Origin of the sequence: Tsukamurella strandjordii (genome assembly GCF_039525985.1) — a bacterium.
Lineage (GTDB): Bacteria > Actinomycetota > Actinomycetes > Mycobacteriales > Mycobacteriaceae > Tsukamurella > Tsukamurella strandjordii.
This window is the reverse complement of sequence record NZ_BAAAII010000004.1, coordinates 151002-207020: the sequence shown is the minus strand read 5'-3', so window position 1 is coordinate 207020 and position 56019 is coordinate 151002. Positions and strand designations below refer to the sequence as shown.

Sequence of the window (56019 nt, the reverse complement as noted above, 5' to 3'; positions counted from 1 at the left end):
ACGAACTGGGTCGCCACGGCCCGTGCGCCGGCGGCATCGCGCGCCCGGTAGACCGTGTTCCCACCTCGCCCGATCACATCGACACCGTTGTCTGCCAGGACCTTCCGAGCCGCAATGACATCGTTCTGCGACTGGATCAGCATGCGGACGGGAGCCGAGTAGCCGTTGGTCTTGTCGGGCGGCAGGGTGTAGCGCGCTACGCCCGATTCGTCGATCTTCAGGGTGTTGAGCTTGTCCATCGGAGTCGGCGCGAAGTCCGCGAGACTCTTGGCCTGACTGTCCGCCAACTGACGGATCTGGTCGGGGTTGAAGTCGCCGTACACCGCCAACACGAACTGCTTGACGGGGACGAAGGCCACCGTCGGCTTGCTGGTGCCCCAATCCGACTCGTAGCCCACAGCGTTCGGATAGCCCGGGATCGGTACGGCGGTCTTCTTCGGAGGGCTTCCGCCGAACTCATTCGTGTTCGGTTCGAGCATCGCCGACGATACGGCCGCGGTGGCGGCCTCGGGCGAGGCCATCCGCACCAGCGCGACGCTGAGGCTGCGGCCCCTGTCGCCACCCGACTTCGGATACGCGGATCGGACGCCGAGACCGGCCCACAACTCGGCGCCGACCAATCGTTTCGCGGGCGCGCTGCCGAAGATCGACGCGAACGCCTTCTCGTTGTAGCGCCCGCCGCTGGTGCTGCCGCCGTAGCGGAGTGCAGGGTCGACATCGGAGAGGTACGGAATCGCCGCAAGCGTTCTCAGCCACTCCTGGCGCAGGTACTCGGACTCATCCGGAGTCCCCAGAGTGCGGACCGTGGTCGGGAACGAGCCGGTGTCCGGCCGGGGCACGGACGACGGGTCTGCCACCGGGGTACCGGCGATCGTCGACGAACACCCCGCGAGCACGAGCGCCATCCCGACCGCTCCGACCGTCTTCCTGATCATTCGCAACCTTCCCGATTCATTTGTGGCGTAAGACATGACAGGCGAAGGGCGTTCACTGATCGCCCTTGATCATGAGGTACGACGCACCGAGAGCCTGAACCGCTTGCTGCTGTTGACCGGCACTCACTTCCACCAGATAGCGATCGACGGCGACAACGCACCACGTGAACCTGCTATCGGAGCCCGGAAATCTCGAGAGGGTCAAGCAGGTAGATCCCGGGACGCCCTGGACTTGGACCGGCGTTCGCTCTTCGTAGGCACCCGTCGTCTCCGTGACGAAAGCCTCTCTCAACCGGGTGGCCGCTGCGGCATCGCGGGTGCGGTACACCTGATTGCCGCCCAGCCCAACGTCATCCACCCCCGCATCATCGAAGTTCTTCTTCGATCCGATGAGATCCGACTGAAGAAAGAGGGCGGACTTGGCCGACATGCTGCCCCCACCGGACACATCGGATCCCGACGGGGGCACGGTGTACTTCGCCAGCCCGGGCTCATCGGCAGGAAGCTGAGCCAACTTCTCGGTGGGCGTGGGCGCAAATCCGTCGAGCCCCTTCGACTGCATGTCGAAGTAGCTTCGCACCTGTTCAGCCGAAAGTTGGCCGTAGACCACGATCACGTACTGCTTGTAGGCGAGGAAGGCGACGTTGGACGGATCGGAGGTCTTCAACTTGAAGTCCTGCGTGTACCCGATAGCCGCTGGATAGCCGGGTATCTCAACAGGAGTCCGCTCCGGATTGGTCGGAGTGTCCTTGTCGCGCAACGTGGGCGTCACGGCAGCGGTCGCTGCGGCAGCGGTCGGCATGCGAATCACACCGACCGTCGCCGCCCGTTGCCTGGCGTTCAGGTCAGCATTGCCGCCGGCTCTGAACGTGCCCGCCCTCGCGAAGAAGCCGACTTCACGATCCTTCAACGCTGCCTCGGCGACAGCACCGAAGGTCGCCCGCACTCCACGCTGAGCGGAGTCCAGTTTTCCCGCAACCAACTGGGAGCCGTACCGGAGTGTCGGATCGACGTCACTGATCAGCGGAGCCGTCGCAGCCATACGCCACCCCTCCAGAGTCAACGCCGTCTGTGTGTCCGGCGGGCCGACTTGGCGAGGCTTGGTCGCATACGAGCCGGTATCGGGTCTCGGCGCGGCTGAAGGATCCTCGACAGCGGTCCCCGCGACCGTCGTCGAGCAGCCGGCCAAGACGATGCTCGTCGCCACCACGGCGCCTACAAACCCACTCTTCACGCATCCCCCTCGGTCCTCGCCTGCACTGAAACGGGTCGAACGATCAATCGGCCGACGCATCGACGCACTCCCTGCCTGCACTGAGAATATTCGACCGGTGACGTTCGTCAGCCCGGTACGGCATGTCCTCCCACGCTCCGCGGGCCGCGAAGGTTCGCCGTGTCCGTACATCGAAACGGTGCGCGCCTGCGAACGGCTTACGGCGCGCTAGCGTGAGCAGGCTACGAATTCCCGACGATGCGGAGGCGCCCCGAATGACCGACATCGACATCCGACGTTCCCTCGGGCCACTGATGGACCAGGCCAGGGCCGATCTCGCAGCGCTGGTCGCGCAGCCCTCGGTGCACGCCTCGCCGGAGTTCGGCGAGGCTCCGAACCGCGCCGCCGCGCAGTGGGTGGCGGACGCCTTCACCGAGGCCGGTATCGCGAACATCGAGCAGGTCGTCACGTCGGACGGGTCGATCGCGGTGGTCGGGCACACGCCGGCCCCGGCGGGCGCGAAGACAGTGCTGCTCTACAGCCACTTCGATGTGCAGCCTCCCGGCCCCCGCGAGCAGTGGGAGTCCGATCCGTTCACGCTCACCCCGCGGCCGGGACCCGACGGTGCCGAGCGCTGGTACGGCCGCGGGGCCGCCGATTGCAAGGGCAACCTGGTCGCGCACCTCACCGCCCTGCGTGCGGTCCGCGACGCCACCGGCGGCCTGCCGGTCGGCGTCCGGCTCATCATCGAGGGCTCCGAGGAGGGCGGCGGCGAGGGCCTCGACGACCTGGTCGCCCAGCGTCCGGACCTGGCGCAGGCCGACCTCATCCTCATCGCCGACACCGGCAACGTCGCCGTGGGCCGCCCCACGCTCACCACCTCCCTGCGCGGTGTCGCGAGCGTGCGGGTGGAGCTGACCACGGGTCGCTCCGACCTGCACTCCGGACAGTTCGGCGGTGCCGCACCCGACGCGCTGGCCGCCATGATCGCCCTCCTCGCGACCCTGCGCGACGCCCAGGGGAACACCACCGTCGACGGACTCGACGCCTCCGCCCGCTGGGCCGGTGAGCCCTACGACGAGGCCGCGTTCCGGTCCGACGCCGCACTGCTCGACGGCACCGCGATCCTCGGTTCCGGCGCGATCGGCGACCAGATCTGGGCGCGACCGGCGGTCACCGTCATCGGGCTCGATGCACCCGCCACCGCGACCGCCGCGGCGGCCATCCAGCCGCGCGCCGCGGCTCTGCTCAACCTGCGCGTCCCGCCCGGCACCGATCCGCGTGCCGCGGGCGAACTGCTGGTGGCGCACCTGAAGGCGCACGCGCCGTGGGGCGCTCACGTCGAGGCCGAGGTGGAGTCCACGGGCGAGCCCTTCGCCGCCGATACGACGGGGCCCGGTTACGACGCCCTGCGCGCCGCGCTCACCGCGGCCTACGACGGCGCCGAGGTGGTCACCAGCGGCCAGGGCGGCTCCATCCCGCTGTGCACCCAGCTGCGGAAGGCGGCACCGTCGGCCGAGATCGCGTTGCTCGGCGTCGAGGAACCGCTGTGCCGTATCCACGCGCCGAACGAGTCCGTCGACCCGCGCGAGTTGGAGCGCACGGCACTGGCCGAGGCCATTCTGCTGACCACGCTGACATGAGGCCCGTCGAGGAGTACCGGACCGTCGTCGCGGCGTTGGTCCCGGCGGCGCGCACCGTCACCGTCGCCCCGTCGGAGGCCCTGGGCCGGGCCCTCGCCCGGGACGTCGCCGCGCCGCTCTCGTTGCCGCCCTTCACCAATTCGGCGATGGACGGGTACGCGGTGCGCGCCGAGGATGCGGTCGCGGGCGCGACGCTCTCCGTCGCCGAGGACATCCCCGCCGGCCGCACGACCGTGCCCCCACTCGCACCGGGGACGGCTCACCGCATCATGACCGGGGCTCCCGTGCCCGACGGTGCCGACGCCATCGTCCCGGTGGAGAACACCGACGCAGGCACCACGCGCGTGCGGATCGACCTCGCACCCGAGCCCGGACGGTTCTTCCGGCACGCGGGCAGCGACATCGCCGCGGGCGAGACGGCGCTGGCCGCGGGCGAGGTCGCCGGACCCGCGGCCGTCGGCCTCGCCGCCGCACTCGGGATCACCGAACTCGAGGTGCTCGCACCGCTGCGGGTGCTGGTGCTCTCGACCGGCTCCGAGCTCGTGGCACCCGGCGAGCCCCTGGAGCCCGGGCAGATCTACGAATCGAACGCCCCGATGCTGGCGGCCGCCCTGACCGAGGCGGGCGCGCACGCGGAGGTGCTGCGCTTCGTCGAGGATTCGGCGGAGGTCCTGCTCGCCCGCCTGGCCGAACGGGTCGCGGCGGGCGGCATCGACCTGCTCGTGACCACCGGCGGGGTCAGCGCCGGTGCCTACGAGGTGGTCAAGGACGCGTTCACCGGCCGCGGCCTGGAGTTCACGAAGGTCGCGATGCAACCCGGCATGCCGCAGGGCTGCGGCACCGTCGACCTGGGCGGGGCGAGCGTGCCCGTGGTCGCGTTCCCCGGCAACCCCGTCAGCGCCCTCGTCTCGTTCGAGGTCTTCCTGCGTCCGGCGCTGCGCGCGGCGATGGGGCTGCCCGCCGATCGACCGCGGCGACGCGCCCGGCTGACCGCACCTCTCGACTCGGTGCCGGGGAAACGGCAGTTCCAGCGGGGACTGCTGATTCGGGAGCCGAACGGTACCGATTCGGTCTCGGTTCTCGGTGGGCCGGGGTCGCACTACCTACGATGGTTGTCGAAGGCCGATTGTCTGCTGGACATTCCGCCCGAGGTCCAGCATCTGGCCGCGGGCGATCCGGTGGACGTGATCGACCTCAACCACTGACCTCAGGAGGCAGTCATGATCACCCAGTTCACCGCAGACACCGTGATGCTCGCGTCGAAGAACTTCAGCGCGGGGTGGTTCGCGTGGATCGTCATCGGCGGCCTCGCCGGCTGGGTCGCCAGCAAGATCATGGGCACCGACAAGTCGCAGGGTTTCATCCTCAACATCGTGGTCGGCTGCATCGGCGGCTGGCTCGGCGGTTACATCCTGCGCCTGTTCGACGTGCAGACCGGCAACCTCGGCTGGTTCCTCACCTTCGTGACCGCCCTGGTGGGGGCCTGCATCCTTCTTTTCATCGTGAAGCTGGTCACCGGCCGCAAAGGCGACCGCGTCGGGTGAGAGACTATGACCCGACTATGACCGTGAATCGAGAGGAACCGTAGGTGGCTCGCCGCCCCCAGACGCCGGTCGACGGCCAGCTCACCGAGCACTCCACCGGTGTCGGGCACGTCGCTGAGCTGATCCGTCACACCGTTCCACCGCTGCACCCCGCGGGCACCCCGTTCATCGCGGGGTCGCTCGCGGTGGCGGCCGTGGGCTACCGCAAGGGCTGGATCCGGGTTCCCGCGCTGCTCACCGCCGCGGCCTGCGCCGGCTTCTTCCGGCACCCGCCGCGGGTCCCCCCGACAGCCGAGGGTCTGGCGGTCGCTCCCGCGGACGGCGAGGTCACCCTCGTCGACACGCACGTGCCGCCGGCCGAACTGGACCTGGGCACGGAGCCGCTGCCCCGGGTGTCGATCTTCCTCTCCGTCTTCGACGCACACGTGCAGCGCTCGCCGCTCACCGGCGTCGTCGACTCGGTGGTGCACACCCCCGGCAAGTTCCTCTCCGCCGACCTCCCCGAGGCCAGCGACGCCAACGAGCGCACCACGGTGCGCCTGGCCACCGAACACGGCCCCGTCGGCGTGGTCCAGATCGCGGGCCTGGTGGCCCGGCGCATCCGCACCGACTGCGCCGTCGGCGACACGCTGGAGCGGGGTGAGACCTACGGCATCATCCGGTTCGGCTCCCGCGTGGACACCTACTTCCCCGCGGGCACCGAGCTCACCGCGTACAGCGGGCAGCGCGCCGTGGCCGCGGAGACCGTGATCGCGCGCCTGCCGTGAGCACCCAGTCCGGGCCGGGCGACGACACCCCGCAGCGCCCCATCGGTGTCCTCCTGCTGCCGTCGATCCTGACGGTGGCGGGGCTGTGCGCGGGCCTCACGGGTGTCCGGTTCGCCGCCGAGGGCAAGGTCGACCTGGCGATCGGGCTCGTGGTGATCGCCGCGATCCTGGACGGTCTCGACGGCCGCGTCGCCCGGCTGCTCAGCGCCTCCACCAAGATGGGCGCCGAGCTCGATTCGCTGGCGGACGCCATCAACTTCGGTGTGACCCCGGCGCTGATCCTCTACTTCGTGTCCTTCCCTGGCAATCCCGCCGGATGGTTCGTGGTGCTGGTGTACGTGGTGGCGATGGTGCTGCGGCTGGCCCGGTTCAACACGCTCTCGGCCGATCCGAGCGCACCGGCCTACACCAAGGACTTCTTCGTGGGCGTGCCCGCGCCCGCGGGCGCGATGCTGGTGCTGGCGCCGCTCGCCGCGCAGCAGGAGTGGGGCCAGGGCTGGTGGTCGAGCACCCAGCTGGTGTCGGCGTGGACGCTGTTCGTGGCCGCGCTCACCGTCTCCCGGATCCCCACCTCCAGCTTCAAGACCATGACGGTCCAGCCCGCCAAGGCCGCGGGCGTGCTCATCGCCGTGGCCGGCCTGGTGGCGCTGATCCTTACCTACCCGTACATCGCGCTGCTGGTGGTGGTGGCGATCTACCTGCTGCACATCCCGTTCGCGTGGCGCTCGAAGCGCTGGGTCGCAGCACGTCCGTCGGCGTGGGACACCAAGCCCGCCGAGCGTCGCGCCATGCGCCGCGAGCAGCGCCGGCCGGTGCGGCCCCGTCGCCGGGCCGCCCATCAGGGCACCCGACGGTCCGCCGCCCGCCTGGGCCTGCGCCGCCCCACCCGCGAGGACTGACAGCGCTCTAGTGTGGGTGGCGTGCCGAACCTCTCGCTCACCGTCCGCCTGCAGACCTCCGCGCTCGAAGCGCGGCGGGGCATCGTCCGCATCCATCCCGAGGCCCTGGCGGCGCTCGGACTGCGTGAGTGGGACGGTGTCGAACTGCTCGGCGCACGGCGCACGGCCGCGGTGGTCGCCGCGGCACCCGCGGGCACCGCTCCCGGTGTCGCCCTGCTCGACGAGCTGACGATCACCAACTGCGGCCTCCGCGAGGACGCCACCGTGGTGATCTCCCCCGCCACCGTGTACGGCGCGAAGCGGGTGCTGCTGCGCGGTTCCACCCTCACCCGCAGTGCGCTCGACGGTGCCGCACTGCGGCAGGCGCTGCTCGGCAAGGTGATGATGCCGGGCGACAGCGTCTCGCTGCTGCCCCGTGACCTGGGCCCTGGAACCTCGAACGCCGATGCCACGCAGCAGCTCTCCCGGTTGGTGGGCATCACGTGGACGAACGAGCTGCTGACCGTGGTCTCGGTCGATCCCGCGCCGGGTCCGGTCTCGGTGCAACCGAATTCGGCGGTGCTGTGGTCCGACGATGCCAGCGACGCCCCGGCCGGCGGCGATGTCACGGTGACCCTCGCCGAGGCGGTTCCCGACCAGGAGGCCGAGAAGGTCGAGGTGCGGCCGGTCGCCGATCTGGTGGGCGCCGACGCCGCGGTCAAACGGCTCACCGAATGGCTCACCCTGGCGCTCGACGAACCCGAGCTGCTGGCCACCCTGGGCGCCCCGGCCCGGCTCGGCGTGCTCATCACCGGCCCGACCGGCGGGGGCAAGGCCACGACGGCGCGGGCCGTCGTCTCGCCGCGGCCACTGGTCGAGCTCGACGGTGCCTTCACCGGCGCCCTGGAACCGCAGGCGCGGCTCGCGCGGGTGCGCGACGCGGTCTCGCGGGTGCGCGCGGCGGTCGACGGTTCCGGTGCGGCGCTGCTGGTCCGCGATGTGGAGGCCCTGCTTCCCGCGCAGCGGGAGCCGGTATCCACCATGATCCTCGACGAGCTGCGCAAGGCCGTTTCGACGCCGCGGGTCGCCTTCCTCGCCACCACCTCGGCGCCGAGCGAGGTGGATTCGCGGTTGCGCGAACCGGACCTCGCCGACCGCACGGTGACGGTCGATCTACCCGACGCCAAGGAACGCGAACAGCTGCTGGCCCTGCTGCTGCGGGATGCGCCGACCGACCACGTCGACCTGTACGAGGTGGCGCTGCGGGCCCCCGGTTTCGTGGCGGCCGACTTGGCCGCGCTGTGCCGGGAGGGCGCGTTGCGCGCCGCCGCCCGCGTGGTGGGCACCGACGAGAAGGTCTCGATCACCCAGCCCGACCTGCTGGGCGCGCTCGGCGTGATCCGGCCCGTCTCCCGGTCCGCCACCGAGGAGGTGTCGGTCGGGTCGATCACCCTCGACGATGTCGGCGACATGGTGGAGACGAAGCAGGCGCTCACGGAGACGGTGCTGTGGCCGCTGCGGCACCCGGACACCTTCGCCCGGCTCGGTGTGGAACCGCCGCGTGGCGTGCTGCTCTACGGCCCGCCCGGGTGCGGAAAGACCTTCGTGGTGCGGGCTCTCGCCGCCTCCGGCCAGCTCTCGGTGCACGCCGTGAAGGGCGCCGAACTCATGAACAAGTGGGTCGGCGAATCGGAGAAGGCCGTGCGTGACCTGTTCGCGCGGGCGCGCGGCAGCGCACCGTCGCTCATCTTCCTCGACGAGGTCGACGCCCTCGCGCCGCGGCGCGGGCAGTCGTCGGATTCCGGTGTGGGAGACAAGGTGGTGGCCGCGCTGCTCACCGAGCTCGACGGTGCCGAGCCGCTCCGCGACGTGGTGGTGCTGGGCGCCACGAACCGTCCGGACCTGGTGGATCCGGCGCTGCTGCGGCCCGGCCGGTTGGAGCGGCTGATCTTCGTGCCGCCACCGGACGCGCAGGCGCGCGCCGAGATCCTCAAGACGGCGTCCCGGTCGATTCCGTTGGCGGACGATGTGGACCTTGCCGCCCTCGCCGAGCAGCTCGACGGCTACTCCGCCGCAGACTGTTCCGCGCTGCTGCGCGAGGCCGCGCTCACCGCGATGCGGCGGGACATGGACACCGCCACCGTGACCGCCGACGATGTCGAGGCGGCCAGGAAGGTGGTACGGCCGTCGCTGGATCCGGCCCAGGTCGCCGATCTGCAGGCCTACGCCGACCGCAGATCGTCGTAGGCGGTCCTGAAACCGGCGATTTCCTGGGCTTCGGGACGATATCGACCACGACGACTCGGAGAGCGCCGGTTTCAGAAATCCGGGGCGCCGCGGTGACGGCCACGACGGACCAGATCGGCGACCTCTGCGAAGAACTCGTCCCATCCGCCCATGACATCGTTGTAGTCCACGCGGAGTATCCGATAGTTCCCCACGGTGGCGGTCCGATCACGCCGGATGTCCGCCCTGCGTTGCGCCCCACCATGATAGGACTCGCTGTCGCACTCGATGATGAGCTTGTCACCGACGAGGAGATCGACGCGCCCCACTCCAGGGATCGATACCTGACTCCGCACCTGAATGCGCGCGCTCTGCAGCCGGAATCGCGTGATCGATTCGGTGCCCGACCCGGCCTGCGGATCCAGCCGGTCCAGCAGCCTGGTCACCCGCTCGGGCGCGCCGCCGAAAACATGGCGCAGGTCCTCGATGACGAACGGGACCGGCATCCGCAAGGTCGAGTCCAGGACCGCGACGAAGAGATCCGCGGGTAGACAGTTCGCCGCACAGGTGAGGGCGACGTTCAGCGGATCCACCGCCCGCGTCGGCGTTCGCATCGGATGGAAGGACCGGCACTGCCGCCGGAACCGCGGCCGGGAACGATGCTCGGACCACCGCACGTGCAATCGTCCATCCCGCGGCGGTATCCACACGCCGGTTCGGTACTCGAGCGCGGAGACGCACGTCAGCACGGCGCCGGCGCGCACCACCTCAACCACATCGGACTTCGCCCCGGGCAGGTGGTACCAGCCGCGCCGGATCAGCCGCAGATCTCCGCGCCTGCGCAGGTCATCAACGATGCCGCCGTCGATACCCTCCAGGACCAGTCGTCTGCGCGAGACCACGCCGCCGTCGGCTGCGGCGCAGTGCGCCACCAGGTTCCTCGGATCCATGAGCCGATCGTGACTGGTGACCGATGCGACCTGTCGGCCTTGGACCGCGCGCTGTGGAAAAACGCGGTTCCATACGCTTCGCTGTGCACGGCGCGGTTCTCAAACCGGCGTTATCCGAGGTCACATGACACAGAGCAGGGTGTCGACGAAGATTCTGCCGGTTTCTGACGCGGGGTCAGCCCTTGCTGACGGAGTAGTACACGGCGTTGGGGACGGCGCCGCCGTCGACGGAACTCACGGTGACCACATAGCCCTTGCCGGAGAACTGCGCGGAGCGGCTGGCGCCCTCGGGGCCGTCGCCGAGGGCGAGGTATCCGGCGTCGGTGAGCTTCTTCTTCGCTGCGTCGTAGCCGCCGGGCTGAGCCTGGACCGTCACGTTGTACACGGTGACGCCGTCCTGCGACCGTTCGCCGGCGTCGATCAGGGTCCCATCGACCAGCGGCACCTCGTCCTTGGGGAACGACGCGGGCAGCGTCACCGAGGTGGTCTGCTGCGCCGGTTCGTTCCCGCAGCCCGCGCTCAGCAGCACCGCGCCCGCCGCGAGGACGGCCGCGACACCGCGCGCGGCACGCCCCGGACGGCGGCGCGCGGAGACCCGCGAAAGAGTGGTCGGACGATCCGTCATCTGGTCCCTTCAGCTCTCGACATGCTGCACCGGTAAGATGCCAAAGCGAACGACACCCCGCTCAAACAGGACGGAGTGCCCTTGCTTGTCATCCTTGTCTGCTTGTCATTGGCGACCTTAGCCGCCCCCGTGGTGGTGGGCCGGTTCGGCGCGCGCGGCTTCCTCGGCCTCGCCGTCGTCCCCGCCGCGGCTCTCGTGTGGATCATCGCGCAGTGGCCGCGATCCGGCGAACCCGAACGCACCGAGACCCTGCGCTGGGTGCAGTCGCTCAACATGAACTTCGACCTGCGGCTCACGCCGCTGGCCGCGGTGATGTCCGTGCTGGTCCTGGGCATCGGCGCGGTGATCCTGGTCTACTGCTCCGGCTACTTCACCGACACCCCGAACACCCGCAAGCTGCCCACCTTCGCCGCCGAGCTGGTGGCCTTCATGGCCGTGATGTTCGGCCTGGTCGTGAGCGACAACATGCTCGCGATGTACGTCTTCTGGGAGCTCACCTCGGTGCTCAGCTTCCTGCTCGTGGGCTACTACGCCGAACGCGCCACCAGCCGCCGGGCCGCCACGCAGGCGCTGCTGGTCACCACCCTCGGCGGCCTCGCGATGCTGGTCGGCATCATCGAGCTCGGCGAGCACTACGGCACCTACCTGTTCTCCGAGGTGATCGCGAAGGCCGTGGCCGATCCGTCGACCATCTCGATCGGCGTCGAGGTGGGCGTGGTGCTCATCCTGATCGGCGCGATCAGCAAGTCGGCCATCGCGCCCTTCCACTTCTGGCTCCCCGGCGCGATGGCCGCGCCGACGCCGGTGTCGGGCTACCTGCACGCCGCGGCGATGGTGAAGGCAGGCATCTTCCTCGTCGCGCTCATCGCGCCCGCGTTCTCGCACCTCACCTCGTGGCGGGTCATCGTCTTCGGGCTCGGCATCAGCACGATGATCCTGGCCGGCTGGCGGGCCCTGCGCGAGTTCGACCTCAAGCTCATCCTGGCCTTCGGCACCGTCAGCCAGCTCGGCATGCTGCTGGTTCTGGTGGGTACGGGCGAGCGGAACGTCGCGCTGGCGGGCATCACCATGCTCACCGCGCACGCGCTGTTCAAGGCCACCCTGTTCATGGTGGTCGGCATCATCGACCATGCGGCCGGCACCCGCGACATCCGGCGCCTGGCCCGCCTCGGCGACAAGCAGCGCGCGCTCGCGGTGATCGCCGCCCTCGCCGCCGCGTCGATGGCCGGCATCCCGCCGCTGTACGGCTTCGTCGGCAAGGAGGCGATGCTCGAATCGATGCTGCACGCCGATCTGCCCACGCCGCTGCCGGTGCTGCTGGTCGCCGGACTGTGCGCCGGTTCGGCTCTGACCGTGGCCTACAGCATCCGGTTCCTGTGGGGCGCCTTCGGCCGTAAGGGACAGGTCGCGCCGACGCGCGCCGTCGCCGAGATGCACACTCCTGCTGCCGTGTTCATCGCCGGCCCCGCCCTGCTGGCCGCGCTCAGCCTGATCGCCGGGTTCGCCTCGCCGTGGCTCGATCATGTACTCAGCGGCTACCCGGATTCGCAGTTCCCGCCGGCGGAGGATCCGTACCACCTGGCGCTGTGGCACGGGTTCACGCTGCCGCTGCTGCTCACGGTGCTGATCGTGGCGACCGGTGTGATGATCGTGCAGCCCAACAGCCCGTTCTCGCGGCTGCGTCGCCGCAACAGCCTGTTGCTGGGCAACGCGGACCGGCTGTACGACGCCACCCTGCGCGCGGCCGATGTGGTGTCCCTGCGCATCACGCAGTCCACGCAGCGAGGCTCGCTGCCGCTCACCCAGGGCACCATCCTGCTGACGCTGGTGCTGCTGCCGATGGCCCTGTTCGCGCTCGGTGCGCGGGCCCGGCCGGAGCTGCGGATCCAGATGTCGCCCGTCTTCCTCGCGGTGGCCGTGCTCATGTGCGTGGCCTCGCTGACGGCGGTCGTGCTGCGGAACCGTCTGGCGACGGTGCTCGTGGTCAGTGTCACGGGCTACGGCACGGGCGTGATCTTCGCGATCTACGGCGCCCCCGATCTGGCGCTCACCCAGTTCCTGGTGGAGACGATCACGCTAGTGGTCTTCGTGCTGGTGCTGCGCAAGCTGCCGGCCGAGGCGCCGATCACGGGCAGCCGCCCCACCCGCCTGATGCGGGTGATCCTCGGCATCGCCGTGGCCGCCATGGTCGTGGTGGTGGGCGTGGCCGCCCGCGCCGCGCGGGTGGCCGCGCCCGTCGCGGACCGTCTGCCCGACCAGGCCTACAAGTTCGGCTACGGCAGCAACACCGTGAACGTGACCCTCGTGGACATCCGCGCCTGGGACACCTTCGGTGAGATCTCCGTGCTGCTGGTGGCCGCGACGGGCGTCGCCTCGCTGGTCTTCCGGAACCGCCGGTTCGGCTCGGCGCCGCGCATGTCCTCGGAGGCCACGGCCGCCGCGGCGGAGGCACCGGGCACCACCTGGCTGCGGGGGAGCGCGATGCGCGACCCGCGGCATCGGTCGCTGGTCCTGGAGGTCACCTCGCGGATGGTCTTCCCGACGATCATGGTGGTCTCGATCTACTTCTTCTTCGCGGGGCACAACGCCCCCGGCGGCGGTTTCGCCGGTGGCCTGACGGCGGGGCTCGCCCTGGTACTCAGGTACCTGGCCGGCGGCCGCTACGAGATCGGCGAGACGCTGCCGCTCGACGCGGGCAAGGTGCTCGGCACCGGCCTGCTGCTCGCGGCCAGCGGCACGGTGGTCTCGCTGCTGGTGGGTGCGCCGGCCATGTCCTCGCAGGCCTTCGAGTTCACGCTCCCGGTGTTCGGGGAGGTCAAGTTCGTCACGGTGCTGATCTTCGATGCCGGCGTCTACCTGATCGTGGTGGGCCTGGTGCTCGACGTGCTGCGCAGCCTCGGGGCCCGCCTCGATCTGGAGGGCTCCCCCGCCGACCAGACCTCGCCGCTCCCCGTCCAGACCGGTGGAGGTGCGCGATGATCGTCGACGTCGGACTGTTCGCGGCGATCGCCGTGATGATGGCCACGGGTGTGTACCTCATCCTGGACCGCAGCCTCACCAGGATGCTGATGGGCATCATCCTGGCCGGCAACGCGGTGAATCTGCTCCTGCTGTCCCTGGCCTCGCCGCCCGGGAATCCGCCGATCGTGGGCTACTTCTCGGAGGGCCGCGATTCGCTCGCCGATCCGCTGGCGCAGGCCCTGATCCTCACGGCCATCGTCATCACGATGGGCATGGCGGCGTTCATCCTGGCGCTCGCCTACCGCTCGTTCACCATCAACACCGACGACGAGGTCGACGACGACCCCGAAGACACCAAGGTGCTCGAACGCGATGTGGATCGCGCCTCGGAGGATCCGGACTTCGACGCCTCGGACGATCCGATCACGGGCGCACCGTCGGCCCTGGGCGACGCCTTCGGGCCGGACGGTGAGCCGCTCACACCCGAGGAGCTGCGCAAGGCCCGGGTGGACGCGGTGGACACGGGCGCGATGCCGATACCGAACCGGGCCCCGGACCCAGCAGGCGAGCGGAAGGAGGGAGACCGATGACCGAAGCGTTCATGCAGAACCTCCTGCCGCTCCCCACCGTGCTGCCGCTGGTGGCCGCCGCGATCACCCTGGTGGTGGGCCGGCATCCCCGGCTGCAGCGCCTGGTGGCACTGCTCTCGCTGACGGCGCTCGTGGTGGTCTCGGCGATGATGCTCTACTACACCGACCGGTACGGCACGATCGCGCTGCACATGGGCGGCTGGGGCGACCGGGACGGCGGGGGCAGTCCGCTGGGCATCACCCTGGTCGCGGACCAGTTGTCGGCGATGATGCTGCTGGTCTCCACCGTGGTGCTGCTCGGCGTGCTGGTGTACTCGGTGGGACAGGGTATCCGCGACGGCGACGAGAACCAGCCGGTGTCGATCTTCTTCCCCACCTACCTGGTGCTCGCGGCGGGCGTGTGCAATGCCTTCCTCTCGGGCGACCTGTTCAACCTGTTCGTCTCCTTCGAGATGCTGCTCGCCGCGAGTTTCGTGCTGCTCACCGTGGGCGGCAGCGCCGACCGGGTGCGGGCCGGCGTCTCGTACGTGATGGTGTCGATGCTCTCGTCGGTGGTCTTCCTGCTGGGCATCGCGTACGCCTACTTCGCCACGGGCACGCTGAATCTCGCGGACATGGCGATCAAGCTGCAGGACCTGCCCTCGGGTACCCGCACCACCCTGTTCGCGGTGCTGTTGGTGGCCTTCGGGATCAAGGCGGCGGTGTTCCCGCTGTCCACCTGGTTGCCGGACTCCTATCCGACGGCGCCCGCACCGGTCACCGCGGTCTTCGCGGGCTTGCTGACGAAGGTCGGTGTGTACGCGATCATCCGGGCGCACACGCTGCTGTTCCCCGGCGGCGCGGTCGACAACGTGCTGCTCATCGCAGCGCTGTTGACGATGATCGTGGGCATCCTGGGTGCGATCGCGCAGACCGACATCAAACGTCTGCTCTCGTTCACCCTGGTGAGCCACATCGGCTACATGATCTTCGGCATCGCGCTGTCCACGCCGCTGGGCCTGAGCAGCTCGATCTACTACGTGGCGCACCACATTCTGGTGCAGACAACGCTGTTCCTGGTGGTGGGCCTGATCGAACGCCAGGCCGGCGCGGCATCGCTGCGCCGCCTCGGTGGACTCGCCGCGGCCAGCCCGGTGCTGGCGATCCTGTTCTTCCTGCCGGCGCTGAATCTGGGTGGTATCCCGCCCTTCTCGGGATTCATTGGCAAGGTGGGCCTGCTGGAGGCGGGCGTGCAGGTGGGTTCGGTGCTGGCCTGGGTGTTGGTGGCGGGCAGCGTGATCACCAGCCTGCTGACGCTGTACGCGGTGGCCCGCGTGTGGACGAAGGCCTTCTGGCGGGCCCGCGCCGATGCTCCGGAGGGCCAGCTCGCCGGTGCGCATCCCGAGGCACTGCTGGCCGATGCCGATGACATCGAGTTCGCCGATCGCGAGGATCCGGGCCGGATGCCGATCAGCATGGTGGCACCCACGGCCGCGCTGTTCGCGGTGGGCCTGGCGATCGCGGTGTGGGCCGGACCGATGTTCGACGTCACCGACCGAGCCGCAGAGCAGCTGATCGGCCGGGTCGACTACGTCGAGGCGGTGCTCGGTCACGAGGGTGCGCTCAAGCTCAAGAACGCCGACGGTACGCCGGTGATCCACGACGATGCGGCGAAGGCGGGTGGGGACCATGGCTAAGAAGCTGGTGCACCGGATCCTGCCCGATCTGACCGACGGCCGGGCGGTGCTGGCCAAGCTCGCCCAGCTGGTGTGGCTGGACGCGGTGTGGGTGATGCTGTGGGGCCGGATCACGCCGGGCAACATCCTCGCCGGCCTACTGGTGGGCGCGGCGATCCTGTTGCTGCTGCCGCTGCCGCCGGTGCCGGTCGAGGGCCGTGTGCACATCTTCTCGCTGATCAAGCTGGGCCTGGTCTTCATCGCCGAGATGCTCAAGTCGTCGGTGCAGGTGGCGTGGCTCGCGCTGCGGCCGGGCGGCCCGCCGATGAGCGCGGTGCTCCGCGCGAAGGTGGAGGTCAAGTCCGATCTGGTGCTCACTCTGCTGGTGGACATGATGAACCTGATCCCGGGCACCATGGTGCTCGACATCGACACCAAGCGCCGCCTGCTGTACGTGCACGTGGTGGACGTGAGCAGCGAGAAGGCCGTGCGCCAGTTCTACCGCAGCACAGCGCGACTCGAGCGCCTGTTCATCAGCGCCTTCGAGCGGGACAACGAGTGGCACGCGAGCCCGCTGCACGGCGTCGACGACGATTACCACGATCTCTCGCTGAACGAGCGCACGAATCGCGATGCCCGTGCCATGGCGCAACCGGAGATCGACTACCGCCGCGAGCAGCGGGGCGAATCGCCGCAGCAGGAGGGACAGTCATGACCGTGGTCTTCGTGGTGACCGGCGTGATCCTCGTGATCGCGGCGTTCATCACCGCCTACCGGCTCCTGGTGGGCCCCAACACTCTCGACCGCGTGGTCTCGGTGGATGCGCTGGTCGCGATCGCAATGGGCGGGCTCGCGGTGTGGGCGGCGTACAGCGGTAACTCGTCGGTGATTCCCGGTGTGGTCGCGCTGTCGCTGATCGGCTTCGTCGGTTCGACGTCGGTGGCCCGGTTCCGCGTGCCCGATGATGCGGGGACCGCCAAACCCGATGCGCCGAAGGGCGGTGGCAAGTGATGGTTCTCGATGTGATCGCCGCGATCCTGATGATCACCGGCGCGGTCTTCGCCCTGACGGCCGCGATCGGCATCGTCCGGTTCCCGGATACCCTCACCCGGATGCACGCCGCCACGAAGCCGCAGACGATGGGCCTGCTGCTCCTGCTGGGCGGTGCGGCGATCGTGCTGCGCGATTCGGTGGACGTGTGGATGCTGGTGCTGGCCGGGCTCTTCGCCCTGCTCACCGCACCGGTCGTGGCACACCGCGTGGGCCGCGTGGCGTACCAGGAGCAGCGCCTGCGCGATCAGACGATCGAGCTCGACGACATGGAGACCGGCGCCCGCGATTAGGCCGGCGCGGGCCTGCCCGCCCACCGCATGCGCGACCACGGCAGCTCCACGTCCTCCGGCCGGGTGACCGTCAGCGGCCGCGGCCGGGGACCTGTCGACGGTGCGGTGGCCAGTGCCCGCGCGTAGCGGTGCCCCGTGTCGGGTAGTACCTGCACGGTGGCGTCGACGGGCGCAACGTCGGGCTCGTCGTCCTCGTGCCCGGCGACCGCGTGTCCGGCGCCGGACGACAGGCCGGCGAACAGCGCGTACTCGCGCAGTAGGTCGTGGGTGCCGGTGCGGGCCACCTCGAACGAGACCCAGTGGATCACGTCGTAGAGCCCGTGCCGCACGTTGTCGAACGTGATCGACGAGCCGATCCCGGCGATCAGCATGTCCGGGTCGTCGACGTGCTGCGAGCCGAAGGTGATGCTGCCGAAGGGTTGTACGCCCACCAGTTGCACTGAGAGCCCCGAGTCCTCGAGGCCGAGCCGCAGCGCACCGCTGGAAACGCCGGAGCCGACGGGCGCGACCAGCCGGATCGATCGGATCCCGGCGTCGGTGAGTTCGGCTGCGACGGTGCGTGCGATCTCGCGATAGCCCAGGTAGTGCACCGGGTCGTGGTACTGCCGCATCCAGTGCAGCTCCGGGTCTTCCGCCAGCAGCTCGGTGACGCGGCGGACCCGCCGGTCCTGATCCAGCTTCAGGGATTGCGACGACGGCATTTGCTCGAGCTCGACGCCGAGGGCGAGCAGCTGCAGCCGAAGGGTCTCGTCGATCGTGGTGGATCCGATGATCCGGCAGTGCACTCCTCGCTCATGACAGGCCAGCGCCAGGGCGTAGGCGTAGATGCCGGACGAGGAGTCGATCACCCTGCCGCCCGGCTGAACTCGGCCGGAGTCGATCGCTGCGGCGAGGGCGGCGCGGGCCGAGGCGACCTTCATGGATTCGAACCGCAGCAGATAGCGGTGCTCGGTGGCACGGATCAGCGCCGGGGTGCTGAGTGCCTCGCCGATATGCCGAATCGTCCTCATGGTGCGCCCCCGATCGGGAGCGGTTCGGCGTCGACGTACAGGCCCAATTCCCTCGCGGCAGCGCAGGTGTGGGCGATCGCCTCGGGCGGATGGGCGGCGGCGAACAACAGGCCGGCGACGTTGCCGGAATGCGCTACCTGCACGCCGAGGGCACCGCCGTGATCGCCGACCGCGAGCAGCAGTTCCAGATCGGGTTTGTGATGCCGGGTCTGATTGAGCCGGGCACTGCGGGTCGCGACCGCACCGATCGCGGCGGCATCACCCGCTCGCACCGCGGCCCGGAGCGTGCGGCGCAGTTCCTCGTAGTCGTCGACGTCCGCGGCGCCGGTGATGGGCAGCGCCAGGGTGTCGACGGGGTCGCCGAGCCGACAGCGCAGCAACAGCATCGGCGGCAGGCCGGCGCCCAGTTCCTCGATCACGTGGCCGTGCCGGTGTGCGAACAGTACCGGCCGGTCGGCCCAGAGGGGGTCGGAAGCGCCCTCCGCTGCGACGGTGAGCCGGGCGACGACGTCGACGTCCAGCTCGACGGACGCCGAATCCGCCACGGCCCGCACCGCCGCGAGTACATCGGCGGTCGAGGAGCCGAGCCCGAGCCCGACGGGCATCGTCCGAGTCACCGCGAGCTCCCCGCCGGTGAACGGGACGCTGCCCTGCTCACGGAGGTGGCGGATCGTCGCGCGGGCCGCACTGCGGGCCTTGCGTAGGCCCCGCCCGCTCCCGCACCCGCTGCGCACCGAGCCCGATCGATCCGGCACGAAGACGGCGACCGACGCGAGGCTACGTACCGGCACCGTCACCAGGCCGGGGCACTCACCGAGCTCGGGGCAGCGGAAGCGGCCCTGGAGGATCTCGCCGTGGTGGCCGGTGCTGCGCCCCACGCCCCGGCCGCGGGGCGCGGTCCGGTGCGCGCTCACGCCGTTGATCCCGTGCTGTACGCCACCCGCTCGGCGGTATCCGCGCGACGGGCGCGCCATGCGAAGACGCCGGCGAGCAAGGTGGCACCGCCGAGGACCACGCCGACACCGGTCCAACCGCCCACGGCGAGCGCCGCGCCGCCCAGGGTGGCACCGGCGAAGACACCGACGCTCTGGGCCGCCCCGTTGAGTGAGAGCACGGTGCCGCGCACCTGCCCCGCCCCACGCACCAGGGTCGTCGTGACCGCCGCGGCGATCACCGCGTGCGATGCGGACACCAGCGCCACCATCACCCAGGAGATCGCCACGTGCGGCGCCGTGTACAGCACGACCATGGCGACGGCGGCGATGAGGATCGCACTGACCACGGTGCCGAACAAACGGTCGGCGCCGCGGTCCTGCATCACCCTGCCGCCCAGGAAGTTCCCGAGGAAGAAGGCGAGACCGGAGGTGGCCCACACCAGGGAGAACCATCCGGTGCCGATGCCGAATCGCGCTCCGAACGCGGCGGCGATGTAGGCCAGCGAGCCCATGAAGGCAAGCGTGCGCAGCAGCGAGATCGCCAGAGTGTCCAGCGCTCCCGGGATGGACCGCACGGTCCGGAAGGCCTGCAGATAGCTGACCTTGGTGTGCCCTCCACTCGGATCGGGGCGCCGGGCGACGAACGCGGCGACCACGAGCAGCACCACGGCCGCGGCAACCATATCGGCGCGCCACCCCCACAGCACCGCGGGCAGGGCCAACACCGGGGCGGCGAGCACCGCAGTCAGCGTCATGGTCGACGAGACCAGGGTCGCCGCCCGCGCGGATGCCGCGGGCGAGTCGAATCGATCGGCCGCCATCGCCGACAGCGCGGGGTTCAGAACAGCTGTGCCCGCGCCGATCAACAGACAGAAGGCGATCCACGCGGCGGTGCTGCCCTGGAGCGACAGGCCGCAGCCGGCCGCGAGCACCAGCAGCGCGAGCGCGGCGACCGAGGATCGGGACAGCCTGTCCAGCAGCGGTGCGGCCGCCACCCCGACCAGGAGCGCCGCCACGCCACCGAGGCCGCGGAGGCTGCCGATCAGGTCGACGCCCGCGTGGGCATCGGCGGCGATGGCGACCAGGAAGTTGGCCATAACGGTGAACGGCACGAGCCCGAGTGCGGCGGCGGCGAGCATCGGCCACACTGCGCGGATCAGCACCCGGTCCGGCACCGGACGGTCGGCGGGGGCGCTCATGGCACGTCCCGGTAGAGATACATCGGCGAGGCGTCGGCGGAGAACTGGGAGAAGGGGAAGTGCTCGGCGGAGAGGGCAGTCAGGCCGGCACCGAGGAAGGCACGGGCGACGGCGGCACCGCTCTGGGCGTACACCGCCAGCGGCAGGTCGCGCTCGCGGCAGCTGGCGATGATCTCATCGAAGGTACCGTTGCCCAGCGTCATTCCGGTGGCCAGCACGGCGTCGGCGCGTGCGATCACCTCTTGGTGGTCATCCGCCACCGGATCGCCCCAGTGCGTGAACTGCAGATTGCGATCCGCGGGCAGGGGTTCGCCGCCACGGTCGCGGATGGCGGCGACAAGGGGATTAACGACGCCGATCAGCGCGACCCGCGCGCCCGGCGCGAACGAGAGCAGTTCGGCCACGGCGGCGTCGCGGGAGACGGCGCGCACGTCCGGTGTCCCGGTCGGCAGGATCCGGGTCTCGGCGCGCGGGTCGTCACGGTGCGGAGAGACGGCACCCAGGGCGGCGTCCGCGGCCGCGATCCGCACGGGCTGGGCCGCGTGGTCGAGCAGCGCGGCGAGCGGTTCTCCGGACAGGTCGGCGATCTCCGGTCCGAGCTCGCCCTCTTCGAAGGCACAGGCGCCGAACGCCTCTCCCACGCGCACGAGGACGTAGCGGTTGCGGTAGCGCTGATCACTGCCCGCCAGGCGGGTGCCGTGCGAGACGAAGAAGACGCTGCGGGCGACCTGATCGCCGGCAGCGTCGCGCGCGAGGTCGACGACGTCGGCGACGGTGCCGGGGGCGGTCATCGGGCAACTCCGCTCTGCTCGAGGTAATCCGCGAGCGTCGATGCGGCGTCGAGATTGCGGGCGCCGGCAACCAGTTCGGCGTAGTCCACCACGCGGATCCGGTCTCCACGGACCGCGGGAGAATCCTTGATCGGCGATGCCTGGCGCAGGTAGTCGATCTTCTGCTGCGCGGGCTGCTTGTCGTAGTCGACGATGACGATCACCTCGGGTTGCGCGGCGACGATGGACTCCCAGCCCACGGCGGTCCAGCGGCCGTCCACGTCGTGCGTCACAGATCGGCCGCCGGCGAGCGAGACCACCTGGTCGGCGGCGGCGCGACGGCCGGCGGTGTAAGGATCGGAGGTACCGGAGTCGTAGATGAACACCGACGGTTTCACGCGCTTGCGGTCGGCCCGTTCCTGCAGCGCACGTTCCCGGGCGCGCAGTTGGTCGACCAGTGCGGCGGCGCGGTCCTGCACCCGGAAGATCGCCCCCAGGTTGGTGAAGTCGGCGTAGGTATCCGCCAGAGGGTTCGCGGCGCGGTCGGCGGGCTTGTCGCCGTAGTTGTAGCAGGTCTCCTCCTGCATGTAGCTCCCGATCCCCAACGTGTTCAGCGAATCCGGCGTCACGCCCCGCGCCGGGCTGAAGCCTGCCTGCCAGCCCGCGAAGGCCCAGTCGGCCTTGGCGGCGACGAGCGGCTCCTGTGTCAGTACGCCGTCGCTCAGCACCGGCACCTTGGCGTACTCGGCCCGGTAGGGAGACTTGGCGATGACCCCGTTCACCGTCTTGGGCAGCACGATTCCCTTGATCCGATCGGTGAGGCCCAGGGCGAACATCTTCTCGATCGCGGAGACGTCATAGGGCACTGCTGCGGTCGGCGACGGATAGTGCTGCTGGACTCCGCAGTTGGTCACTTCGATCGGTGCGGCCGTCGGTTCCGCGGTGCGGGCGCCGCACGCAGCGGTGACCGCAATGGTCGCCGCGAGGGCGGCGGCGATCAGGGGACGGGTGGGCATGGTGGTCCTTTCGGTGGTTCGGTCAGAGCTCGAAGCTCACGCGTGGTGGCCGCCCGGCGGCGACCGGGGCGATGGTGGGACGGATGCCGTAGACCGCGGCGATGCGGTCGGGGTCGAGCACGTGGGCGGGGGTGCCGACGGCGGCCACCCGCCCCGCATCGAGAAGCACGAGCAGATCGCAGCTCTGGGCGGCGAGGCCGATGTCGTGGATGGCCGTCACGGTGGTCTTGTCGGTGTCGCGGAGGTACCGCAACAGGTCGATCTGGTGCCGCACGTCGAGGTGGTTGAGCGGCTCGTCGAGCAGCAGCACCGGGGTCTCCTGAGCCAACGCTCGGGCGATCAGAACGCGCTGCCGCTCTCCGCCGGAAAGATCCAGCACGCTGCGATCCCGCAGGTGGGCGACGCCGGTGGATTCCAGTGCCGCCGCGCACGCGCGCGCGGCGGGCGCGGTCCCGGCATCGCCGTGCGCGAAGCGCCCCAGCATCACCGTCTCCTGCGCGGTGAAGCCGAGGTGCCCGGTCTCGCTCTGCGTCACGGCGGCGACCCGTCGGGCACCGTCGCGCCGGCGGATGGTCGCGAGGTCGGTGCCGCCCACCCGGACCCTGCCCGAGGTGGGCGTGAGGGCGCGGTAGAGGCATCGCAGCAGAGTCGATTTCCCGCTGCCGTTGGGACCGATCAGGCCCACATGAGCGCCGGATTCCACCTGCAGGGTCACCTCTGTCAGCACCGCCCGTCCCCCGAGTTCGACGGTAACGCGGTCCATCTCGATTCTCATGCGGCGCCTCCGAGGAGTCCATCGCGACGGCGGAGCAGATACAGGAACACCGGTACCCCGACGAGCGCGGAGACGATGCCCAGCGGCAGCTCGCGGGGCGCGACCACGAGCCGGCTGAGCAGGTCGACCCACACCAGCAGGAGCGCGCCGACCAGGGGCGCGAGCAACAGGACCCGGCGGTGCAACGGCCCGACGACCATCCGGACCGCATGCGGCACAACCAGTCCGACGAAGCCGACTGTGCCGGCGATGGACACTAGGACCGAGGTCATCACCACGACGAGCAGGAACAGCCACAGCCGCGCACGCTGCGGGTCGAGGCCGAGCGCTGCCGCGGCCTCGTCGCCCTGCGCCAGCACGTCGAGCACGCCGGACATCCCGGCGGCGATCGCGGTGCACACCGCCACCGTGGCCGCGACCAGCGGGAGCACCGACCACTGGGCGGCGCCGAGTCCGCCGAGCAGCCAGAACATCACCGACCGCGCGGCATCGCCGACAGGGTCGAAGAAGACGATGGCACCCGCCAGGCCTTGGAAGGCGAAGGCCAGTACGACACCGGTGAGCACCAGCCGGACGGGGCTGAGCGCGCCGCCGGGCGAGCGGCTGAGCAGGTAGACCAGCGCGGAGGCCGCCAGCGCGGTGAGGAACGCCGCTCCCGCCGTGCCTGCTACACCGAGCCCGGCGACGACGCCGGTGGTGACCACGAGGCTGGCGCCCACGGAGGCACCGCTGGAGATGCCGAGGATGAACGGATCTGCGAGCGGATTGCGCACCAGCGCCTGGCACGCGACCCCGGCCACGGACAGGCCCGCGCCGACGAGGGCGGCGAGCAGCACCCGCGGCACGCGCAGTTCCCACACGATGGAGTACGCGGTGCGGTCCTCATAGGCCAACACTCCCCCGCGCAGCGCCGCCCAGATCAACCGCGGAATGTCGCCCAGCGGCACCGTTGCCGCACCCTGTGACACGGCCACGACCATCGACGCGACCAGCGCCGCGCTCAGCACGGCGGCGGCCACTGCGGGGCGTGCGACACGCCGTCGGCGAGTGGGGGAGGAGTTCACCGAGCAAACATAACGATAATCATTATCGTTAAACAAAGACGCATGCGTCTATGCGACGCGAGCGGGTCGGTTCAGTTCGGGTTGCCGGCGGCGACCAGACCTACGCCGAGCCCGATCATCGTGGCCCCGCCCGCTCCGCCGACGGCCCGCAGCCGCCGGGGCGACCGGGCGAACCAGTCGCGCGCACGGGCGGCGACGAGTCCCCAGGTGCTGTCGCTGATCGCGGCGATCACGCAGAAGATCACGGCGAAGATCAGCATCTGGCGCGTGGTCGATCCCGCTGCGGGGACCACGAACTGGGGCAGCACCGCAGCGAAGAAAACCAGGTTCTTCGGGTTCGTCAGTCCCACCACGACGCCCTGCCGGACCGACCTCAGATGGGCGGCGCCGCGGCGCTCTCCGGTTCCCGCGTCGAGATCGAGGTCCCCTCGGCTGCGGATCGCCTGGACACCGAGGAAGCACAGGTACAGGCCGCCGATGATCTTCAGTGCGAGGAAGAAGACCGCCGAGCGGGAAATCGCGGCCCCGAGACCGACGGCGACCAGCACCGCGAGGAGGAACGAACCCAGGGTGCCGCCGAGCGCGCTGGCGACCGCGACGGAGCGGCCGTGTGCCAGCGCCCGGCCGACCACGAAGAGCACGCTCGGACCGGGCACCACGATGAGCAGGAGCGCGGCGCCGACGAAGGCGAGCAGATGCGCGGCCGTCATGGGATCACGAGATCTCCGGTGACGGAGCGCACCACCTCACGGTAGGTGTCCACGTTGCAGATCCCGTCGGCTACGGCGCGCTGCCGCTGGTAGGAGGCCCCGCGGCGCGGGATGTCCTGCACGGCACGCAGTTCCCGTTCGCAGTCGAGCCGCCGCGCGATGGGCGTCAGCTGCTCCAGCAGCTCGTCGAGGTCCTCGGTGACGAGCCGTTCGTTGTTGTCCGCATCCTGGATGATGATGGCGTCCAGGCCGTATCGGGCCGCACGCCACTTGTTCTCCTGAACGTGCCAGGGCGGCAGCGTGGGCAGGGTCTCCCCCGCATCGAGCCGGCCGTCGAGCCACACCACCAGGCAGTGGATCAGCGCCACCACGGCCTCGAGCTCCGCGAAGCTCGACATGCCGTCGCAGATCCGCACCTCGATGGTGCCGAGATGGCACGCGGGGCGGATGTCCCAGCGGATCTCGTTGAGGTGATCGATGATCCCGGTGGTCTTCTGATCGTGCACGAAGCGCTCGAACTCGCCCCACTGCTCGAACTGGAAGGGCAGGCCCGCGGTGGGCAGCTGCTGGAACATCATGGCCCGGGTGCTGGCGTAGCCGGTGTCGTGGCCACCCCACATGGGCGAGCTGGCGGAGAGCGCGAGCAGGTGCGGGTACTGATTGAGCAGTGCCGAGATGATCGGCAGCACCTTGTCGCGGTGATTCACGCCCACGTGCACGTGCACGCCCCAGATGAGCATCTGCCGGCCCCACCACTGGGTGCGCGCGATCAGCTCGTCGTAGCGGGGATTGTCGGTGAGCTGCTGGGCGTTCCACTGCGCGAAGGGATGGGTGCCGGCGCCGAACAGATCGACGCCCAGCGCGTCGGCCGCGCCGCGCACCACGTGCAGGGTCCGCGCCAGGTCGGCCATCGCCTCGGCGGTGTTGTCGCAGACGCCGGTGACCACCTCGACGGTGTTGCGCAGCATCTCCGAGTGCACCTGTGGTGCGATCTCCGGGCTCGCGGCCCGCACACCGTCGAACAGCTCGTCCGCACGGCTCACGAGGTCCGCGGACTCCCTATCGACGAGGGCGAATTCCCACTCGACGCCGATCGTCGGCCGCGGCGACGCCTGGAAGGCGACGGGCTCGATGATTAACCGACCTTGATCACGCCGCAGGCGATCCGGCCGCCCGCGTCGCCGGTCATCAGGGTCTGCTCGTCCGGCACGGGCTGGCCCGGAACGATGTTGGCGTACTTCGACGCGGGAACGTTGCCGAAGTTGTCCGCCTTCTCGTGGATCATCAGCGCGTTGCCATCGGCGTTCTTCTTGATGTCGGCCAGGGTGAAGGCGCCGGTGCTGGTGACGGTCTGGCCGGTGCCGTTGGCGTTGACGTACACCGAGACCAGGTCGCCGGTCATCGGGTGCCCGGTGGCGCCGGCCTTCTGCCAGTGGCCGCCGGCCGAACCGAAGTTGGTGGCGGAACCGGGAGCGCCGTTCTTGGCGACGGAATTCGGCTCGCACTTGCCGACCTCGTGGATGTGCATGCCGTGGAAGCCGGCGGGCAGGCCGGTGACCCGTACATCGACCACCACCACGCCGTCCTTCTCCGTGAAGGTGGCCTTGCCGGCGCTGCTGCCGTCGGGCTTGACCAGCGAGGCCTCAGCCGATCCGGCGGCCGGGGCGCCGCCCTCGGCGGGCTTGTCCGCGCCGTGCGCCTCGGGGGCGAGGCTGAGCACCGGGCCCTGCGCGGGCACCGTCGCACCGGTGACGACCGCGGGGGTGGTGCCGGCGCCCGGCTCGGCGGGCTTCTCATTGTTGACACAGCCCGTCAGGGCGAGCGCCGCCACCGGGAGGATCGCGATCGGGGCGAGGTACTGGCGCTTCGTCATCGAAGACTCCTTATGCAACGGCTACCTGGGCTGAGCTTGCGCAAATCATATCGGGCCCGGATCGGCCGCTGCGGACAGGACCTACTACTTCCTCACGACCGCGACGGCGATCGCGTTGCCGCACGCCTCGAGCCCGGCCGGACGGGCCGCGGTCGTCGAGCCCGGGAGCGCGGTGGCGACGGTCTTCGCCTGCGCTTCGCCGCCGTCGTCGAAGTAGACGGTGGTGGCGCGCGGGGCCGCGGGGCGCGCGGGCCACACGGCGGTCTCCTCCTGCGGAGGCATCCCCGCCTTGGTGAGGCGATCGGTGGCATCGGCGAGCGGGGCCTTGTTCACGGAGATCAGGCACACCGTGGGCTTCTCGCCCGCGGGGGCGGCGGCGGAGGTCTGCGTGGCCGCCGCGTTCAGCTTCGCCTCCTGGGCGTTGAGCGCGGCCTGCGGATCGTCGTCCCGGGTCACGTAGCCGTGCACACCCAGCGCCGCGAAGAGGATCGCGAGCGAAATGAGGATCATGACGATCGCCCGAATCGGGACGGGGCGACTGTTCGAAGTACTGCTCACAACACTGAACTGTACGGGATCAGGTGATCTCGAAGCCGAGCTTGCGGGCCGCGCGGGCCTTCTGCCGGCTGGCGCGCACGCGGCGCAGCCGCTTGACGAGCATCGGGTCCGCGGCGAGCGCCTCGGGGGTGTCGACCAGCGTGTTCAGCACCTGGTAGTAGCGGGTCGCCGAGAGTCCGAAGAGCTCCTTGATGGCGTCTTCCTTGGCCCCGGCGTACTTCCACCACTGCCGCTCGAACGCGAGGATGTCGTGCTCGCGACGGGTCAGGCCGTCGTCGCCCCGCTCCTGGTCGAGCTGCGCGTCAGTTCTGGCCAGGTTCTGCGCGGCCGCACCGGCGCCCTCCATGCGTTCCCCTCGCATTCGAAATAACACTGCTGTAGTTCGCGACAATCTAACCACGGTGAAGATCGCCGGGGTGGGGCTGCGGGGGCGTGTCGCCCAGACGACTAAGTTCTTAGGGCATGGCCGTACTTCCCATCGTCATCGTCGGCGACCCCGTTCTGCACACGCCGACCACCCCGGTCGAGCTCGACGCGGACGGCAGGCCCGCAGCCGAGATCGTCGCGCTGCTCGACGACATGCTCGAGACCATGGACCGCGCGAACGGCGTGGGGCTCGCCGGCAACCAGGTGGGCCGGGACCTGCGCCTGTTCGTCTACGACTGCCCCGACGAGCAGACGCACGAGCGGCGCCGCGGCGAGGTGATCAACCCCGTGCTCACCACCTCGGACATCCCCGAGACCATGCCCGATCCGGACGACGACTGGGAGGGCTGCCTCTCCGTTCCCGGTGAGTCCTTCCCCACCGGCCGCGCCGACTGGGCCAAGGTCGTCGGCACCGATCGCAACGGCGATCCGGTCGAGATCGAGGGCACCGGCTTCTTCGCGCGGATGCTGCAGCACGAGACGGGGCACCTCGACGGATTCCTCTACACCGATGTTCTCGTGGGGCGGTACGCGCGCCAGGCGAAGAAGTTCATCAAGAAGAACGGGTGGAATCAGCCCGGACTCACCTGGGTGCCCGGCACCGTGGACGATCCGTTCGGACACGACGACTGATGTCCCCCGTCTCCGGTGACCGGGTGGTGGTCCGCTACCTCCTGGACACCGGTGCGGCAACCGACGTCATCGGGCGGTTGGTCGCCGACGGTGACCCGGTGGTCGTCGAGCGCGACGGCACGGAGCACGTGATCGCCCGGTCGGCGATCGTGGCGATGAAGACGGTGCCGCCCCGCCCCGTGCGGGCGAGCGAGATCCGGTCCCTGGATCTGGCCCGTGCCCGCGGCTGGCTCTCGCTGGAACACGCCTGGGTGGACGGGTGGTTCTGCCGCGCGGCTCCCGGCGTTCCGGGCAATCGCGCCACGTGCGCCGCTCCCCTGCATCCGGACGCGTCGCTCGACCGGCTCGACGGTCCACGCGCCTGGTTCGCCGAGCGCGGCGTGCCCCTCCGGCTCACCGTCTCGGACCGGTTGATCCGGGGCGCGCCGCCACTCGATCAACCGACCGATGTGCTCACCGGTCCGGCGGCGGCCGGTCCGGCCGATGGCGTCGGACTCGCGGACGGACCCGATACGGGCTGGCTGTCACTGGTCGGCACGCCCGCATCCCTGGTCACCGCGGTCGACGGGGCCGTGCGGTTCGCCTCGATCGTCGACGGTGGAGCGACGGTGGCGGCCGGCCGCGTCGCGATCACGGCCGATGCGGCGGGGAACATGTGGGGCGGGATCGGATCGGTCACCGTGGCGCCGTCGCACCGTCGGCAGGGGCTCGCGACGCGGGTCATGGCCGCGCTCGGCGCCGCCGCGGCGGAGGCGGGCGCGAGCCGGGTGTACCTGGAGGTGGTGCGCGACAACGATGCAGCGCACGCCCTGTACCGCGGGCTCGGGTTCACCGTCCATCACGGCTACGGCTATTGGACCGAGTCGTGACCCGGCCGAGCGAGCCCAGATGGGAGGGCGCGCCGTCCGAGTACCGGCGGTCCGAGGTGAGCGCCCGGGTCGGTCGCGGCGACGAAGCCTGGGCGCGCGCCGCGCACGAGGTACTCCACTGGGGCGTGAAGACGGCGAGCGGATTCTCGGTCTCGACCGACGAGCGGGTGCACCCCGGGCTGCGGGTCACGGTCACGGCGAGGGTCGCGGGCGTCACGGTGACCGAGCCGGTCGAAGTGGTGGAGGTGGTCGACACGGCGGATCGCGTCGGCTTCTCCTACCGGACTCTGCCGGGACATCCGGTCCGCGGTGAGGAGGCCTTCGTGGTGCACCGGGACGGCGACGACGTACTGCTCACGGTGCGCTCACTGACCCGACCCGCGCCCCACGGATTCTGGCGTGCCGCCTATCCGGCCCTGCGGGTGGCGCAGGCGGTGGCGCACCGCCGCTACCTGCGGGCGTTGCGCTGATCGCAGCGATTCAGGCGCGCGCCGAGGCCACCACATCCTGGTACTGCGGGAACCGGGCGAGGAAGCCGCGCACGTAGGTGCACACGGGGATCACCTGCCGCTCCCGCGAACGCGCATCGTCGAGCACGCCGGAGACGATCGCGCGGGCGAAGCCCTGCTTGCCGAACTTCTCCATCACCACGGTGTGCAACAGGATCACGTCGCCGTGGTCGGTGAGTTCGTAGCCCACCACGCCGATCAGCTCGTCGCGGGACCAGAGTTCGAATCGATCGCGCACGGGATTGTCGTAGAGCCGCAGCTCACCCAGCTCCAGCGTGGGCGGCGGGACGTCGACCGTGTCTGCCATGAGACCTCCATCTGTGATGCGGATCACTTCACCGTACGCCGACACACTGACATGTCGCCGGACTCGGCGCGAGTGTTTTCACGCCTGTCACATTTCGCGATCATGAATCTCCGATACCTTGTTGCCATGACCATGGTCGCCCGCAGCCTCACGCGGAGTTTCAAGCAGCACGTGGCCGTCGCCGATGCCACCCTCACGCTGACTCCCGGTCGGATCACCGGCCTCGTCGGGCCGAACGGCGCGGGCAAGACCACCCTGCTGTTGATGCTGGCGGGACTGCTGCGTCCGACGAGCGGCACCGTCGAGCTCGACGGTGCGCCCATCGCACCGGAGGATCTGCGCCCCCGGGTGGGCTGGATGCCCGATGTCTTCGGCACCTGGGACTCCCTGACGCCCACCGAGATCCTCACCACCTTCGCCAAGCTCTACGGCATGCCGGCCGGTGCCGCGAAGGCCCGCGCCGCGGAGCTGCTCGACCGGGTTCACCTGTCCGAGTTCGCCGACCGGCCCGCGCAGGTGCTCTCCCGAGGGCAGAAGCAGCGCCTCGGATTCGCCCGCGCCGTCGTGCATTCGCCGCCGATCCTGCTGCTCGACGAACCCGCCTCCGGGATGGATCCGCGCTCGCGGTTCGAGCTCCGGGATTCGCTGCGCACCCTGGCCGACGGTGGCTGCGCCGTGCTCGTCAGCTCGCACATCCTGTCCGAGCTGGGCGAGATGGTCGACGACGTGGTGATGATGGCCGGCGGGCGTACCGAGGCCCCACCGGAAACCGCGACGAGCACCTGGCGGATTCGGGAGGTGGGCGAACCCGCCGGTGCCGGAACCTTTCTCACCTTCGATTCCGAGGCCGACGCCGCGGCGCACCTCGCCCGGCAGGTCGCCGCGGGCGTGCACGTGGTGGAGTTCGCCCGGGCCACCAACGCCCTCGAGGATTCGTACTTCGCACTGGAGGCCGACCGCACATGAGCGCTTTCATGAACTGGTGGCGCACCATCGGCGTGCTGGTCGGGCTCGAGCTTCGCCAGCGCACCCGCGCCACCCGCTGGCGCGTCCTCCTGGGCGTCTTCTTCCTCGCTGTCAGCGCGGTGGTTTTCGCCTCTCGCTGGTTCAGCTCGGCCGGCAACCACGGGACGCCGGGGGACGAGTGGGGGACCAATCTCTACTTCTTCGTCCTCGGGTTCGTCGGATTCCTGGGACTGGTGATCTCACCGACGATGACGGCCACCTCCATCAACGGCGACCGGAAGGACGCAACCCTCGCCGTGGTCCAGGCCACTCCTGCGAGCGGGCTGCAACTCGCTGTCGGCAAGCTCCTGGGTGCGTGGCTGGCGTCCTGCGCGCTGCTCGTCGTCTCGACGCCGTACCTGGTGTGGGCTGTGATCGAGGCGCCCTACCCGGTGACGCGTTCGATCCTCGGCATCGCAGTAGTCGCACTGCTCTTCCTCGCGTACTGCGGTATCGGCGTGGGGTTCTCAGCTCTGTTCTCCCGGCCGATCGGTTCCGCTGCGATCACCCAGCTGACGATGTTGTTCCTGCTCATCGGCCTGCCGACCGTCGCCGCCGTGCTCGTGCCGACCACCAGCGAGCGGGTCACCACGGTGAGCACCGACTGGGACTACGACCGCGACACCGGCCGGGTGACGTGCCGCGAGTATCCGTACACCCGGGAGGTTGCGAACACGAACCGGATCTGGTGGATCATCGCCCCCAATCCTCTGGTGGTGTTCGCTGACTCCTCCAGCGCGAGCGACCCGGGACGGTCCGACTCCTGGCGCTACACCTACGGCACCTCCGACGGTCCTGCGCTGCCGCGCGAGACCGCACTGGGTGCGGTGGCCGACACGATGGCCGTGTTCCGCGCTGGCGAGCGGCTCACACCCGATCGGCGCTGCGCCACCGACACTCCGGACGGATCTCGGGGATACAGCGGCTACTACGACGACCTCTCGTCGGTCGGGAGCACCTGGTACTGGGGGCTGCTGGCCAACCTCGCGCTGGGCGGGATCGGGCTGGCTTTCGCGGCGCGGCGCCTACGGGTTCCGGCGGGCGATCTGCCGCGCGGAGTCCGGATCGCCTGACCGCGACCGCGGATCACCCCCACCCCGACTCCAGGAGTGCGTTAGGCTCGGAAGCGCACACCACACGGGAGCTCGTCGCAACGAGCTGAGAGGACGCCTGACGCGGGCGTCGACCGAACGAACCTGTCCGGGTAATGCCGGCGTAGGGAGAAGGAGTCCCGCATGTCCAATTCTGTCTCCACTGAAGTCAGCACCGTCACCATCGGCCCGATCGTCGGATCCGCGAAGCGCTACACCGAGGTCGACGGGGCGAACGGCCCGCTCCGCGTGCCCTTCCGCCGCATCTCACTGACCAACGGCGATCACCACGACGTCTACGACACCTCGGGGCCGTACACGGAGTACACCGCCGAAGATCAGCTCCACGATCTGCAGGCGGGCCTGCCCAAGACCCGTGACGCCTGGAACAAGCCCGCCGCCGTGGACGGGGCGAGCACCCAACTCGCCTGGGCCCGTGCGGGAATCATCACCGACGAGGTGCGCTTCGTCGCGGCCCGCGAGGGTTTCGATCCCGAGTTCGTGCGCGCCGAGGTGGCCGCCGGCCGTGCGGTGATCCCCGCGAACCACCGGCACCCCGAGCTGGAACCGGCGATCATCGGCAAGGCCTTCGCGGTGAAGATCAACGCCAACATCGGTAACTCGGCGGTCACCAGCTCCATCGCCGAGGAGGTCGAGAAGATGGTGTGGGCCACCCGCTGGGGCGGCGACACCATCATGGACCTGTCCACCGGCAAGGACATCCACGAGACCCGCGAGTGGATCATGCGCAATGCCCCCGTTCCCGTGGGCACCGTGCCGATCTACCAGGCCCTGGAGAAGGTCAAGGGCGATCCCACCAAACTCACCTGGGAGATCTTCCGGGACACGGTGATCGAGCAGTGCGAGCAGGGCGTCGATTACATGACGGTGCACGCGGGTGTGCTGCTGCGATACGTGCCGCTGGCCGCGAACCGGGTCACCGGCATCGTCAGCCGCGGCGGCTCGATCATGGCCGCATGGTGCCTGGCGCACCACCAGGAGTCCTTCCTGTACACCCACTTCCGTGAACTGTGCGAGATCCTGCGCGAGTACGACGTGACCTTCTCGCTGGGCGACGGCCTGCGGCCCGGCTCCATCGCGGACGCGAACGACGAGGCCCAGTTCGCCGAGCTGCGGACGCTGGGCGAGCTGACGAAGATCGCGAAGTCCTATGGCGTGCAGGTGATGATCGAGGGCCCCGGTCACGTGCCGATGCACAAGATCGTGGAGAACGTGCGGCTCGAGGAGGAGCTGTGCGAGGAGGCGCCGTTCTACACGCTCGGTCCGCTGGCCACCGATATCGCGCCGGCCTACGACCACATCACCTCGGCGATCGGCGCCGCGATCATCGCGCAGGCGGGCACGGCGATGCTCTGCTACGTGACGCCGAAGGAGCACCTGGGGCTGCCGAACCGCGACGATGTGAAGACCGGCGTGATCACCTACAAGATCGCCGCGCACGCGGCCGATCTCGCCAAGGGGCACCCGGGGGCGCAGTCACGGGACGACGAACTGTCCAAGGCGCGCTTCGAATTCCGCTGGATCGACCAGTTCAATCTCTCGCTCGATCCGGATACGGCCCGCGAGTTCCACGATGAGACCCTGCCCGCCGAGCCGGCGAAGACCGCGCACTTCTGCTCGATGTGCGGGCCGAAGTTCTGCTCCATGCGGATCAGCGCCGATGTGCGGGCCTACGCGCAGGAACACAACCTGGTGACCCAGGAGGACATCGACGCGAAGCTGGCGGCCGATATGGCGGCCAAGTCGCAGGAGTTCGCCGATGCGGGTGGGCGGGTGTACATCCCGCTCGAGACCGCGCAACGGTGACCACTCCGCGCAGGGTGACGGTGGGCGCACCGTCGACCCTGCCGACCGCGCCGCGCGGCACCGCCCCGCACCGCGTACTGACCATCGCCGGATCGGATTCCGGCGGCGGCGCGGGCATCCAGGCCGATATGCGGACCTTCGCGATGCTCGGTGTGCACGCGAGCGTGGCGATCACCGCGATCACTGTGCAGAACAGCGTGGGCGTGCAGGACTTCCGCGAGGTCGACCCGGAGATCGTGGGCGCGCAGATCCGTTCGGTGGCCGGCGATATCGGGGTGGAGGCGGCGAAGACCGGGATGCTGGCCTCCACCGCGATCATCGAGGCGGTCGCGGCCGCGGTCGACGACGGGGACATCGGCAAGGGCCGGACCGCGCCCCTGGTGGTCGACCCCGTCGCGGCGTCGATGCACGGCGATCCCCTGCTGGCGACGGACGCGCTCGCCGCGCTGCGCACCGTACTCCTGCCCCGCGCCACCGTGGCCACCCCGAATCTCGACGAGGTGCGGCTGATCACGGGGATCGAGGTCACCGATGCCGCGTCGCAACGCGATGCCGCGCGCGCCCTGCTCGATCTGGGAGTGCAGTGGGCCCTGATCAAGGGCGGTCACCTGCGTGATTCCCCGGACAGTCCCGATCTGCTCACCGACGGCTCCGAGGACGTCGAACTGGTCGCGCCGCGGGTTCCCACCGGCCACGACCACGGCGCCGGCGATACCCTCGCGGCGGCGATCACCGCGGCTCTGGCGCACGGACGCTCCGTGCCGCAGGCCGTGGAATTCGCGAAGGCGTGGGTCACCGAGGGGTTGCGCTGGGCCTACCCGCTGGGCGCCGGCCACGGCCCCGTCAACCCGCTGTGGCGGGTCGCCGCGCCGGCCGAGGACTAGCCTGGCAGGCATGCAGCACCTGCCCCTGCCCGGATTCGGCGAGACGCCGGTGCGGGTGATGACCATCGCCGGTTCCGATTCGGGCGGCGCCGCCGGTCTCCAGTCGGACCTGCGCACGTTCGCCCTCGCCGGCGTGCACGGCACCAGTGCGGTCACCGCGGTCACCGTGCAGAACAGCCTGGGTGTCACGGGTTTCCATGCGATCCCCCCGGAGACGGTGGCGGGGCAGATCCTCGCGGTGGTCGCCGACATCGGCGTGAGCGGGGTGAAGACGGGGATGCTGGCGAACGCCGGGATCATCGATGCCATCGCCGATACCGCGGCGGATGTCGGTATCGGGGAGCACATCCCGTTCCTGGTCGATCCGGTGTGCGCCTCGCAGCACGGCGATCCTCTGCTCACCCCGGAGGCGCTCGACACCCTGCTGCGGCGGCTGTTCCCGCTCGCCTGGGTGGTCACTCCGAATCTCGACGAGGTGCGGCTGATCACGGGGATCGAGGTGGTCGACGAGGCCACCCAGCGCGACGCCGCGCGGGCCCTGCACGATCTGGGACCCCGCTGGGCACTGGTGAAGGGCGGGCATCTGCGCACCGCGGTCACCAGCACCGACCTGCTGTACGACGGCACCGATTTCCTGGAGTTCGAGGCGCAGCGCATCGACACCCGGCACGATCACGGCGCGGGCGACACCCTGGGTGCCGCCACCGTCTGCGCTTTGGCGCACGGCTGGTCGGTCCCCGAGGCGATCGCCTTCGGCAAGGACTGGGTCACCCGGTCGCTGGCCGCCGCCTACCCGGTCGGCGCGGGGCACGGCCCCGTCAACGCGTCGTGGCGGCTGCGTCCGGACGCTTGAGCATCGCGAGGCGGTTCATCGCCACCACGATCAGCGGGAGCGCCAGCACCACGATGATCAAGCGCAGGCTCTGCACCGTGGCTATCAGCGCCATGTTCGCGTCGCCGCTGCCGGCGGCACTGGCCACGACCGCGTTGATGCCGCCGGGGGTGGTCGCGAGGTAGGCGTCCGCGAGCGGGACGCCGGTGATGCGAGCGGCCGCCGCGGCCAGCAGGGCCACCACACCGCAGAGGAAGACGATGCCCACACCGATCGCGGGCAGCAGGTGCGCGAGGCGGCGCAGCATGCGGCGGTCGAACATGAGGCCCACCTCCAGGCCCACCACGATCAGCAGCAGCTCCTTGAAGGCGCCCTGCGGTGCGAAGCCGCGAGTCAGCTGGGCGCCGCCGATCACCGCCGCCACCAGCATCGGCCCGATGAGGCCGCCGCCGGGGAGCTTCAGCTTGCGCCCCAGCCACATTCCGGCCATGGCGAAGACGATGGCGATGGACAGTCCGGCGATCTGGTCGCCGCGGCCCACGATCTGCAGGTCGGTCACGCGGCGGCCGGTGGTGGTCGCGGCGGTTCCGGCGAGCGCGGTCATCACGAACGGAGCGGTGAGGCTCACCAGCAGCACGCGCGAGTACTGCATCACGCCCACCACGTCCTTGCGGGCGCCGAGCTCGTCGCACAGGGTGACCACGGCGGACGATCCGCCCACCATGAGTCCGAGGGTCGCGGTGCGCTGGTCGAGTGCCGCCACGAACCGGCTCAGTGCCCAGGCCGTGAACATGGACAGCACGATGGTGAGGATGGAGATCAGCAGGAAGGGCGCGATCACCGGCCCGACGATGCGGATGGCCTCGAGGTTGAGGTAGCTGCCGAGCATCACTCCGATGAAGGCCTGGGTCCACCGGCTCGCGTCGGCGGGGACCGAGATCTCCCGGCCCAGGAAGATGCGCAGGGCGGCGCCGAGGGCGAGCGCGGCGAGCAAGGACGGTGCGGGGACGCCGAAGAGCGAGGCGACCTCGGCGGCGATCCAGGCCACGAGCACCACCGCGAGATACCGGGGCACCCGCCCCGTGCACGCCTTACGGAGCCGCGCGGCGCGGCTCGGGGCGCGCCGCCGGGCGCCGCCGTCCTGCCCGGTGGGCACGGGCGACGCCTCCTCGACGACTGGCGGCTGCGCGGTCACCCTTCCTATGTAGCACTGCGAACGATCTGGCGAAAGGTGGGTGAGCAGATGTTCACGTGATCCTCATACAGAACGTGACCTGCGCGTTCCCGAACGCCGTACGGCGGTTCGGGTCACAGGAGCCGCTCAGGCGTCCCGTCGGGCGATCAGCGCGACCGCCCCCGCCCACAGCGCACCGATCACCACGATCAGGTAGATCAACGAACCCCACGCGGGCCACGGCATGGTGGTCGACGGCAGGGCGATCCCGAGCAGATTCTCGAAGTTCGTCATCGGGAGGTACGGCGCGGCGTCCCTGGTCTGCGGCACCGCCGAGATCACGCTCTCGACCACCAGCATGTACGCCAGCAACACGATGATCGCACCCGCGGCGTTGCGGATCGCCGTTCCCACGGCGACCCCGAGGATCGCGGCGAGGCCCGCGGCCAGCGGCAGGGTGAGGTAGGCGCTCGCCCCCGCACCGGTGGCGGAGAAGCCCGGCCCTCCGCCGCCGATCAGCAGGAACAACCCCATCGCCAGCCACTCCGCCACCAGGAAGGCCAGCGCGCACACCACGGCGACCACCGCGGTCTTGGCGGTCAGGGCGATCGGGCGGTTCGGCACCGCGAGGAAGGTGGTGCGGATCGTGTTGAACCGGACCTCGCTGGTGATCGACAGGATGCCGACCACCGCGGAGAAGATCACCGCGATACCGGGCATCCCGGCCAGGCCGGTGAAGGGTGCCAGGGCGAGCAGGATCCCGTCCTCCGAGGTGGACTCGGTATTGCGGGTCACCCAGGCCACGAGCGCCACGATCACCAGCCCCAGGGCGATCGACGATGCGAGGGTCCAGCGAGTGGCGCGCACGGTGGAGAGCTTGACCCACTCGGCGCGGACGGCACGAACGATCACGCGGCACCTCCCAGGCCCCGGTACTCCACGGCCGCACCCGTGAGTTGCATGAACACCTGTTCCAGCGAACTCTGTTGCGGCGCGAGTTCACTGAGCGGAAGGGATTCCGCGGCGGCGATCTCCCCGACGGTGTCGCTGGTGGCACCCCGCACGGTGATCACGGTCCGGCCACCTCCTCCGGGCGCCGCCTCGGCGGCGATGCTCACCTGCAGGCCGCGGGCGGTGAGCGCCTGCGCGAGGTCGCGCTCGCGCGGACTGCGCACGCGCACCGAGTGTTCCGAGTTCTGCGCGATGAAGTCGGCCATCGTGCCGTTCCACACCAGGTGGCCGCGTCCCACGATCACCACATCGTCAGCGGTGAGCGCCATCTCGGCCAGCAGGTGACTGGAGACGAAGACGGTGCGGCCCTGTGCGGCCAACGATTTCATGAACGTTCGCACCCAGACGATGCCCTCGGGGTCGAGGCCGTTCACCGGCTCGTCGAACATCAGGACCTCCGGGTCGCCGAGCAGCGCACCGGCGATCCCGAGCCGCTGCGACATGCCGAGTGAGAAGCCGCCCGCCTTCTTGTTCGCCACATCGGACAGGCCCACCATGGACAGGCATTCGTCCGCGCGGCTCGACGGCAGTCCACTCGCGGCGGCGAGCCACCGCAGATGATTGCGGGCCGTGCGATTGGGGTGCACCCACTTCGCGTCGAGCAGGGCGCCCACCTGGGTGAGCGGCCGGTCGATGGTGGAGTACTGGCGGCCGCCGATGGTGGCGGTGCCGGCCGTGGGCCGGTCGAGCCCCAGGATGCAGCGCATCGTCGTCGACTTCCCCGCCCCGTTCGGGCCGAGGAATCCGGTCACCCGGCCGGGCCGCACCGCGAACGACAGGTCGTTGACCGCTTGCACGGCTCCGTACGTTTTCGTCAGTCCCGAGACTTCGATCATGAATTCACGCTAGCAACCGCGGACCGCCTCCGGGTGGGACGCGCTGCTGCCTCGATCGGCGAAACGGACGCCGAGGAGGTGGATCGTCGACACGTGATTCAGGTCACTGGGGACAGTCGGACATGTCATGATGATTCACCTGATGTCGTAGCCCCGGAGAACCGTCATGCCCGCCCGTCCCACCGGCCTCGCGCCGGTCGTCGACCTCGACGCGGCGCGGGCGGCCCTGCGCACCATTCGCACCCGTACCGAACTTCCTGTGTCCTTCGTGGGCCTGGTCGATACCGACCGCGTGGTGCTCAGCGGCGGCGTCGGCCTGCGGACGGCGGCGCTCGACGGCCTGCCGGTGGCGCGCGGCGCCGGCCTCGGCGGGCACGTGCTGCGCACCGGGCGGCCCACGGCGGTCGCCGACTACAGCACCGCCGGGATCACCCAGCACTACCACGCGCAGGTCGCGGCGGAGGGCCTGCGCTCGATGGTCGCGATGCCACTCACGGTGAACGACACCGTGCGCGCGGTCTTCTACGCCGCCGACCGGCGCGAGTCCACGCTCGGCGACACCGTGCTCGGCGCGGTCTCGCGCACCGTCCGGGAATTGGCGCAGGAGTTGCGGATCCGCGAGGAGGTGGAGCGCCGGGTGCGGTTCGCCGAGGCGGCGGCCGCCGAGCGCAGCGCCCTCGGCGGCATCGATCGCGAGCTGCTGCGCGAGGTCTTCTCGGAACTGCGCACCATCGCCGGGGAGATCGCCGACGGTGCGGTGCGCGCCCGGTTGGAATCGGCGTGCGGCCGCATCTCCGGACTCGGCCGCAGCCCGAGCGAGGCGCCGCCGCAGCGCCCACTCACGGCGCGCGAAGTGGACGTGCTCGCCCAGGTGGCCCTGGGATGCACCAACGCGGAGGTCGCGCAGCGGCTGTCCATCGGCGCCGAGACGGTGAAGGCCTACCTACGGAGCGCGGGCCAGAAACTGGGCACGCGCACCCGCTTCGAATCGGTCACCCGGGCCCGCAGCCTGGGACTTCTCCCCTGATCCACAGGGCTACCCCCTTTCGGGGGTACCGCGACTGTGACGGGCATCACTAGGTTTCTGGCACGTCCTTTCGACCCCAGGAGCGAAGTTGAGCGCACCCGAACTCCCGACCGTCCCGAAGCCCAAGCTGCGCCGGGTGGCGATGGCCAGCTCGATCGGCACCACGATCGAGTTCTACGACTTCTTCATCTACGGCACCGCGGCAGCGCTGGTGTTCCCCACGATCTTCTTCTCGAACATGAGCCCCGGCGTGGCCACACTGGCCTCGTTCGCCACCTTCGCCGTGGCCTTCTTCGCCCGTCCCGTGGGTGCGATCCTGTTCGGGCACTTCGGCGATCGGATCGGCCGCAAGCGCACCCTGGTGTGGACGCTGCTCATCATGGGCGCCGCGACGGTGATGATCGGCCTGCTGCCCGGCAGCGAGACCGGCGTCTTCGGGCTGTTCCCGAACGGCATCGGCACACTCGCGCCGGTGCTGCTCGTGGTGATGCGCTTCTTCCAGGGTTTCGCCGTAGGCGGCGAGTGGGCCGGTGCCACGCTGCTCACCGCCGAGTACGCACCGAAGGGCAAGCGCGGCCTGTACGCGATGTTCCCGCAGCTGGGGCCGTCGTTCGCGTTCTTCCTCTCCAGCGGCACGTTCCTGCTGTTCACGCTGACCGCGGGCGATACCAAGAACGCCGACAGCGCCTTCATGACCATCGGCTGGCGCGTGCCCTTCCTGCTGTCGGCGCTGCTGGTGCTGGTGGGCCTGTGGGTGCGGCTCACCGTGGAGGAGACCCCCGTCTTCACCGAGGTCCGCAAGCGGGCGATGAGCGAGATCAACCGCACCAAGCTGCCCTTCCTGGATGCGATCCGCTTCCAGTGGAAGGAGATCCTGATCGCCGCCGGTGCGCTGGCCTCACTGTTCTCGCTGTTCTACATGGGCACCGCCTTCCTCACCAACTACGCCACCAAGAACCTGGGCTTCCCGCGCACCACGGTGCTGGCGATGGGCATGGCCGGCGCGGTCTGCTTCGGGCTCGCGATCGCCGCGTCGGCGGTCTACTCCGACAAGATCGGCCGCCGCAAGGTGATCATGACCTCCTGCGGGCTGGCCGTGGTGTGGTCGTTGGTGCTGTTCCCGATCCTGGACACCAAGAGCCTGCCGATGTACGCCGTCGGCCTGATCGGCACGCTGATCATCTTCGGCATCGCCTACGGCCCGGCGGGCGCCGCGCTGCCCGAGATGTTCCACGAGCGGTACCGCTACACCGGGGCCGGCCTGGGCTACAACCTGGCGGGCATCCTGGGCGGCGCGATTCCGCCGCTGATAGCCGCGAAGTGGGTGGCCGATGGCAACCAGCTGTGGGTGGGCTACATGCTGGCCGGGCTGTCCGCTGTGAGCGTGCTCTGCTGCTACCTCATGGTGGAGACCAAGGACCACGACATCGTCGAGACCCCCGCGACCGACGGCGCCACGGCTCCCACCGCGGACGACGACCTCGCCCCGGTGTGACCCGGAACCGCTAGGTGCCCAGGCGTCCGTCGATCGGTGACGACGCCTGGGCCCAACGGCGTTGCGGGATGCGCCCGGCGGCACGCGCCAGCCGCCCCGCCTCCACGGCCAGCCGCATCGCGGAGGCCATCGCCTCGGGATCGGAGGCTCGGGTCACCGCGGAGGCCAGGAGCACGGCGTCGCAGCCGAGTTCCATCGCGAGCGCGGCATCGCTGGCGGTGCCGATCCCCGCGTCCAGGATCACGGGCACATCGCTCTGCGCCACGATCATTTCGATGTTGTGCGGGTTGAGGATTCCGAGACCGGTACCGATCGGTGACCCGGCGGGCATCACCGCGGCACAGCCCACATCGGCCAGTCGGCGCGCCAGGATCGGATCGTCGTTCGTGTACGGCAGCACCACGAATCCGTCGGCCACCAGCTCTTCGGCCGCCTCCACGAGCGCGACCCCGTCGGGGAGCAGCGTCTCGTCGTCGCCGATCACCTCGAGTTTGATCCAGTTCGTCCCCAGGGCCTCTCGGGCCAGCCGCGCGGTGAGCACCGCCTCGGCCGCGCCGAGGCACCCCGCCGTGTTCGGCAGGGGGGTGATGCCCAGGTCCCGGATCAGGTCGAGCACGCCGCCGCCCTCGGCCAGGCTCGTCCGGCGCAGCGAGACCGTGGTCAGCTCCGTCCCCGACGCCACCAGCGCGGCCCGCAGATGCTCCAGGTTCGCGCTGCCGCCGGTCCCGGTGATCAGCCGCGAACCGAACTCGCGGCCCGCGATCACCAGAGCGTCCGGCTCAGCCACCCTGGACCGCCGTGAGCACCTCCACGTCGGCGTACGCCGGCAAGGCCTCGTCCCAGCCCGACCGCGGGTGCACGGCGCCGTTCACCGCGATGGCGACGCCCTTGTCCGGCAGGCCGAGCAGCTCCAACAGCGCCACCGCCGAGGTGCCCTCGGGCACCTCCCGGTCGTCACCGTTCACCGTCAATTCCATGCGTGCACCTCCTGATCGAGCACCATATCCACCGCCCGCGCGCCCGTGACCGGTGCGAGCAGAATTCCGTTCCTACCGTGCCCGGTGGCGGCGAACACCCGGCCGTCCACCCGGCCGAGCAGCGGCAGGTTGTCGGGGCGGGTGGGCCGCAGCCCCGCGGTGACCTCCACCAGCTCGTACTCGCGGAGGAAGGGCAGCACGGTGAAGGCGTCGACGAGCAGTTCGACCACGGGGCCCACGCGGGGCGCCAGATCGCGGTCGTTCTCGTACTGGGTGGCACCCACCACCACGCCGTCGGCGCGGGGCACCACGTACACCGGTCGGCCGTGCACCCGGGCCCGGACCGTCACCTCCGGGGGCGGCAGGCACGACGGTGCGCGCCGGAGCCGCACCACCTCACCCTTCACCGGGCGCACCGCGCAGCCCGGGAGGAGATCGACGGAAGCCGCTCCGGCGCAGACGATCACGGCGTCACCGGGGAGGTCCGACGGTGCGCGGACGGCCTCGGCGCGCAGCTCCACACCGGTGGCGGCACAGGCCGCGAGCAGCGCCCGGTGCACGAGCCGATTATCGACCGCGAGCTCCGACGGTGCCTGTGCGGCCGCCCGGATCCGCGGCGCGGCACCGGGAATCGTCCGCAGCGCCGCGGAGGGACGGAGCGCTGCGAACAGCCGCTCGTCCCCCACGGCGGTGGTCACGGTGGCGAGCTCTTCCGCATCACCGTCGTCGACGGCGAGCCACACGGTGCCGCGGGCGGTGATCAGCGGACCGTCGGCGTAGGGCTGCAGCGCGGTGGCGAACCCCTCCCAGAGGGCGAGCGATTGCGCACCGAGGGCGAGCAGCCCCTCCTCGCCGGGCCAGGCCTCGGAGTAGGGCGCGAGCATGCCGCCCGCCACCCACGAGGCACCGGACCCGGGCGCGGGATCGTAGACGGCGACGCGTGCCCCGGCGCGCGCCAACGACCAGGCCACCGTGAGCCCGACGATGCCCGCACCCACAACGGAGACACTGCTTTTCACCTGCAAGATCCTTCCTTCGCCGGCATTACCCGGATCAGGTCTGACGGTCAGGGACGGCTCGTGCCCCACTCTCAGCTCCTCGTTCATCGTGCGATGCCCGGAGCTCCCGTGTGTTCGGCGACCAGCCTACCCCCGGCGTCTACCCTGGGCGCATGGTCTCCCCGCGCGAACGCCTCGTTTCGGCCCGCCTGTACCTGTGCACCGACGCCCGCCGCGAGCGCGGTGACCTGGCGGAGTTCGTCGCGGCCGCGCTCCGCGGCGGCGTCGACATCGTGCAGCTGCGCGATAAGGGGTCGGCCGGCGAGCGCGAGTTCGGTCCGCTGGAGGCGAAGCAGGAGATCGAGCTGGTGGCCGAGCTGCGCGAGATCGCGCACGCGCACGGCGCCCTGGTGGCGGTGAACGATCGGGCCGATGTCGCGCTCGCGGCCGGCGCCGACGTCCTGCACCTCGGCCAGGACGATCTCCCGGTCGCGGTCGCGCGCCGGATCGTGGGCGACGAGGTGGTGATCGGCCGGTCCACGCACGACGCGGCGCAGGCGGCTGCCGCGGCGGCGGAACCGGGCGTCGACTACTTCTGCACCGGCCCGTGCTGGCCTACGCCGACCAAGCCCGGACGCACCGCACCGGGACTGGAGCTGGTGCGCGGCACTGCCGCCAGTGCGCCGGACCGGAAGTGGTTCGCCATCGGTGGTATCGATCTGGACCGGGTGCCCGAGGTGACCGACGCGGGCGCCGACGCGATCGTGGTAGTCCGTGCGATCACCGCCGCCGACGACCCGGAGGGGGCGGCCCGCGCGCTCCGCTCGGCGCTCAGCTCTCGTTGAGAGACTGCAGCTGAACCTGAAGTTCGGGCCAGCTCTGCGCGAAGGCGGGGTGCAGGCGCCGGTCGGGCACTGCGCCCAGGTGCACCCACTCCAGCGCCGTGGACTCCTCGTTCGGGATCAGGTCGCGGGGCTCGACCAGCCGGGCCAGCACTGTGGTGTAGGTCCACCCGACTTCCGAGCGGGCGGTGACCACCTCGGAGAGCACCTCGAGCGAGGTGGGCGGAAGACCGGTCTCCTCGAAGGCTTCTCGCAACGCGGCATCGGCCGCGGACTCGTGGGAATCGCGGGCACCCCCGGGCAGCGCCCAGGTTCCGCCCTGGTGACTCCACCACGCGCGGTGCTGGAGTAACACCTTCGACTCGTCCGGCGACAAGGCCAGTAGGCCCGCGGCGCCGAACCGGCCCCAGTACCGGGAACCGTCCGGGTCGCGGACCCAGCCGTTCCCGTCACCCAACATGCGTCCACCGTAGCGGACACGGTGGCGGCACGGGCGGGGAAAATGCCGCGTCATGAGCGACCGATCGGCCGCTTCGCGCGATAGGGTCGAACGAGCCGGAACAGCGGAACCATCCGTTGCCGGCGGCGACACGAGAGAGGTGCGAACGGTGACGGCCACGGCGTCGAAGAATCGACAGCTGACCTCGCTCCGCCTCCGGTCCTTCCCCGAGTCATCGGTCTTCGCCGAACTCCGCGAGTTCTTCACCTCCAGCCCCGGAAAACTGGTCTCGATGGCCATCGTGCTCGTGACGATGTGCCTGTTCACCGGATGGTTCACCTCCGCCGGCCAGCTCTCCCGTACCGATGTCCTGCAGCAGAACCTGTCCGACTACGAGCCCCGCGCCCATGCCGCCCAGGTGCTCTACAGTTCCCTGTCCACGGCGAACGAATCCGCGAACGCGGCCTTCGTGGCCGGCGGTCTCCCTGCCGACGAGATCCAGTCCAGCTACCGGCTGGCGCTGGCCACCGCCGGCAAGGCGCTCGTCACCTCGGCCACGAGCCTGCCGCCCGAGGACACGAAGGCGCACGAGAACCTCGACACCATCGCGATGAACCTGTCGGTGTACACCGGTCTGGTCGAAACGGCGCGCACCAACAACCGGCTCGACAACTCGGTGGCCGCCGCGTACCTGGCGACCGCGTCGACGCTCATGCAGGAGACCCTGTTGCCCGCCGCGGAGTCGTTCTACCGCGAGGAGGCCGACAACCTCCGGGACACGCACTCGAAGTTCGCGTCCCCGCCGTGGGCGATCTACGGGGTCCTCGGCATCACGCTCGCGTCGGTGCTGCTCACTCACCAGTACCTGGCCCGGCGCACGCAACGCACCATGAACCGGGGCCTGCTGGTCGCGGCCACCGCCCTCACCGTGGCCCTGCTGTGGGTGCTGATCGCCAGCCTCACCTCGACCACCTTCTCCCTCCGCGCCGAACAACGCGGCACCGCGGCGGTGGACTCGTTGACGCAGGCCCGCACGCTCACGCAGCAGGCGCGGTCGATGGAGACGATGGCGCTCGTGCAGCGCGGCGCCGGACGCGGCACACCGCCGGAGGCCTTCGCGCAGACCCTCGGCCAGGCGCAGGCGACGCTGGAACAGATGGACACCGAGGACCCGGAGATCCGCGCCGCGGTCGACGGTGCGCGGGGCGACGCCCGGCGCTGGGTCACGGCGCACCAGGTGATCGCGGCCCGCGAGGCCACGGGCGATTACCTCGGCGCCACCCGCGTCGCGATCGGCACCGATCCCGATTCCGCGGCCGTGGCCTACCGCGCGCTCGACGATCACCTCACCAACGCGATCGCCCGCGCCCGGACCCTGTACCGCGACAACGTCAACACCGCGCGGTACGCGATCGCCTACTCCGGTCCCGGCGCCTTCGTCCTGTGCATCGTCGCGGCCGCCGGTGTCGCGGCCGGTTTCTACCCGCGAGTCAGGGAGTACCGATGATGCGCCGGGTTCTGGGTGGGATCGCCCTCGCGCTGAGCGTCACGCTCGCCACCTCGGCGTGCGTGGTCTCGGCGCCGGAGGCCCCCGGCGATGCGGTGACCTCATTCCCCCAGCCGATGCCGGGGTCCGGCACGGTGGTTCCGCCGGACACTCCCCTGCCGGCCGAGGTGGCGATGTGCCCGGGCACGCCGTCACCGTCGTCGCTCCCGCCGGCCGGACAGATGGTGCCGGGCACCACGATGGCCGATATCTTCGACCGCGGGCGGCTGGTGGTGGGCATCGACATCGGCTCGAACCTGCTGTCCTTCCGCGATCCGATCACCGGTGAGATCAAGGGATTCGACGCCGATATCGCGCACCAGATCGCGGCGGCGATCTTCGGCGATCCGAACCGGGTGCACTTCCGCATCCTCTCGACGGCCGAGCGGCAGCAGGCACTGATCGACGGCACCGTGGACGTGGTGGTCAAGACGATGAGCGCCACCTGCGACCGGGCCAAGCAGGTGGCCTTCTCCGCCACCTACTTCATCGCGCAGCAGCGCATCCTCGCGCCGCGCGGCGCGCCCATCAACACCGTCGGCGACCTGTCCGGCCGCCGGGTGTGCGAGGTGCGCGGCACCACCTCGCTGGACCGGGTGCGCCGACTGGTACCCAGTGCCACGGTGATCGCGGCCGATTCCTGGTCGGACTGCCTGGTGATGCTCCAGCAGCAGCAGGTGGACGCGGTCTCCACCGACGATGCGATCCTGGCCGGGCTCGAGGACCAGGACCCGAACCTCACCGTGACGGGGCCGTCGATGGGCCTGGAGTACTACGCGGTGGGGGTCGGGAAGAATCGCACCGACCTCGTGCGTTTTATCAACGGCGTACTACTGCGCATGGCCTTCGACGGAACGTGGATGCGGCTGTACAACCAGTGGTTCACGCCTACCCTCGGGCAGGTGTGGTCGGCACCCGCGGCGCAGTACACCGGGTAGGAGGTGATGGACATGCCCGACGAGGAGCACACGCAGGCGCAGGTCGTCGTCTTCGACGACGAGCAGCCGGAGGAGCACAGCGGCACCGTCGGTGTGCCGATGGATGCGATCTTCGACACCGAGCCGCCGCCCGTGGGCACCCAGGTCACCGCCGTACCTCCGCCCGATCAGGCGGTGGAGACCTCCGCGACGCCGCGATTCCAGCACAATCCGATGCCGCGCGCCGTCACCACGCGGATGCCCGGTCGGCGCCGGGTGGGCGGCGGACTCGTGGAGATCCCCCGGATCACCGAGGTGGACCCGTCCGAGGCCATCACCACCAATCCGATCATCGCCGAGGGCAAGCGGTACTGCTGGAACTGCCGCAAACCGGTCGGCCGCGCGCACGACGGTGAGCCGGGCCCCCTGATCGGCACCTGCCCGCACTGCGGGGCGCGCTTCTCCTTCGAGCCCGCGCTCAAGGCCGGCGACATCGTGGCCGACCAGTACGAGATCCAGGGCGCGATCGCGCACGGCGGGATGGGCTGGATCTACCTCGCCACCGACCTCAACGTGGTCGACCGCCCGGTGGTGCTCAAGGGCCTGCTCAATTCCGGTGACGCACAGGCACAGGCGGTGGCGGTCTCGGAGCGCCGGTTCCTCGCCGAGATGACGCATCCGTCGATCGTGAAGATCTACAACTTCGTCGAGCACCCCGATCCGGACGGCACTCGGATCGGGTACATCGTGATGGAGTACGTGCCCGGCAAGACCGTCAAGGAGATCCTCGCCGAGGCCGAATCCAAGGTGGAGGTCGAACAGGCCATCGCCTACATCCTGGAGGTGCTGCCCGCGCTCGGATACCTGCACAGCCTGGGCCTGGCCTACAACGATCTCAAGCCCGACAACATCATGATCAGCGAAGAGGACGTGAAGCTGATCGACCTGGGTGCGGTGGCCCCGCTGGGCGGCTACGGATACATCTACGGCACACCGGGTTTCCAGGCACCCGAGATCGCGAAGACCGGCCCGACGGTGGCCTCCGACGTGTACACCGTGGGCCGCACGCTCGCCGTGCTGGTGGCGAAGATCGCGATGGACAAGGGCCGGTACGTGGACGGCCTGCCCTCCCCCACCGACGATGCGACCCTGGCCCGGTTCAACTCCCTGTACCGGCTGCTGGTGAAGGCCACCGCGGAACAGCCGGAGGAGCGGTTCTCCTCGGCCGCGGAGCTCAACGATCAACTCCTGGGCGTGCTGCGGGAGTGCCTGTCCACCAAGTCCGGTGAGCCTCGGCCCGGCCTGTCGATGGTCTTCACGCCGCAGCGCTCCACCTTCGGTGTCGAATTGATGCTGCGCGCCGTCGATCCGGATCCCGATGTCCACGACGATATGCTGCGGGCGCCGGAAGTGCTGGCGGCGCTGCCGATCCCGATCGCCAATCCGTCCGATCCGGCGGCCGGCGTGCTGGCGCTCACGATGCGCAGCGATCCCACGCAGGTGCTCGACTCCCTCGCCGAGCTGCGGGAGACGATGGCGGGCACCGTGGAGATCGATCTGGCGGAGGCCCGGGCGCACCTGGAACTGGGCGAGGTGGATGCCGCCACCACGCTGCTCGATTCGCTGGCCGCGCGGGAGCCGCACCGCTGGCAGGTCACCTGGTACCGCGCCGAGACGGCGCTCATGCAGGGCGAGTACGCCACCGCCTACGACCACTTCGAGGCGGTCACCGATCAGGCACCGGGTGAGGCGGCACCGAAACTGGCCGCCGCCGTGGCCGCCGAATTCTGTTATCTCTCCGGCGAATCCGATCCGGACGGGTGGCGCGACCGGGCGCGGGAGCGCTACGAGGGGGTGTGGCGCACCGATCGCGGCATCATCTCCGCCGCCTTCGGTGCGGCCCGGATGCGCCGCGCCGCCGGCGATATCGTGGGCACGGTCGAGATCCTGGACCAGGTGCCGTCCACCAGCCGCCACTACCACAACGCGCTCTGCTCCTCGGTGGTCGCGCTGGTGCACGGGCGCGACCTCGCCGAGGTCACCGAGGGCCAGCTGCACGAGGCGGCGCGGCGGGTGCGCACGCTCCCGAAGTCGGAGTGGCGCAGGCTGCAGCTGCGCGCCCTGGTGCTGGGCGTCGCGCTCGGCTGGGTGCAGCACCGCAATCAGCACGGCCGCCTCGACGGGACCGCCACCCTGCTCGATCACGCCCTCACCGAGCGCGGGCTGCGCAAGGCCACCGAGAAGGCGCTGCGCGATCTCGCCGCACTGGCCGAGCGGAAGCGACAACGGCACGCACTGGTCGATCTCGCCAACGCGATCCGGCCGCGCACCCTGTTCTGATCCCGGATCGCGGAAGGGCTATTCGCCGATGCGGCGCACGCCGATCGGCACGATCAGCGGGCGGCCGGGCGCCACGGGATCGTCGATCACCTTCGACTGCAGGCCGAAGACGTCGGCGAGCATCTCCTCGCTGATGATGTCCTGCGGTGCGCCCTGCGCCACGATGGCGCCGTCCCGCATGGCGACCAGGTGATCGCTGTACCGGATGGCCAGGTTCAGGTCGTGCAGCACCATCACCACGGTGCGGCCCTGGCCGCTGAGCTCGTCGACCAGGTCCAGCACGTCCAGGGCGTGCGAGAGATCGAGGAAGGTGGTGGGCTCGTCGAGCAGCAGCAGCTCGGTGCCCTGCGCCAGCGTCATCGAGATCCACACGCGCTGCCGCTGACCGCCGGAGAGCGAGTCGACGGGGCGGTCGGCGAGGTCGCGCACACCGGTCTGTGAGAGCGCCGCGTCCACCACGTCGGCGTCGTCGGAGGACCACTGCCGCAGCCAGCTCTGGTGCGGGTGCCGGCCGCGCGCCACGAGGTCGGCCACGGTGAGTCCCTCGGGGGCGGTGGGGCTCTGCGGGAGCAGCCCCATGGTGGTGGCCACCTGCTTGGTCTTCATCGTGGCGATGTCGGTGCCGTCGAGTACCACCTGGCCGCTCGACGGCTTGATCAGCCGGGCCAGCGTGCGCAGCAGCGTCGACTTGCCGCAGCCGTTCGGGCCGATGATCGTGGTCACCAGACCGGTGGGGATGTCCAGGCTGAGGTCGTCGAGCACCGTCACCTGTCCGTAGCCCGAGGAGACAGCGCGCGCCCCCAGCCGGGAGGGGGCCGCCTGCCGAGTGTCGATCGCGCTCATTTCTTGGCTCCCTTGATGTTCTGACGGACGAGGAGGTACACGAGGAACGGGCCACCGGCGGCGGCCGTCACGATGCCCACCGGCATCGGGACCGGGAACACGGTGCGGGCCACCAGGTCCGCGCACAGCAGCAGAGCGGCGCCCATGGCCGCCGCGGGGATGAGCGGCGGGGTTGCCAGCCGGGTCAGGCGCATCGCCAGCTGCGGGGCGACGAAGGCGACGAAGGCGATCGGTCCGGCCGCGGCGACGCCGGCGGAGGCCAGCAGCACCGAGGCGATGAGCAGCGTGGCGCGGTTGCGGCCCAGCCGCACGCCCAGGCCGCGGGCCACGTCGTCGCCGAGTTGCACGGCGCGCAGCGGGAAGGCGGCACCCATCGCGATGATCGCGGCGGGCACGCCGAGCCCGAGGGCGGCCCACACATCGCTCCAGTCGCGGCCGTCGAGTGATCCGACGAGCCAGGCCTGGGCTCGGGCCACGTCGCGGATGTCGGCGCGCACCAGCATCCAGTCGATGAGCGCCCGCATCAGCGCGGTGATGGCGATGCCCACCAGGATCAGCCGCATACCGTCGACCCCGCCGCGAACGGCCAGCAGGTACACCAGCGCGCCGGTGACGAGCCCGCCGCCCAGCGCGAACAGCGGCAGGCCCACATCGGTGTTGAGGGTGGCGGCCAGCGTGCTGGTGGAGGTCACCAGGAACACCGCTGCCACGCCGGCACCGGCGGTGATGCCGAGGATGTCGGGGCTGGCCAGCGGGTTACGGGCGATCGACTGCACGATCGCGCCGGACATTCCGAGCGCCGCACCCACCGTGACGCCGACCAGCGCGCGCGGCAGCCGCAGGTCCATGACGATGAAGTCGGTCATCGCGTCACCGCGGCCGATCAGCGCCTGGAGCACATCGCCCAGGCTGAGCGGGAATTCGCCCATCCGGATGCTGAGGCAGAAGGCCACGAAGGCCACCGCGACGAGCACCGCGGTGACGAACACCGGCCAGGGCCGCCAGACCATCGAGACCACGGATCCGAATCGCATTCCGGGACGGATCGGAGGAAGGTCGGCTTTCGCGTCCTGGACCGTGTCCTGCGTGTCGGTCATACCGTGACCGCCTTCCGCCACCAGACGAGTGCCACGAAGAAGGGCGCGCCGACCATCGCCACCACGATGCCCACCTCCAGCTCGCCGGGACGGGCCACGACGCGGCCCACGATGTCGGCCGCGAGTAACAGCCATGCACCGAGCAGGGCCGAATAGGGCAGCAGCCAGCGGTAATCGGGACCGGTGAAATAGCGGGTGATGTGCGGCACCATGAGCCCGAGGAAGGCGATGCTGCCGCAGGCGGCGGTCGCGGCGCCGGCGAGCAGCGTCACGGCCACGATGCCGACGGTGCGCGCGAGGTTCACGTTGAGGCCGAGCCCCTTGGCCACATCGTCGCCGAGGTTGAGCAGGTTCACGGCGGGCCCGTTCGCCAGTGCGAGCAACGCACCGATCACGAGGAAGGGCGTGACCGCGCCGATCACGTCGAAGCCGCGGCCCACCACCGCGCCCGCGTTCCAGAACCGCAGCGCATCGAGGGAGGCGTTGTCGCTGAGCGCGATGGCCGAGGTCATCGAGCTGAGGAAGAGGCCAACGCCAGTGCCGGCGAGCACCAGGGTGAGCGGCGAGGCGACGCCGCCGCCCAGGCTGGAGAGGCCGAAGACCACGATCGCGGCGACGGCGGCGCCGAGGAAGGCGAACCACACGTACTGCAGCGGCTGGGTGAGGCCGCCCAGGAAGATCGCGCACACCACGGCGAACGCGGCGCCCTGGGTGATGCCCAGGATGCCGGGGTCGGCGATGGGGTTGCGGGTGTGGCCCTGCAGCAGCGCCCCCGCAAGGGCGAGCGCGGCCCCGGCCAGCAGGGCCAGGATGGTGCGCGGCACCCGGAGCGTCTGCACGATGATCGCGGCCTCGTTGAGCTGCGGATCGCCGGGGTTCGGGCCGGTGGTGTAGCGGTAGAACAGGCCGTCCCAGACCGCGGACGGTGCCAGATCGCGCGAGCCTATGGCGAGCGAGGCCACCACGGTGGCGGCGAGCAGGACCGCCAGGAGCATCAGCCCGGCGAGACGTTTGCGCCGCCGGGCCGAGCCCGCGCTGGGCCGCGCGGAGGACGACGGGGATTCGCGCGTCGTCGAGAGATCTACGGTCACCCCGCTAATGGTAGGCTGCCCTTCATTCTACGGAGGGACCCACCCATGAATTCGTCGCCGCGGGGCCTGGTCAGGACCGCCGCCGTCGTCCTCGTCACACTACTCGCCGCCACGCTCGCGGCGTGCGGTTCGTCGAGCGATTCCGCGCCGTCGAGCACTCCGCCGGGGTCCGCGAAGCGCATCGCCTCGCTCGGCCTCGGTGACGTGGACACCCTGTTGGCGCTGGGCGTGGTGCCGGTGCTCGTGGCGCCGTGGGCCCAGGACGCGACCGAGCCGGTGGGCGAATGGTCGAAGCCGCTTCTGCAGGGCCAGCAGCCCGCGATGGTGCTCGGCACCGGCAACGGGGTCGACGGGAAGGCCATCGAGACCATCGCGGCGTCCAAGCCCGATCTGATCGTCGCGGTGAACTCGGGCTTCGACGACGCCACCTTCGAGCGGCTCCGGTCGATCGCGCCCGTGATCCGCCGCCCCGCCGAATTCGCGGCCTGGGGCGTGCCGTGGGAGACGCAGGTCCGCACCATCGCGGCCGGAGTAGGCCTCGCCGGACAGGGCGACGCGCTGATCACCAAGACCAACGACACGATCGCCCGGACGAAGGCCGATCACCCGCAGTACCAGGGGAAGTCGGCGGCCACGATCCTGCCGAAGTCCGACGGCGGCTTCTACGCCTACGCCGGCACCGACGGCCGCGGACAGGTGCTCACGATGCTCGGATTCACCCTGCCTACAGCGATTTCGGGCCTGGTCCCGGCCGGCAAGTTCTACGCCGATGTCTCGGCGGAGAATCTGCAGCTGCTCGACCTGGACGCCCTGGTGTACCTCGATTACGGCACCAAGCAGAGCGAGGAGACGGCCTTCCGGGCGCTCGCGGTGAGCCGGGACAACCGGGTGACGCGGATCGATCGCACCCTCGGCAATGCCATGTCGATGCCCAACCCGGTGACCCTCGACTGGGTGCTCAAGACCTTGCCGCCGAAGCTGCCGACGTTCTCCTGAGGCCGCGTCAGCCCACCGCGAGGTACATGCGCGTGGGCTGAGTGCGTCCGCGCAGCACCTCGACGGGCCCGGGGCTCCAGTGCCGGCATTCGCTCGCATCGGCAGCGGCCACCGCCGGGGCCGACGCCCAGGGCACCAGGGGATCCGCCTTCGCCGCGGTCGACAGGCGTGATGCCTCGTTGACCGGATCGCCGATCACGGTGTACTCGAACCGATCCGCGGCGCCCACGTAGCCCGCGACCACCACGCCGTAGGTCACTCCGCACCCGGCGCGCACTTCGGGCACCTCGCGGCGCAGCCGGGTCATCATCGCGCGGGCCGCCGCCAGCGCGGCGCCGGCGGGATCGCTGAGCGGGGCCGGGGCGCCGAAGATGGCGAGCACCGCGTCGCCCTCGAACTTGTTGACCAGGCCGCCACGACTGTTCACCTCCGCCACCACCACGCCGCAGAACCGGTTGAGGATCTGCACCACCTCGCCGGCCGGGCGCTGCGCGGCGAGCTCGGTCGATCCGACGATGTCGATGAAGATGACCGCGACGCGCTGTTCGACGCCGCCGAGCTCGGGTTCGGATTCGATGGTGGCCCGGGCCACCTGCTCGCCCACCTGCCGGGCGTACAGGTCACGGACGCGCTCGCGCTCGCGCAGGCCCGCCGCCATCTGGTTGAAGCCCGACTGGAGATTGCCCAGGGAGGTGCCGTCGTAGACCACCACCTCGGTGTCGTACCGGCCCTCGCTCACCCGCCGCATCGCCGCGGTCACGCTGCGCACCGGCGCGGAGATCCGCGCGACGCCCAGCTGGTTGAGCACGGCGCCGGACACCAGTCCGCCGGCGGCGAGGGCGCACACGCTGATCGCGATGCCGCTCACGGTGGTGGGCTCGATGAAGGCGAAGGCACCCACCAGCACCACACCGGCCATGGGCAGGCCGGAGCCCAGCACCCACAGGGCCAGCGAACGGGCCTGCAGGCTCTGATTACGCGGCTCGGGCTGGTAGGTCTGCAGCACGATCGCGGTCACGGGCCGCAGGCTGAACTCGACCAGCAGCATCGTGATGCCCGCGGTCACCAGTCCGGCCCCGAGGATCACCAGCGAGACCTTCGGCACGAGGTGCGGGTCGTAGAGGCCGTAGAGCCACCCGAACAGGATCGCGGCCACCAGCCAGTTCACCAGCTCGAAGACGTAGATGCGCCGCGGCAGGGCGAGGGTCTCCTTCGCCTGCTCCTCAGTGGGGGGCGCGCCGCTGCCCACCCAGCGCAGGGTGGTGTACACGTGCCAGGTGCCGTAGAGGATGCCGAAGACCAGTCCGACGGTGATGTACGCCGGGAGGATCACGGTGTTGATGTCGCTGAGTTCGGGTTGCCGCACCGACGGCTCGGGGATCCCCACCAGGATCAACATCGCCGCGAATCCGGCGCCGAGCAGTGTGCACACGGCGATCGAGACGGACAGCAGGATCACGGTGCGCAGGCGTCGCGACTGCGCGCTCTCGCCGACGGTTCCCAGCAGCGGGGAGCCGTAATCCCCTCCCCCGTCGTCCGTTCCGGCGTCCCCCGGGGCCGAGTGCCCCAGGGGCATCAGAGGGCCGCCGCGTCGCGGGCTATCGCCAGCTCCTCGTTGGTGGGCACCACCAGCACGGCCACGGGGGCATCGTCGGGCGAGATCCGGCGGGGCTCGCCCGACCGCACCGCGTTCCGCTCGGGATCGACGACGATGCCGAACCGCTCCAGCCCGGCGAGGGCGTCGGCGCGCACACCCGCGGCGTTCTCACCGACCCCCGCGGTGAAGGTGATGGCATCCACTCCGCCGAGGTCCACCAGGTAGGCGCCGATGTAGCGGCGGAGCCGGTGGATGTACACGTCGTAAGCGAGTTTCACGTCCTGGTCACCCGATTCGATGAGCGTTCCCAGTGCGCGGAAGTCGTTCTCCCCCGCCAGTCCCTTGAGACCGGAACGGCGGTTGAGCAGGTCGTCGATCTGGTCGATGTCCATGCCCAGGCTGCGGCCCAGGTGCAGCACCAGACCGGGATCGATATCGCCCGACCGGGTACCCATCACCAGGCCCTCCAGCGGGGTGAGGCCCATCGAGGTGTCCACGGCCCGGCCGCCGCGCACCGCCGAGGCGGAGGCGCCGTTGCCCAGGTGCAGCACGATCTGGTCGACCTCGGCGTCCGGCCGGCCCAGGAACTTCGCGACCTGCTGCGAGACGTACTGATGCGAGGTTCCGTGGAAGCCGTAGCGGCGCAGGGCGTGCTCCTGCGCCAGCTCGCGGTCGATGGCGTAGGTGGCGGCCGCGGCGGGCAGGTCGAAGAAGAAGGCGGTGTCGAAGACGGCCACCTGCTTCACCTTCGGCAGCAACTCGCGCGCCACCTCGATGCCCTCGGCGTTGGCCGGGTTGTGCAGCGGCGCCAGCGAACTGAGGCGGCGGATCTCCGCGAGCACCAGATCGTCGATGATCGTGGGCGAGTGGAAGGTGCGGCCGCCGTGCACCACCCGGTGTCCCACGGCGGCGAGCCCCTCGGGCGTGCCCGCACCGGCGGTCAGATCGAGGCCGCGCTCGGCGAACTCGTCGAAGACCAGCCGGAGGGCGGCCTTGTGGTCGGGGACCTCGGTCTCGCCGATCCGCTCGACGATGCCGCCGTGCACCACCTCGCCGGTCTCGGGGTGCAGCAGTTGATACTTCAGCGACGAGGAGCCGGAGTTGAGGACGAGGACGGCGCCCGCCACCGCACCGGTCATGACTGCTGCTCCTTCGCTTCGGGCTCCGCCG

Annotated in this window: 56 protein-coding genes and 1 riboswitch (1 of these 57 cut by a window edge); of the genes, 27 read left to right on the top strand and 29 right to left on the bottom strand. The window is 70.4% G+C overall.

The genetic code is table 11. From position 1 onward, the window contains the following. Window positions 1-935: the 5' portion of a DUF7373 family lipoprotein gene (locus tag ABD108_RS06945; RefSeq protein WP_343929879.1), read on the bottom strand. 226 nt of this gene lie to the left of the window's left edge; only the first 935 of its 1161 coding nucleotides appear in the window; the start codon lies at window positions 933-935; the stop codon falls past the left edge of the window. Between the two features lie 52 nt (window positions 936-987). After that, window positions 988-2142 carry a DUF7373 family lipoprotein gene (locus ABD108_RS06940; protein ID WP_343929878.1) on the bottom strand — a complete coding sequence of 385 codons (1155 nt, stop codon included), beginning with the start codon at window positions 2140-2142 and terminating at the stop codon, window positions 988-990. 281 nt (window positions 2143-2423) lie between these two features. Here ABD108_RS06940 and ABD108_RS06935 point away from each other — a divergent pair, with 281 nt between their 5' ends. From ABD108_RS06935 to ABD108_RS06910, 6 genes are read left to right on the top strand one after another with little or no spacing between them, the layout of a single operon-like run. Beyond that, window positions 2424-3791: a M20/M25/M40 family metallo-hydrolase gene (locus ABD108_RS06935; protein ID WP_343929877.1), complete on the top strand. Its 1368-nt coding sequence runs from the start codon at window positions 2424-2426 to the stop codon at window positions 3789-3791. Then, complete coding sequence (gene moeA, locus ABD108_RS06930) at window positions 3788-4996, top strand: molybdopterin molybdotransferase MoeA (protein WP_343929876.1); 1209 nt, start codon at window positions 3788-3790, stop codon at window positions 4994-4996. The genes ABD108_RS06935 and moeA overlap by 4 nt, the downstream gene beginning before the upstream one ends. 15 nt (window positions 4997-5011) lie before the next feature. Next, window positions 5012-5335: a GlsB/YeaQ/YmgE family stress response membrane protein gene (locus tag ABD108_RS06925; RefSeq protein WP_220657691.1), complete on the top strand. Its 324-nt coding sequence runs from the start codon at window positions 5012-5014 to the stop codon at window positions 5333-5335. 44 nt (window positions 5336-5379) lie between these two features. Then, on the top strand, window positions 5380-6102 hold the full coding sequence (locus ABD108_RS06920; protein ID WP_343929875.1) for a phosphatidylserine decarboxylase: 723 nt from the start codon (window positions 5380-5382) through the stop codon (window positions 6100-6102). Next, the gene (locus ABD108_RS06915; RefSeq protein WP_220657689.1) at window positions 6099-7001 is read left to right on the top strand and encodes a CDP-alcohol phosphatidyltransferase family protein; all 903 of its coding nucleotides are present in this window, start codon (window positions 6099-6101) and stop codon (window positions 6999-7001) included. Before ABD108_RS06920 ends, ABD108_RS06915 begins: the two co-directional genes overlap by 4 nt. 21 nt (window positions 7002-7022) lie before the next feature. Beyond that, window positions 7023-9227 (top strand): AAA family ATPase, encoded by a 2205-nt coding sequence (locus ABD108_RS06910; RefSeq protein WP_343929874.1) that lies wholly within the window; start codon window positions 7023-7025, stop codon window positions 9225-9227. Window positions 9228-9298: 71 nt separating this feature from the next. Here ABD108_RS06910 and ABD108_RS06905 read toward each other — a convergent pair whose 3' ends face one another. Together ABD108_RS06905 and ABD108_RS06900 are read right to left on the bottom strand one after the other, a co-directional pair. Further along, the gene (locus ABD108_RS06905) at window positions 9299-10156 is read right to left on the bottom strand and encodes an endonuclease domain-containing protein (RefSeq protein ID WP_343929873.1); all 858 of its coding nucleotides are present in this window, start codon (window positions 10154-10156) and stop codon (window positions 9299-9301) included. Between the two features lie 175 nt (window positions 10157-10331). Continuing rightward, entirely contained in the window at window positions 10332-10781 is a 450-nt protein-coding gene (locus ABD108_RS06900) for a hypothetical protein (RefSeq protein ID WP_305111261.1), read from the bottom strand. Between the two features lie 81 nt (window positions 10782-10862). Here ABD108_RS06900 and ABD108_RS06895 point away from each other — a divergent pair, with 81 nt between their 5' ends. Genes ABD108_RS06895 through mnhG form a run of 6 tightly spaced genes read left to right on the top strand, consistent with a single transcriptional unit; the run spans window position 10863 to window position 17330 of the window. Continuing rightward, the gene (locus ABD108_RS06895) at window positions 10863-13760 is read left to right on the top strand and encodes a Na+/H+ antiporter subunit A (protein ID WP_343929872.1); all 2898 of its coding nucleotides are present in this window, start codon (window positions 10863-10865) and stop codon (window positions 13758-13760) included. After that, window positions 13757-14332 carry a Na(+)/H(+) antiporter subunit C gene (locus ABD108_RS06890; RefSeq protein WP_343929871.1) on the top strand — a complete coding sequence of 192 codons (576 nt, stop codon included), beginning with the start codon at window positions 13757-13759 and terminating at the stop codon, window positions 14330-14332. The genes ABD108_RS06895 and ABD108_RS06890 overlap by 4 nt, the downstream gene beginning before the upstream one ends. Next, window positions 14329-16008, top strand: a complete 1680-nt coding sequence (locus ABD108_RS06885) for a Na+/H+ antiporter subunit D (RefSeq protein ID WP_343929870.1) — start codon at window positions 14329-14331, stop codon at window positions 16006-16008. Before ABD108_RS06890 ends, ABD108_RS06885 begins: the two co-directional genes overlap by 4 nt. After that, on the top strand, window positions 16001-16702 hold the full coding sequence (locus ABD108_RS06880) for a Na+/H+ antiporter subunit E (protein WP_220657682.1): 702 nt from the start codon (window positions 16001-16003) through the stop codon (window positions 16700-16702). Before ABD108_RS06885 ends, ABD108_RS06880 begins: the two co-directional genes overlap by 8 nt. Continuing rightward, window positions 16699-16998: a monovalent cation/H+ antiporter complex subunit F gene (locus tag ABD108_RS06875; RefSeq protein ID WP_220657681.1), complete on the top strand. Its 300-nt coding sequence runs from the start codon at window positions 16699-16701 to the stop codon at window positions 16996-16998. Before ABD108_RS06880 ends, ABD108_RS06875 begins: the two co-directional genes overlap by 4 nt. Further along, a complete protein-coding gene (gene mnhG / locus ABD108_RS06870) occupies window positions 16998-17330 on the top strand; it encodes a monovalent cation/H(+) antiporter subunit G (RefSeq protein WP_305111393.1) in 333 nt (110 codons plus the stop codon). Before ABD108_RS06875 ends, mnhG begins: the two co-directional genes overlap by 1 nt. On the opposite strand, the gene ABD108_RS06865 is transcribed toward mnhG, so the two are convergent. The 12 genes from ABD108_RS06865 to napA all read right to left on the bottom strand — a co-directional run bounded on the left by ABD108_RS06865 (window position 17327) and on the right by napA (window position 27586). Continuing rightward, the gene (locus ABD108_RS06865) at window positions 17327-18340 is read right to left on the bottom strand and encodes a pyridoxal-phosphate dependent enzyme (RefSeq protein WP_343929869.1); all 1014 of its coding nucleotides are present in this window, start codon (window positions 18338-18340) and stop codon (window positions 17327-17329) included. The genes mnhG and ABD108_RS06865 overlap by 4 nt on opposite strands. Continuing rightward, window positions 18337-19254: a GHMP family kinase ATP-binding protein gene (locus ABD108_RS06860; RefSeq protein ID WP_343929868.1), complete on the bottom strand. Its 918-nt coding sequence runs from the start codon at window positions 19252-19254 to the stop codon at window positions 18337-18339. The genes ABD108_RS06865 and ABD108_RS06860 overlap by 4 nt, the downstream gene beginning before the upstream one ends. Beyond that, window positions 19251-20474 carry an MFS transporter gene (locus ABD108_RS06855; protein WP_343929867.1) on the bottom strand — a complete coding sequence of 408 codons (1224 nt, stop codon included), beginning with the start codon at window positions 20472-20474 and terminating at the stop codon, window positions 19251-19253. Before ABD108_RS06855 ends, ABD108_RS06860 begins: the two co-directional genes overlap by 4 nt. After that, window positions 20471-21265 (bottom strand): Rossmann-like domain-containing protein, encoded by a 795-nt coding sequence (locus tag ABD108_RS06850; protein ID WP_220657677.1) that lies wholly within the window; start codon window positions 21263-21265, stop codon window positions 20471-20473. The genes ABD108_RS06855 and ABD108_RS06850 overlap by 4 nt, the downstream gene beginning before the upstream one ends. Next, complete coding sequence (locus tag ABD108_RS06845; protein WP_343929866.1) at window positions 21262-22260, bottom strand: ABC transporter substrate-binding protein; 999 nt, start codon at window positions 22258-22260, stop codon at window positions 21262-21264. Before ABD108_RS06845 ends, ABD108_RS06850 begins: the two co-directional genes overlap by 4 nt. Before the next feature lie 22 nt (window positions 22261-22282). Then, window positions 22283-23023, bottom strand: a complete 741-nt coding sequence (locus ABD108_RS06840) for an ABC transporter ATP-binding protein (protein WP_343929865.1) — start codon at window positions 23021-23023, stop codon at window positions 22283-22285. A gap of 8 nt (window positions 23024-23031) precedes the next feature. Next, a complete protein-coding gene (locus ABD108_RS06835) occupies window positions 23032-24054 on the bottom strand; it encodes a FecCD family ABC transporter permease (RefSeq protein WP_486389666.1) in 1023 nt (340 codons plus the stop codon). A gap of 116 nt (window positions 24055-24170) precedes the next feature. Beyond that, a complete protein-coding gene (locus tag ABD108_RS06830) occupies window positions 24171-24809 on the bottom strand; it encodes a LysE family translocator (protein WP_343929863.1) in 639 nt (212 codons plus the stop codon). After that, window positions 24806-25942 carry a glutamate--cysteine ligase gene (locus tag ABD108_RS06825; RefSeq protein ID WP_255585753.1) on the bottom strand — a complete coding sequence of 379 codons (1137 nt, stop codon included), beginning with the start codon at window positions 25940-25942 and terminating at the stop codon, window positions 24806-24808. Before ABD108_RS06825 ends, ABD108_RS06830 begins: the two co-directional genes overlap by 4 nt. A 2-nt stretch (window positions 25943-25944) precedes the next feature. Further along, a complete protein-coding gene (gene sodC, locus ABD108_RS06820; protein ID WP_220657673.1) occupies window positions 25945-26682 on the bottom strand; it encodes a superoxide dismutase[Cu-Zn] in 738 nt (245 codons plus the stop codon). Between the two features lie 84 nt (window positions 26683-26766). Continuing rightward, window positions 26767-27240 (bottom strand): LytR C-terminal domain-containing protein, encoded by a 474-nt coding sequence (locus tag ABD108_RS06815; RefSeq protein ID WP_343929862.1) that lies wholly within the window; start codon window positions 27238-27240, stop codon window positions 26767-26769. 19 nt (window positions 27241-27259) lie between these two features. Next, complete coding sequence (gene napA, locus ABD108_RS06810) at window positions 27260-27586, bottom strand: nucleoid-associated protein NapA (protein WP_220657671.1); 327 nt, start codon at window positions 27584-27586, stop codon at window positions 27260-27262. A gap of 116 nt (window positions 27587-27702) precedes the next feature. On the opposite strand from napA, the gene ABD108_RS06805 reads away from it, so the two are divergent. The 3 genes from ABD108_RS06805 to ABD108_RS06795 are packed head-to-tail and all read left to right on the top strand — an operon-like array spanning window position 27703 to window position 29638. Then, the gene (locus ABD108_RS06805; RefSeq protein WP_220657670.1) at window positions 27703-28299 is read left to right on the top strand and encodes a peptide deformylase; all 597 of its coding nucleotides are present in this window, start codon (window positions 27703-27705) and stop codon (window positions 28297-28299) included. Further along, entirely contained in the window at window positions 28299-29168 is an 870-nt protein-coding gene (locus ABD108_RS06800) for a GNAT family N-acetyltransferase (RefSeq protein WP_343929861.1), read from the top strand. The genes ABD108_RS06805 and ABD108_RS06800 overlap by 1 nt, the downstream gene beginning before the upstream one ends. Next, entirely contained in the window at window positions 29165-29638 is a 474-nt protein-coding gene (locus tag ABD108_RS06795) for a DUF1990 family protein (protein ID WP_343929860.1), read from the top strand. The genes ABD108_RS06800 and ABD108_RS06795 overlap by 4 nt, the downstream gene beginning before the upstream one ends. 10 nt (window positions 29639-29648) lie before the next feature. On the opposite strand, the gene ABD108_RS06790 is transcribed toward ABD108_RS06795, so the two are convergent. Next, a complete protein-coding gene (locus ABD108_RS06790; protein ID WP_220657667.1) occupies window positions 29649-29984 on the bottom strand; it encodes a GNAT family N-acetyltransferase in 336 nt (111 codons plus the stop codon). 126 nt (window positions 29985-30110) lie between these two features. Here ABD108_RS06790 and ABD108_RS06785 point away from each other — a divergent pair, with 126 nt between their 5' ends. The 5 genes from ABD108_RS06785 to thiD (ABD108_RS06765) all read left to right on the top strand — a co-directional run bounded on the left by ABD108_RS06785 (window position 30111) and on the right by thiD (ABD108_RS06765) (window position 35644). Then, the gene (locus ABD108_RS06785) at window positions 30111-30950 is read left to right on the top strand and encodes an ABC transporter ATP-binding protein (protein ID WP_343929859.1); all 840 of its coding nucleotides are present in this window, start codon (window positions 30111-30113) and stop codon (window positions 30948-30950) included. Continuing rightward, complete coding sequence (locus tag ABD108_RS06780; RefSeq protein WP_343929858.1) at window positions 30947-32062, top strand: ABC transporter permease; 1116 nt, start codon at window positions 30947-30949, stop codon at window positions 32060-32062. Before ABD108_RS06785 ends, ABD108_RS06780 begins: the two co-directional genes overlap by 4 nt. 54 nt (window positions 32063-32116) lie before the next feature. Then, a riboswitch (TPP riboswitch) is annotated at window positions 32117-32228 on the top strand. Then, window positions 32225-33907 carry a phosphomethylpyrimidine synthase ThiC gene (gene thiC, locus ABD108_RS06775; RefSeq protein ID WP_343929857.1) on the top strand — a complete coding sequence of 561 codons (1683 nt, stop codon included), beginning with the start codon at window positions 32225-32227 and terminating at the stop codon, window positions 33905-33907. (Overlaps the previous riboswitch by 4 nt.) Beyond that, window positions 33904-34791 (top strand): bifunctional hydroxymethylpyrimidine kinase/phosphomethylpyrimidine kinase, encoded by an 888-nt coding sequence (thiD, locus tag ABD108_RS06770; RefSeq protein WP_305111270.1) that lies wholly within the window; start codon window positions 33904-33906, stop codon window positions 34789-34791. Before thiC ends, thiD (ABD108_RS06770) begins: the two co-directional genes overlap by 4 nt. A 10-nt stretch (window positions 34792-34801) precedes the next feature. Then, window positions 34802-35644, top strand: coding sequence for a bifunctional hydroxymethylpyrimidine kinase/phosphomethylpyrimidine kinase (gene thiD, locus ABD108_RS06765; RefSeq protein WP_343929856.1), 843 nt, complete (start codon window positions 34802-34804; stop codon window positions 35642-35644). Here the strand turns inward: thiD (ABD108_RS06765) and ABD108_RS06760 are convergent. The 3 genes from ABD108_RS06760 to ABD108_RS06750 all read right to left on the bottom strand — a co-directional run bounded on the left by ABD108_RS06760 (window position 35610) and on the right by ABD108_RS06750 (window position 38644). Further along, window positions 35610-36818 carry an AbrB family transcriptional regulator gene (locus ABD108_RS06760; protein ID WP_343929855.1) on the bottom strand — a complete coding sequence of 403 codons (1209 nt, stop codon included), beginning with the start codon at window positions 36816-36818 and terminating at the stop codon, window positions 35610-35612. The genes thiD (ABD108_RS06765) and ABD108_RS06760 overlap by 35 nt on opposite strands. Before the next feature lie 126 nt (window positions 36819-36944). Then, on the bottom strand, window positions 36945-37709 hold the full coding sequence (locus tag ABD108_RS06755; RefSeq protein ID WP_343929854.1) for a hypothetical protein: 765 nt from the start codon (window positions 37707-37709) through the stop codon (window positions 36945-36947). Beyond that, complete coding sequence (locus ABD108_RS06750; protein WP_305111274.1) at window positions 37706-38644, bottom strand: ABC transporter ATP-binding protein; 939 nt, start codon at window positions 38642-38644, stop codon at window positions 37706-37708. The genes ABD108_RS06755 and ABD108_RS06750 overlap by 4 nt, the downstream gene beginning before the upstream one ends. A gap of 166 nt (window positions 38645-38810) precedes the next feature. Here ABD108_RS06750 and ABD108_RS06745 point away from each other — a divergent pair, with 166 nt between their 5' ends. Together ABD108_RS06745 and ABD108_RS06740 are read left to right on the top strand one after the other, a co-directional pair. Next, window positions 38811-39671 carry a LuxR C-terminal-related transcriptional regulator gene (locus tag ABD108_RS06745; RefSeq protein ID WP_305111275.1) on the top strand — a complete coding sequence of 287 codons (861 nt, stop codon included), beginning with the start codon at window positions 38811-38813 and terminating at the stop codon, window positions 39669-39671. Between the two features lie 142 nt (window positions 39672-39813). Then, the gene (locus ABD108_RS06740; RefSeq protein WP_343930083.1) at window positions 39814-41166 is read left to right on the top strand and encodes an MFS transporter; all 1353 of its coding nucleotides are present in this window, start codon (window positions 39814-39816) and stop codon (window positions 41164-41166) included. Window positions 41167-41176: 10 nt separating this feature from the next. Here the strand turns inward: ABD108_RS06740 and thiG are convergent, their stop codons facing one another. From thiG to thiO, 3 genes are read right to left on the bottom strand one after another with little or no spacing between them, the layout of a single operon-like run. Then, complete coding sequence (gene thiG / locus ABD108_RS06735) at window positions 41177-41953, bottom strand: thiazole synthase (protein WP_343929853.1); 777 nt, start codon at window positions 41951-41953, stop codon at window positions 41177-41179. Beyond that, window positions 41946-42143 carry a sulfur carrier protein ThiS gene (gene thiS, locus ABD108_RS06730; RefSeq protein WP_220657656.1) on the bottom strand — a complete coding sequence of 66 codons (198 nt, stop codon included), beginning with the start codon at window positions 42141-42143 and terminating at the stop codon, window positions 41946-41948. The genes thiG and thiS overlap by 8 nt, the downstream gene beginning before the upstream one ends. Beyond that, on the bottom strand, window positions 42134-43162 hold the full coding sequence (gene thiO / locus ABD108_RS06725) for a glycine oxidase ThiO (protein WP_343929852.1): 1029 nt from the start codon (window positions 43160-43162) through the stop codon (window positions 42134-42136). Before thiO ends, thiS begins: the two co-directional genes overlap by 10 nt. A 152-nt stretch (window positions 43163-43314) precedes the next feature. Between thiO and thiE the strand changes: the two genes are divergently transcribed. After that, a complete protein-coding gene (thiE, locus tag ABD108_RS06720) occupies window positions 43315-43986 on the top strand; it encodes a thiamine phosphate synthase (protein ID WP_343929851.1) in 672 nt (223 codons plus the stop codon). Here the strand turns inward: thiE and ABD108_RS06715 are convergent. Further along, window positions 43973-44443, bottom strand: coding sequence for an NUDIX hydrolase (locus tag ABD108_RS06715; protein WP_220657653.1), 471 nt, complete (start codon window positions 44441-44443; stop codon window positions 43973-43975). The genes thiE and ABD108_RS06715 overlap by 14 nt on opposite strands. 148 nt (window positions 44444-44591) lie before the next feature. Between ABD108_RS06715 and ABD108_RS06710 the strand changes: the two genes are divergently transcribed. Genes ABD108_RS06710 through ABD108_RS06700 form a run of 3 tightly spaced genes read left to right on the top strand, consistent with a single transcriptional unit; the run spans window position 44592 to window position 49225 of the window. Continuing rightward, window positions 44592-45929, top strand: coding sequence for a hypothetical protein (locus tag ABD108_RS06710; protein WP_220657652.1), 1338 nt, complete (start codon window positions 44592-44594; stop codon window positions 45927-45929). Next, the gene (locus tag ABD108_RS06705; protein ID WP_343929850.1) at window positions 45926-46906 is read left to right on the top strand and encodes a glutamate ABC transporter substrate-binding protein; all 981 of its coding nucleotides are present in this window, start codon (window positions 45926-45928) and stop codon (window positions 46904-46906) included. The genes ABD108_RS06710 and ABD108_RS06705 overlap by 4 nt, the downstream gene beginning before the upstream one ends. A 12-nt stretch (window positions 46907-46918) precedes the next feature. Continuing rightward, window positions 46919-49225 carry a serine/threonine-protein kinase gene (locus ABD108_RS06700; RefSeq protein WP_220657650.1) on the top strand — a complete coding sequence of 769 codons (2307 nt, stop codon included), beginning with the start codon at window positions 46919-46921 and terminating at the stop codon, window positions 49223-49225. An 18-nt stretch (window positions 49226-49243) separates the two neighbouring features. Here ABD108_RS06700 and ABD108_RS06695 read toward each other — a convergent pair whose 3' ends face one another. The 3 genes from ABD108_RS06695 to ABD108_RS06685 are packed head-to-tail and all read right to left on the bottom strand — an operon-like array spanning window position 49244 to window position 52256. Then, window positions 49244-50068: an ABC transporter ATP-binding protein gene (locus ABD108_RS06695; protein ID WP_343929849.1), complete on the bottom strand. Its 825-nt coding sequence runs from the start codon at window positions 50066-50068 to the stop codon at window positions 49244-49246. Next, on the bottom strand, window positions 50065-51165 hold the full coding sequence (locus tag ABD108_RS06690; protein WP_343929848.1) for a FecCD family ABC transporter permease: 1101 nt from the start codon (window positions 51163-51165) through the stop codon (window positions 50065-50067). Before ABD108_RS06690 ends, ABD108_RS06695 begins: the two co-directional genes overlap by 4 nt. Next, a complete protein-coding gene (locus ABD108_RS06685) occupies window positions 51162-52256 on the bottom strand; it encodes a FecCD family ABC transporter permease (RefSeq protein ID WP_343929847.1) in 1095 nt (364 codons plus the stop codon). Before ABD108_RS06685 ends, ABD108_RS06690 begins: the two co-directional genes overlap by 4 nt. A 45-nt stretch (window positions 52257-52301) precedes the next feature. Between ABD108_RS06685 and ABD108_RS06680 the strand changes: the two genes are divergently transcribed. After that, window positions 52302-53252 carry an ABC transporter substrate-binding protein gene (locus ABD108_RS06680; RefSeq protein ID WP_343929846.1) on the top strand — a complete coding sequence of 317 codons (951 nt, stop codon included), beginning with the start codon at window positions 52302-52304 and terminating at the stop codon, window positions 53250-53252. A 7-nt stretch (window positions 53253-53259) separates the two neighbouring features. Here ABD108_RS06680 and ABD108_RS06675 read toward each other — a convergent pair whose 3' ends face one another. Together ABD108_RS06675 and ABD108_RS06670 are read right to left on the bottom strand one after the other, a co-directional pair. After that, complete coding sequence (locus ABD108_RS06675; protein WP_305111283.1) at window positions 53260-54828, bottom strand: adenylate/guanylate cyclase domain-containing protein; 1569 nt, start codon at window positions 54826-54828, stop codon at window positions 53260-53262. Next, entirely contained in the window at window positions 54828-55988 is a 1161-nt protein-coding gene (locus ABD108_RS06670) for an acetate kinase (protein ID WP_343929845.1), read from the bottom strand. Before ABD108_RS06670 ends, ABD108_RS06675 begins: the two co-directional genes overlap by 1 nt. Between the last annotated feature and the right edge of the window lie 31 nt (window positions 55989-56019).

Bases quoted from the DNA above. Each gene is read 5' to 3' on its own strand.
- ABD108_RS06850 (WP_220657677.1), bottom strand. From the start codon at position 21,265: ATGACCGCCCCCGGCACCGTCGCCGACGTCGTCGACCTCGCGCGCGAC.
- ABD108_RS06840 (WP_343929865.1), bottom strand. From the start codon at position 23,023: ATGGACCGCGTTACCGTCGAACTCGGGGGACGGGCGGTGCTGACAGAG.
- thiE (WP_343929851.1), top strand. From the start codon at position 43,315: ATGGTCTCCCCGCGCGAACGCCTCGTTTCGGCCCGCCTGTACCTGTGC.
- ABD108_RS06750 (WP_305111274.1), bottom strand. From the start codon at position 38,644: ATGATCGAAGTCTCGGGACTGACGAAAACGTACGGAGCCGTGCAAGCG.
- ABD108_RS06830 (WP_343929863.1), bottom strand. From the start codon at position 24,809: ATGACGGCCGCGCATCTGCTCGCCTTCGTCGGCGCCGCGCTCCTGCTC.
- moeA (WP_343929876.1), top strand. From the start codon at position 3,788: ATGAGGCCCGTCGAGGAGTACCGGACCGTCGTCGCGGCGTTGGTCCCG.
- ABD108_RS06695 (WP_343929849.1), bottom strand. From the start codon at position 50,068: ATGAGCGCGATCGACACTCGGCAGGCGGCCCCCTCCCGGCTGGGGGCG.
- ABD108_RS06880 (WP_220657682.1), top strand. From the start codon at position 16,001: ATGGCTAAGAAGCTGGTGCACCGGATCCTGCCCGATCTGACCGACGGC.
- ABD108_RS06935 (WP_343929877.1), top strand. From the start codon at position 2,424: ATGACCGACATCGACATCCGACGTTCCCTCGGGCCACTGATGGACCAG.
- ABD108_RS06700 (WP_220657650.1), top strand. From the start codon at position 46,919: ATGCCCGACGAGGAGCACACGCAGGCGCAGGTCGTCGTCTTCGACGAC.
- ABD108_RS06740 (WP_343930083.1), top strand. From the start codon at position 39,814: ATGGCCAGCTCGATCGGCACCACGATCGAGTTCTACGACTTCTTCATC.
- ABD108_RS06690 (WP_343929848.1), bottom strand. From the start codon at position 51,165: ATGACCGACACGCAGGACACGGTCCAGGACGCGAAAGCCGACCTTCCT.
- ABD108_RS06885 (WP_343929870.1), top strand. From the start codon at position 14,329: ATGACCGAAGCGTTCATGCAGAACCTCCTGCCGCTCCCCACCGTGCTG.
- ABD108_RS06715 (WP_220657653.1), bottom strand. From the start codon at position 44,443: ATGTTGGGTGACGGGAACGGCTGGGTCCGCGACCCGGACGGTTCCCGG.
- ABD108_RS06805 (WP_220657670.1), top strand. From the start codon at position 27,703: ATGGCCGTACTTCCCATCGTCATCGTCGGCGACCCCGTTCTGCACACG.
- ABD108_RS06800 (WP_343929861.1), top strand. From the start codon at position 28,299: ATGTCCCCCGTCTCCGGTGACCGGGTGGTGGTCCGCTACCTCCTGGAC.
- thiD (WP_343929856.1), top strand. From the start codon at position 34,802: ATGCAGCACCTGCCCCTGCCCGGATTCGGCGAGACGCCGGTGCGGGTG.
- ABD108_RS06900 (WP_305111261.1), bottom strand. From the start codon at position 10,781: ATGACGGATCGTCCGACCACTCTTTCGCGGGTCTCCGCGCGCCGCCGT.
- ABD108_RS06680 (WP_343929846.1), top strand. From the start codon at position 52,302: ATGAATTCGTCGCCGCGGGGCCTGGTCAGGACCGCCGCCGTCGTCCTC.
- thiC (WP_343929857.1), top strand. From the start codon at position 32,225: ATGTCCAATTCTGTCTCCACTGAAGTCAGCACCGTCACCATCGGCCCG.
- mnhG (WP_305111393.1), top strand. From the start codon at position 16,998: ATGGTTCTCGATGTGATCGCCGCGATCCTGATGATCACCGGCGCGGTC.
- ABD108_RS06925 (WP_220657691.1), top strand. From the start codon at position 5,012: ATGATCACCCAGTTCACCGCAGACACCGTGATGCTCGCGTCGAAGAAC.
- napA (WP_220657671.1), bottom strand. From the start codon at position 27,586: ATGGAGGGCGCCGGTGCGGCCGCGCAGAACCTGGCCAGAACTGACGCG.
- ABD108_RS06845 (WP_343929866.1), bottom strand. From the start codon at position 22,260: ATGCCCACCCGTCCCCTGATCGCCGCCGCCCTCGCGGCGACCATTGCG.
- ABD108_RS06705 (WP_343929850.1), top strand. From the start codon at position 45,926: ATGATGCGCCGGGTTCTGGGTGGGATCGCCCTCGCGCTGAGCGTCACG.
- ABD108_RS06670 (WP_343929845.1), bottom strand. From the start codon at position 55,988: ATGACCGGTGCGGTGGCGGGCGCCGTCCTCGTCCTCAACTCCGGCTCC.
- ABD108_RS06865 (WP_343929869.1), bottom strand. From the start codon at position 18,340: ATGAGGACGATTCGGCATATCGGCGAGGCACTCAGCACCCCGGCGCTG.
- ABD108_RS06905 (WP_343929873.1), bottom strand. From the start codon at position 10,156: ATGGATCCGAGGAACCTGGTGGCGCACTGCGCCGCAGCCGACGGCGGC.
- ABD108_RS06790 (WP_220657667.1), bottom strand. From the start codon at position 29,984: ATGGCAGACACGGTCGACGTCCCGCCGCCCACGCTGGAGCTGGGTGAG.
- ABD108_RS06675 (WP_305111283.1), bottom strand. From the start codon at position 54,828: ATGCCCCTGGGGCACTCGGCCCCGGGGGACGCCGGAACGGACGACGGG.
- thiS (WP_220657656.1), bottom strand. From the start codon at position 42,143: ATGGAATTGACGGTGAACGGTGACGACCGGGAGGTGCCCGAGGGCACC.
- ABD108_RS06745 (WP_305111275.1), top strand. From the start codon at position 38,811: ATGCCCGCCCGTCCCACCGGCCTCGCGCCGGTCGTCGACCTCGACGCG.
- ABD108_RS06780 (WP_343929858.1), top strand. From the start codon at position 30,947: ATGAGCGCTTTCATGAACTGGTGGCGCACCATCGGCGTGCTGGTCGGG.
- ABD108_RS06875 (WP_220657681.1), top strand. From the start codon at position 16,699: ATGACCGTGGTCTTCGTGGTGACCGGCGTGATCCTCGTGATCGCGGCG.
- sodC (WP_220657673.1), bottom strand. From the start codon at position 26,682: ATGACGAAGCGCCAGTACCTCGCCCCGATCGCGATCCTCCCGGTGGCG.
- ABD108_RS06785 (WP_343929859.1), top strand. From the start codon at position 30,111: ATGACCATGGTCGCCCGCAGCCTCACGCGGAGTTTCAAGCAGCACGTG.
- ABD108_RS06855 (WP_343929867.1), bottom strand. From the start codon at position 20,474: ATGAGCGCCCCCGCCGACCGTCCGGTGCCGGACCGGGTGCTGATCCGC.
- ABD108_RS06890 (WP_343929871.1), top strand. From the start codon at position 13,757: ATGATCGTCGACGTCGGACTGTTCGCGGCGATCGCCGTGATGATGGCC.